Here is a 55252-nt window from a genome sequence, read left to right on the forward strand (position 1 = left end):
GACCGGGGTGCTGGATCGCCTGCGAGCGGAAGCGGGGCCGCCACGGCAGGAGCGCCCCTCCACGCCGCGCTCGGCGCTGGCCAGGCGGCGGGCGCGCGCGGGCGTGGCGTTCGTGGCTCCGAATGTGGCGGCGGTCGCCGTGTTCCTGCTGTTCCCGCTGGGCTTCTCGCTGTACCTGAGCTTCCACTCCTGGGATCTGTTCTCTCCGCCGCGATTCGTCGGAACGGGGAACTACCGGCGGTTGTTCGCCGATGATCCGCTGTTCTATATCGCGCTGCGGAACACGGCGGTGTTCACGCTGCTCACCCTGCTGCCCACGGTGGTGATCAGTCTGGCCGTGGCCGGGCTGCTCAATCGGACGCTGCCCGGTATCGGCCTGTTCCGCACGCTGGCGTTCCTGCCGCTGGTGGCCTCCACGGTCGCCATGGCCGTGGTGTTCCGGTTCCTCTTCGCCACCGAGGACGGGCTGGTGAACCTCGGGCTCGGGTGGATGGGGCTGGGGCCGGTGCCGTGGCTGACCGATCCGGACTGGGCGCTGGTGTCGCTGAGCATCGTGACCGTGTGGAAGAGCGTGCCGTTCGCCACGGTGATCCTGCTCGCCGCCATGCAGGGCGTGCCCGAAAACCTGTACGAGGCAGCGCGAATCGACGGCGCGGGACCGCTGCGGCGCTTCCGGTCCATCACCCTGCCGCTCATCCGGGGCGCGCTGTCGTTCGTCTTCGTCATCACGGTCATCAACACCGTGCAGGCCTTCGATCAGGCGTACGCTCTCACCGGCGGCAACGGCGGTCCGGAGACCGGCACCTACGTGCTCGGAATCATGCTGTTCCAGAACGCTTTCCGCTTCTACGAGATCGGCTACGCCGCCGCGCTGGCCTGGGTGGTCTTCGCGATGCTGCTGGTGCTCACGATCGTGCAGCTGCGGCTGGCCCGCCGCGGCGAGGGGGAGCGGTGAGCGCGCGGGTGGGCGGCAATATTCGGCGGCGAATCGCCGGGGGCGCGCTCGCCTATCTGGCGCTCGTCGGTGTCGGCTGGTGCGCGCTGGCCCCCATTCTCTGGGCGCTCTCGGCGTCACTGAAATCCGATGGCGGCGTGACCGATCCGTCCCCGCTGCCCGCGCATCCGCAGTGGTCCAACTACGCCGAGGTCTTCGAACTCATTCCGTTGGGCCGCATGCTCCTCAACACCGCCGTCTACGCCGCCTGCGTCACCGCCGGGCAGGTGTTCTTCTGCTCGCTCGCCGGATACGCCTTCGCCCGCCTGCGGTTCCCCGGCCGCGATGTCCTGTTCGTCTGCTACCTGGCCACGCTGATGGTGCCGCTCACCGTCACCGTCATCCCGCAGTTCATTCTCATGCGCTTCCTCGGCTGGGTGGACACCCCCTGGTCCATGATCGTCCCCGGCCTGTTCGGCAGCGCCTTCGGCACCTATCTCATGCGCCAGTTCTTCGCCACCCTCCCCGGCGAACTGGAGGAGGCCGCCATCCTCGACGGCTGCACCCCCTGGCAGATCTACTGGCGTGTCCTGCTCCCGCACACCCGCCCCGCCCTCATGGTGCTGGCCGTCCTCACCTGGATCACCGTCTGGAACGACTTCCTCTGGCCCCTGATCATGATCCAACGCAACGACTACGCCACCGCCACCCTCGGCCTGGTCCGCCTCCAGGGCCAGTACCACACCCACTGGCCCCTGCTCATGTCCGCCGCCGTCGTCATCCTGCTGCCCCTGATCGCCGTCTACGCCGTGGCCCAGCGTGCCTTCATCCGGGGTATCGCCCTCTCCGGCCTCGGCGGCCGTTGATACCATGGACGTCTAACTTGGATGTACTGGATATCCGAAGGAGACAGGTCATGGGTGCATCGAAGACTCCGATCGAGATCGACGAAGAGGCGCTGGCCATCGCCGCGGAGGTGCTGGGGACCAAGACCAAGAAGGACACCGTCAACGCCGCACTACGTGAGGTCGGCCAGCGGCTGGTCCGGATCAGGGCGCTGGCCCGCCTAGGCGACATGGCCGATCGGGGCGACTTCGATGAATTCCTCGACGACAAGGCGGCATACCGGCGGTGAGCACAGCCCTGTACCTCATCGATACATCCGGACTCTTCCGGATCTTGCAGGACAAGTTGCGACAGGCATGGGTGGACCAGTTGACCGCGGGCGTGATCGCCACCTGTCCGATTGTCGAGCTCGAATTCCTGTACTCGGCTCGCTCACTGGCCGACCGACTCGAGAAGCGCCGTCTACTGCGTGACCTGTTCGCCTGGGTCCCGATGTACGAGCGTGGATACGAACGTGCCGCTGACATACAGCAGCTGATGACGGAACAAGGCACGCATCGCTCGGCGGGGGCCGTGGATCTGCTGGTGGCGGCGACCGCCGAGCATCACAGACTAACGATCCTGTGCGACGACCGCGACTTCGCCACGGTCGCGCGGATAACCGGGCAGCCGGTGGCCTTCGTAGGTGATATCCGGGGCTGAGCCGCCTTGGAGCTGACCATCCTGCCGAGTTCATCGATTGGCTGTGAACGGAGGTGCCGGAGCACCACCGCGAGAATCGGTGTGCAGGCCCTTTGCGTAGGCCAGCGCGAGGTGTACCGAGACGACCGGCCGATCGGTAGGCGTACGCCAGGTTGCGGCGGGCGATGAGAGTGTTCGGATGTTCCGTTCCACAAGTGTGCTCGGTATCCGCCGGAACGGTGAGCGACAGCTGTCCGGCGGCTGCGGCGTTCGCCAACTGCCTGTTCAATGCGTCGAGCGCGTCGCCAAGCGGTACAGGTTTCGAATACGCCATCACGGCACCCCCTCGAATCGTTGGCGGCGGCCGGTTCGCGGTCTCGCCTCGTATCGGGTGGTATCGGCGGGCACCGACGAAAACGGCCCTCGGCCGCCCCGGTCCGCCCGCCCCGGCCCGCCCGGCTCAGCCCGCCCGGCTCGGTTCCCGATGGTGTGCGCGGGTAGAATCTGCTCTCCGTGAGTCTCACCCTCGGAATCGTCGGCCTGCCCAATGTCGGAAAGTCGACGCTGTTCAATGCGCTGACCCGCAATGACGTGCTCGCGGCGAACTATCCGTTCGCCACCATCGAGCCGAATGTCGGCGTGGTCCCGCTGCCCGACCCGAGGCTCGACAAGCTCGCCGAGATCTTCGGCTCCGAGCGCATCGTGCCCGCCACCGTGTCCTTCGTCGATATCGCGGGCATCGTGAAGGGCGCGTCCGAGGGCGCGGGCCTGGGCAACAAGTTCCTGGCCAATATTCGCGAGGCCGACGCCATCTGCCAGGTGGTGCGCGTATTCGCCGACGATGACGTGGTGCATGTGGACGGCAAGGTCGATCCGCTGTCCGATATCGAGGTCATCGAGACCGAGCTCATCCTCGCCGACCTGCAGACCCTGGAGAAGGCGGTGGTGCGCCTCGACAAGGAAGCCAAGGTCAAGAAGGACCGCAAGCCGGTCGCCGACGCCGCCAAGCAGGCCCAGGAGTTCCTCAACGCGGGCAAGACCCTCTTCTCCGTCCGGGACAAGATCGACGGCGAACTCCTGAAGGAACTGTCCCTGCTCACCACCAAGCCGTTCCTCTACGTCTTCAACGCCGACGAATCGGTGCTCACCGACGAGGCCCGCAAGGCCGAACTGAAGGCCGCCGTCGCCCCCGCCGACGCGGTGTTCCTGGACGCCAAGGTCGAGGCCGAGCTCCTCGAACTCGACCCCGAATCCGCCCTGGAACTCCTCGAATCCATCGGCCAAACCGAACCCGGCCTGCACGCCCTGGCCCGCGCCGGCTTCCACACCCTCGGCCTCCAGACCTACCTCACCGCCGGCCCCAAGGAAGCCCGAGCCTGGACCATCCACCAGGGCGACACCGCCCCCAAGGCCGCCGGCGTCATCCACACCGACTTCGAACGCGGCTTCATCAAGGCCGAAATCGTCGCCTTCGCCGACCTGGTCGCGGCGGGCTCCATGGCGGCCGCCAAGTCCGCGGGCAAGGTGCGGATGGAGGGTAAGGACTACGTGATGGCGGATGGGGACGTGGTGGAGTTCCGGTTCAACGTCTGAACGTAGGGGCTACAAGGCGATCGGCAGTCGACGCACATTGAATGCCGTGGCTCGGAGCGAGGCCCGTTGAGCGAGTTCGAGATCCCAGGGTGACTGGGGCACTGCGGCGACCACGGTTGGTGGCTGTGTCACTGGGCGAAGCGGGCGATGAGTTCGGTCGAGATCTCGTAGTGGCGTAGGAGAAACGAGCGTTCGTCGAGCTTCTTGCGTCGCAGCCAACCGGTCACCTCCGCGTTGCACTTGCTGGCATTGCACGACCCGCACGCGGGCACGACGTTACCGAGGGTGTAGCGGCCGCCGCGTGAAATGGCCTGCACACAGTCCTTCTGTAGCGGGGTGGCGTGGGCGCCGCAGTACGCGCACCCGCCCCAGCAGGTCTCGAGCGCGTCCCACTGCGCGTCGGTGAGGTCGTGGACGACGCGTGCCATCCGCCGCTTGCGCTTGCGCGCGGCTCGAACCTGTCTGCTACCGCCGGACGGCATAGGTGCTGAGACTACGCGCCGCGGTGGCCGATCGGTCGGAAGCCGGGGTGTGCTGCGGTCATCGAGTGGGTCGAACGGGTGTGGTGAGCGGGTCCGGGCCTGTAAGACGTTGGTGCACATGCGTGAGCAGTCGGCGGCGGTCATGGTGGTCGCACCGGACAGCCAGCCTTCGATGATCCGATCTGACGCCACCGGTTCGCCTCGGGGCCTGAGCGCTTCTCAGACGATCTGAAGCTGTGCTAGCTGGTTATCGAGCCTGCGGGCGGCAGTTGAACCGGGAGCGCGGATATGAACCAGGTTTCGGGCATCGAGTAGCTGGCTGGACAGTCGCGCTGATCCGTTGTCGACGTCGACCTCCGCGCCTGTCAAGATCGACTCGATTCCAGCATCCAATTGCCCGGCATCGACATAGATCGTGCCGAGCAGGATATGCGAGGCGGCACGGTCTCGAACCGCCTGAAGTCTCAGCGACTCCCTAGCCGCGTCGATAGCGGCTGGCAAGTCGCCGATCTGGCGAAGCGCCTTCGCCCGCATCCGAGCGATGTGCCCCGGCGTGCAGAAGTACGCGAGAGATTCATCGGGCGTCCGTGTAGCGCTCACATCGAAACTGTCCGCGCGAGCCAGAGCCGCTCGTGCATCACCGTGATACTCAGGTCCGGACTTCGCCAATGCCAAAGCCGAAATACCCGCTGCGTGAGCCTGTAGATGCGGATCGCCGGAGCGAGCAGCACGGAACTCTGCGGCGGCGGCCTGGTCGGCAGCCTCGATCGGCTTGCCAACTTCCTCGGTCATACCCGACCACTCAGCGAGAGCCATAGCGCTTGCTGCGTAGTCGCGAGCCTCGTCGGCCACGTCGCGAGCCTTCTCGAAATGATCTTCGGCCGACTCCTTACGGCCGAGGTCGAACAGTTGCCATCCCGCAGACGTACTCGCCTTGCTTCGCAACGACATAAGGCGCGACGCGAGCGGCCCCTTATAGCCCCTGAGTAAGGCTTCGGTGATGTCGACCTGTGTCAATGTGGTTCGAATAGCCGCCTGCGGGCCGAGCAAGTCGTCCTGCAACCGCGCGGCGTTCAGGATGGCCTGAACATTGTCCAGGACCGCCCCGTCCACCCGGTTCGGGGAAGCCGCAGCGCGGATGGTTCTTTCCAGCTCATCGGCGTTCAGTGCTGCCACGATCGCTGGCGACGACGCCGTGAGTACGGCGATAGCCCTCAAAAGCTCTCGACGCTGCACCTCGTCAACCTCCTCGCCTCCCCACCCCAAGAGTAGGTCAGCATGAACACTCGTACCAGTTTGCGACGGTTTCGCGGTCGCAGCGCGGGGGTTGTGGAGCCCCAGCTCAGTCGCGGTGACACCGAAGGCCTTTTCGAGCGCCAAGCGGTAGCCCTTCGTAGGCCACATCAGCGTCCCCCGGGCGATTTGTCGGATCTTGTCGGCGTCGTAGCAGCCCTCTTTGCCGGTGATCTCTTCGTAAGCGGCGTTCACCATCGCCGCTACATCGGTCCGCCTCCAGCCTCGTTCCTCCATCAGCCGATCGAATCGGAGGTTCTCCCTTGACTGTTCGCTCATCGGATGCCCTTCCCCACATCTACTCAGAAGGTATCGCGAATCGACACCCCGCGACTTCGTTCGCCTGAACTTGGGGGCCGAAGTTGCGGTTCCGAGACCGCCCCTTGGCGACCAGGCTCGATTTCGCACCCGCCGCCGGGATGAACACCGCGCCGAACGTCCCCGGTGGCGAGTGCTTCCAAGCATTCGCATGAGGGGGTGCCGTGAGTAACGACGAGCCACCAACCTTGCCGCAACGAGCGGTTATGCACGTCGGGTTCGGAAGCGGCCCAGAGCATCTCGCAGTCAGCTACACCGCGCCCGCCGACGTTATCGCGCGGTTCGCCACTGCCTTGCGCCAGTGGAATCCGGACTACCGGATCGAGGTCGAGGACATCGAATCCGGCAGCAACCTGCCGCCTGAACTGCCGACCTGGCGCTTGTTCGCCTGGGACGAGTCGGGCGAGCTGGAATCAAGAGGAACATCTACATAGAAGGAATTACCATGCTACACAACATGATTCGCGTGCTTGTGTGTGCTGCCTCCGTATTCGCGTCCGTCGCACTGAGCACCGGCTCAGCTGCCGCCGTCACGCCGCAGCAGTGTGAGCAGGAGAGCGACGGCGTGGTGCGGTGGGTGCTCAATCCGGACGACCCCACGAAAGCGGTGTGCACGTGCCGGGGCGGCTTCTACGACGGCCAGGATGTGTTCGGATCTCACGTCATCATCGTTGCCGGTGCCCCGATGGCGATAACTTGCACCGGCCTCGAGATTGATGCCTAGGGTTGCCGCTATGACTGGCGAACACGACGAATGCCGGGTAACGATCGATGGGGTAGCTCCTGCCCTGGTGGTGCTGTTCCGAACCGCCGCTCGTATCGCCGCCGAGCATGGGCGCAGCTGGGTAGGCGTGGAGGACATGTTCGCGGCGGTTGTCGCCCACGACGAGGAACACGGCCACCCTCCGGTCTGGTGGCCCCGCGTCGGCAAACCGCGCATCACCCGAGGATGGAAAGGCGGCGTCGGACTCGACGCCGGAGGCCGCATGTTGACGCCCGAGCTGCAAGGCGAGACAGCCGCCCTGACCTACCCCGAGTTCCGAAAGTGCGTGGACGAGTGGGTACCTGGGCCGTCCCCGGCCGGGGTCGGCCCCGACAGGCCCGCAGCGGTCACGTACGAGATCAGTGGCCCGAACGCTGATGAGTTCCGAGCGATGATCGAACGGTCCTGATCCCCTGGAGGAAGTAAACCCTCGGACGAGGGCGAGGGAGGTTTGTGGGTCCAATTGTGGACTCGGTGAGATGCAGTCACTGGGGCTCGAATGGTCGGTTCGAATCGGGTGGTCAACGCGGACGAGACGAATTCGATCTCGGTAGTAGAGGCTAAGGAGGAAGGGGCCGAACGGACTAGAAGTCGTGGACGAGTCAGGCAGTCAGCCAGTCGCGTCGAAATCGTTCGCGATCCGGAACTGGGCTGTTCGACCATACCCAACCAGTCACTCCGATTGCCATCGCCATCGTGTGCTCGGACAGATTGGAAACGGCAGTGAGTAGGTCATCGAAAGTGTGGGTCTCCACTATCGGTGGCCCGCCGCCATGAAGGTGTCTTATCCGAACGACTTCGCCTTGAACGTGATAGTCGTAGTGCGCGGAGGCGTTCCGGATGATCGGGCGTACATTCTCAGCCAACTCGGGACACTCAACAGCTAAGTCGGCTCGCACCTTGCTGAACGGAGCTGTTCCGGCCGTCGCAGGGCTGAGAGCAGTGAGAGAGCCGCGCGCCACTTTCAGTGCGTCCAACACAACGTTTCCGTACGCCCGATACGGGCCTTCTACTATCTTTGCTCCGACATCCAGCAGGTCGTCGACCCACCCTGGTCGCAATCGATCGTCGGCTTCCAGGAGTTGAGTCAGCCGCTGGTGCTGGACGATTAGCCTTCGCCAAGCTGCCGAGCACGTCGCCAACATGAAGTCGAAGTCATCGATCCAATGAGCATTCGTGGCAGCCGCGGCGTCGAACGCGGACCGGACTGCTACAGCGCGACGCTCACGGCGTTGTTGATCGTGCATCCCCCTGGCGACTGTCACGAGCGGAATTAGCGGCCGGAGCATCACCGGGTCTCGCTTAGCAACGGCGGCCATTTCGGGGAAAACCGATATCAGTGAGGATCCGCTCGTGCTGGCAATCTCGTCGATCTTGAGCGGTGTCATCAGGCCGGCAGCCTGAACGATAACGTCGCATGCGGAGTTCAGCATCTCTTGACCATTGCGCATCCGTTCGCGGGCGACCTCCACGGTCGGGGCGGTCAACGTGGTGAAGAATCCGACCGTCGCTGAGCTGAAGAGCAGCACGCCAGTAGTCAACGCGCGATGTGTTGCGAGCAAGGTTGGGGGGGATGGAGTTGATTTCAGTTCTACTGCGAGGTCGAGCATCTCATTTGTCAGCGCCAGTAAATTCGACCAAGCAGTCACCGTGTGGGGTGCGGCGGGGTCATCGAAGTCGCCTTCTCCCATATGCAGCGGAAGTCGATCTGCCCACACCATAGTGGTTTCGAACGATGTCACGAGCCACCGCCGGAAGTCATCGGCGGTCATACGGGCACCGCTGTCGGAGAATTCCAGGTTCTGTACAAACTCGAGTCGTTCCTGCTGCCAGACCAGATCGGCGCCGAAATGTTGTGCGCGGGCCTCTGCCTGCCTATCGACCAACTCGAGTTCGGTACCGCACTTCGAGCACTGATCTGTAGCGCTGTCGGCGCCCCCCTACGACCTGCCCACAGCTCTCGCATCCGAAAACCGTGAAGCTTATACGAAACCCTGTGGTAGTTTTGGGCTTTTCGCCAGGTATCAGCTCGGTTGAGCCGCAGATTGCGCAACTGCTCAGGATATCGGTGGTGAGCTCAGCGCCACACGCTGTGCAGAGTTGCATTCGGCGGGCCTCCGTGGCGTTCTGCTACTTCGATGGGCGGCCAGATCAGATCGAACGCTCTGGGCGTCCCTGTGTCGTTCGCAATCAAGCCATACTGGGGTTGTTGTAGTCAAACATGATTCGGCCCTGTGGCTTCGGCACGCTAGACCTTCGTATGAGCGCGGCCGTAATGGGCTATGGGACGCCCTAGGCGAATCCGTGCAGAACGGCGTCGACCACGGCGTCGGCGAAGGCGTCGTCGAGGGTGGGCGAATGGAGGAGCCAGCGGTGAGTGAGGGGGGCGTAGAGCATGTCGATGAGGAGGGGGAGGTCGGCGTCGTGGCGGAGTTGGCCGGCGTGTTGGGCGCTGCGCAAGCGGGTGAGGATCGCTTCTTGGGTGGGTTGTTGGAGTTTCTCTCGGTAGGTAGCGGCGAGGGCGGGGTCGGCGATGACCTCGATCATCACGGCGCGGATCGGGGCGCTGAACGCGGGATCGGCGAATTCGGCTGTGGTGGCGCGCAATACCGCTTTCAGGTCCGCGGCCAAGTCGCCGGAATCCGGGAATTCGATCCCGGTGCCGTCCGGGTGTTCACTCACCGCGAGCAAGGAGTCGAGCACCACCGCGCCCTTGGAATCCCACCAGCGGTAGATGGTCTGCTTGCCGACCCCGGCGCGGGCGGCGATCGACTCGATGGTCAGCTTCGGGTACGGGACCTCGCCGAGCAGGGCGCGGGTGGCGTCGAGGATGGCGATGCGCGAACTCTCGCGGCGACGGGTGGGGGCGGGGTGGGTGGCCATGGGATCCATTTTAACAAGACGGCACGTCTCGTATTGGCTCGTTGGGATGCCGTGGGGCGCACTCCCACCATTTCGCCTCCGCACCGGGCCGATCGGCTGCCGGAGGCCGGTCGAGCCAATGGTTGGATGGGCAATGTGAGTACAGCCGGAACCAAGGGCGTCCCGCGCGCGGAACGGGAGCAGTCGATTCTCGATGCCGCCGTGGCCGAGATCGGGCGCGTCGGCTACGCGGGGCTCTCGCCGGTGGAGGTCGCGCAGCGTGCCGGTATCTCCAAGCCGCTGGTCTACACCTATTTCCAGTCCAAGGACAAGCTGTACATTGCCTGCGTGCGCCGTGCCGCCGCGATCCTGTCGGAGGCGATCGAGGGCGCTATCACCGCGGGCAGCGATCCGGCGATGGCGCAGCGCACCCTCGACGCGCTGTTCGTCGCACTGGAGCCGCGCCCGCACGACTGGACGGTCCTGTTCGACAGATCGCATCCCGAGACCGGCCCGGCCGCCGACGCCGTCCGGACCGCGCGTCGCGAGATCGCCGCCCAGGCCGCCCGTGGGGTCGCCGCTGCACTGCGTGCGACCGATCTCACCGATCCGATGGATCTGTCCGCGCTCACCGACGTCTGGATGGGGACGGTGACCTCACTCGTGCTGTGGTGGCAGCGCCACCCCGAGCAGACCGCCGCCCAGATGAGCGCCCGCAGTCGCCGCCTCATCGGGGCACTCGTCACCGCGGCCACCGGCTGACATCGACCATCCGTACAGCGCTTCGGCGGAAGCGGGAACTCCACGCTTGGCCGAGTGCGGCCACGCCCACCGTGTCGGCCGCAAGGGCCGTCGGGGGAAGAGCGGGCCGCGTCGTCGAGGGCGACCGGAGGGTCGCCTGCCGCGAATCAGTGACAGATACCCGCGAAGCACTGCACGTAATACTGTGCTCCGGTCGACTGGTCCGATGCCGGGATGGACTCACCGATCTTGCCGCCGATCGCACCGCCGAGCAGTGTCGCGCCGATAACGACGAAGGGTAGGGCGAGCAGGCCGACTCCGAAGGTGGCGATCGTGATGATCAGCATGGCCAGATTGCCCAGAGCAGCGCCGGCGAACGCGCCCAGAGCGATACCGATGTAAGTGTTCATCTCGCGCGGACTGGGGTTCTGTACCCAGTATCCGATGGGCGTCGCCGTCAGTACGGTGCCTGTCGGGTCGATGACCGGATCCACCATTACCTCGCGGTCATTCAACATGGCGCGTAACGGAACCTGGTCGACCACCGACCCCACCGTGTCCAGCACCGAGACACCATCCGCCGTGAGCGCGAAGGTTCCGCCCTCCAGCGTGGTTTCGACGGTTCCGTTGTCGCGCTTCACCATGGTGAATTCCACTCCGTGATCGGTCCCGGAGACCGTATCGGGACCGGTGACTCGCACCACGTCACCTTGTGGAGTGAAATCCGGTGTGCCATGGGCGGTTCCGCTCGTGACAACCACCGCTGCAATCGCCAGCAGCGTAGTCGCCGCGAGCTTCCTCATTCTCATTGAATGTTCCTCCCCGGCGCAGTTCTCGCGCCGGGGTCACGGTAGCAGTGGAGTGGCCGACTGGTTCTCCAATTAGGCATGCGTGCAATGGAACTCGTACAGCAGAGGCTGGAGGCGAACAGCGCGGTGTAGTGCCTGCCCGGCGCGGCCAGCGGGTTCGTCAGTGGGGGAGCGGCGCCGCGGCCAGGGCTGCCCGTGCGGCCCGGTCGAACGGGGTGGTGTCGCCGGTGGCGCGGCAGAGGATCTGGGCGCCTTCGAGCATCGTGATCAGGAGTTGGGACAGGTCGGCGGCGTCGGACGCGGGCATGCCCGCGGCGGTGAGGGCGGTGGTGAGCTGGTCGGCCCACGCGGTGAAAGTCGTTGCGGCGAGACGGCACAGGTCGTCGGTGTCGGCGGGTGTGGTGACGGCCGCGACGGCGCAGCCGCGGCCGTGGGTGGCGTCGGCGATCACCGGGCGGGCGAAGGTGAGGAAGGATTCGACCACGGCGCGGGGGGTGGGGCCGGAGAGTTCGGCGAGGCGGTCGGTGACCTCCCGGCCGTGCAGGCGGGCGGCCTCGGCGACCAGTTCGGATTTGCCGCCCGGGAAGTGGTGGTAGATCGCGCCACGGGCGGCGCCGCTGTCGGCGAGCACCTCGGTGAAGGACATGCCCGAAAGCCCGTGGCGGCGTAGGGCGTCCACGGCGGCATCGATCATGCGAGCCCGGGTGGGTTTGGTCATGGGCGGCGACTCCTCGGCTTGACTAGTACGGCCATACTAGTGCACGATGCATTCGCTAGTACGTGCGTACTAGAGATGGTCTATACAGACAGGATTCATCCGTGCCTTTCACCGTCATCGCACCCCGCGGCGTCCTCACCGAGGCTGGCGAGAAGGAACTCGTGCCCGAACTCGTCCAAGCCCTGATCGACTTCAGCGGGTTGGCCGGGAACGCCTTCTTCGCGCCGGTGGTCGGCGGCCACCTGCACCTTCTCGCACCCGAACATGTCCATACCGGGGGCGTGAACCGACCCGTACTGCTGATCGAACTGAAGCTGCCCGGAATCGGTCTGCCCACGGTGGCCGACCGAGCCGCGTTCATCGCCACGGCGACCGAGATCGCCGCCCGCCATACCGTGCCGGACCATCCCGTGGCCGACATCTGGATCAATATCGGCTACGCCGCCGCGGGCGGGTGGGGTATCGGCGGGGTCTCCTACACCGACGAGGCGCTCGTCTCCGCCATCACCGCCGCGAGCTCCGCGTCCTGAACGACCGCGACAGTCCGTGCCATCCGTCCGCGGTGGGTGACACGGATTGTTCCGACATGAAAGAGGTTGCGTGACAACGACTCTCGTTGGTCGTTCGATCGAGGCTCAGGCCGCCGCGGTCTCGCGGGTGATGTCGGCGCGGATGTCGGCGATATAGGCGTCCGGGTCGGTGCGGATGCGGTCGATGACGGATTGCAGTGGGGCGGAATCGGATTCGTGGCGCATGCTCCACAGCGCCATGTCGAAGAGCACGGGCAGTACGTCCACGGCCTTCTCGGTGGGGAGGTAGTGGACCTGATTGCGCCGGCCGGTGCCGCGGCGGCGCACCATATCCGCCGCCTCGAGGCGCTTGAGGCGGTCGGTGAGGATGTTGGTGGAGATGCGCTCGTCCGATTCCAGGAATTCGGCGGGTCGTCGCTTGCCGAGCAGCAGCATGTCGCGCAGCAGCAGCAGGGTCCAGGGGTCGCCGAAGAGCTCCAGGAAGAGGTTCATCGGGCAGGTCGATTTCCGGTCGCCGCGCTTCATGTCGTCAGTCTAGGCGTTAACTATTGCATCATGCAATTGTTGACGTTAGAGTCGTCGCTGCGGCGGCCGCTCGGCGCCGCATCCAGCGAGCGAGGAATCCCCATGCAGCAGGACGTAATTCGCACCATCGCCGCCATGACCGAAGCCTTCCAGCGCGGCGATGTCGACGCGGTGCTGAGCCACTACACCGAGGACGCCGCCGTGGCGTTCGAACCGGGCAAACCGGTATCCGGCGACGCCGCCCTGCGGGCCGGTTTCGAAGCCTTCGCCGCTGTCACGCCCGTCTTCCACTACGACCGCGGCCACGATGTCATGATCAGCGGTGATGTCGCCGTCCATATCGCGCCCTGGACCATGACCGGCACCGCCCCCGACGGCACCGCCATCACCGAACGGGGCTTGTCCGTGGCGACACTGCGCCGCCAACCCGACACCACCTGGAAGATCGCCGTCGACAACCCCTACGGAGACCATTTGCTCACCGTCACGGACTAGCGGTCCGCACCCGGCTCACGCCGGTCGGGTTCGATCATGCGGGGCAGCCTTCCGCCATCGGCTGCCGACGACAGCGCCGATCCGTGCACGTCACCGATCGAGGAGTTCGCGCAAGCGGGACAGGGTGCCCTTCCAGCCGCGCTCCATGGCGTTGCGGGCCATCTTCTGGCGGCGGTCCTCGATGTCGAAGCCGGTTTGGGTGAGGAGGAGGCGGGTGCCGCGGCCCTGGGGGTGAATGGTCCAGTCGACTATCCAGCGGGCGGGGTAGTCGGCTCGGAGGTCGATCCAGCGGAAGGTCAGTCGGGTGGCGGGTTCGGCGGTCAGGACCTCGCAGGCGATCTCGCCGGGTGGGCGGGTGGGTAGGGAGAAGATGAAGTGGGTGCCGACGGCGGGGGCGAAGCCGACCGAACGCAGCAGCCACTGCTCCAGAAGATCCGGATCGGTCAGCGCGTGCCAGACCGTGTCCGGCGGTTGTGGGAAGAAACTGCCGATCTCGACGGCAGCGGGGTTCAGCTCCGGATCGGACATCATCGACGAATCACCTCAACGCACCCAGCCATGCCACCACCTTTCCATGGGTGGCGGCGGGCTTCAGGTATTCGAGGCGGGTGCGTGCCGGGTCACGCGTGCGGTGCGATGCCGAGCTCGTCCAGCAGGCCCCGCACCCGCCGTTCGATCTCGTCTCGGATGCCGCGCACGGCGTCGACACCCTGCCCGGCCGGATCGTCCAACTTCCAGTCCAGGTACCGCTTACCCGGGAAGTAGGGGCAGGTGTCGCCGCAGCCCATGGTGATCACCACGTCGGAATCCTGGACGGCGTCGGCGGTGAGGATCTTGGGGGTCGCCGCGGAGATGTCGATGCCGAGTTCGCGCATGGCGGCCACGGCGGCCGGATTGACCTGGTCGGCGGGTGCGGATCCGGCGGAGCGGACCTCTACGCGGTCCCCGGCGAGGTGGGCCAGGAAGGCGGCGGCCATCTGCGAGCGCCCGGCGTTGTGGACGCAGACGAAAAGCACACTGGGAGTAGTGGTCATTGGTGGATGGCGTCTTTCAGCGTAGCGGGCGGTCGTCGTCGGCATGCGGGACGACGACATTGTCGGCGGTGTCCGGCGTGTCCGGGTACAGGGTCACGATGAGCGCCAAACCCAGTGCGCCACCGATGATCTGGGCGGATATGAAGGCGGGCGCCGACGCGGGTGCGATACCGGCGAAGGTGTCGGAGAAGATCCGGCCGACCGTCACTGCCGGATTGGCGAACGAGGTGGAACTGGTGAACCAGTACGCCGCGCCGATATAGCTGCCGACCGCGGCGGCCGACAGCGCGGCGCGCCCGGAGCGGGCCAGCGCGAAGATCACCGCGATCAGCCCGGCGGTGGCGACCACCTCACCGACCAAATGTCCGGTGGTGACACGATCGCGACCGGAGATCTGCAGTGGGGACAGGTCGAACATGATGTTCGCCAGCACCGCTCCGAGCGCGCCGCCGATGAGCTGCGCGCCGATGTAGGCGGGCAGCTCGGTGGTGCTCAGACCGGTGCCCCGGCGTCGGCCCGCCAGCCAATCGGCCGCCGACACCACGGGGTTGAAATGCGCGCCGGACACCGGGCCGAAGATGAGGATCAGCACCGCGAGGCCGAAGACCGTGGCGGTGGAGTTCTCCAGCAGTTGCAGGCCCACATCCTCCGGCGACAACTGCTGAGCGGCGATGCCGGAGCCGACGACGACGCACACCAGCAGCGCCGTCCCGACGAACTCGGCCAGCAGCCGCCGGGCCAGCGTGCTCATCGCGCCGCCTCCGTGCCGCCTCCGAGTAGCTGCGAAAGCTGGTGCAGTGCCGCGGGTTCGACGCGGTAGTACACCCAGGAACCCCGCCGCTCACTGCTGAGCAGCCCGGCCGCGCGCAACACCTTCAGGTGATGGGAGATGGTGGGCTGACTGACATCGAAGCCCTCCGACAGATCGCAGACGCAGGCTTCCTGGCCGGTGTGGCTGGCCACCACGCTCAACAGCCGCAACCGCACCGGATCCGACAGCGCCTTGAACACCGCGGCCAGTTCGGTGGCCGCCGCGGTGGTCAGCGGTTGGCGAGCCAGGGAGGTGACCTCGCACCCGGGCGGGCCCGCCTCGAGCAGCGGCAACTCTCGATTAGACACACATCGATATTGATGGTTGTCGAATCAGCGGGCAAGCAAACATCCGGTGAACATGCGGTGGGTCAGGGAGCGGTGGCGGCCATGGTCTCTGCGCGGCATCAGCCGGTTGGGTTGATCGCGAAGCTGATGCAAGTGTCGGAATCGTATGCGCGACAAGGTACCTACGATTGCAGCCCTGGCCCACGACATCGTCGAACAGTCACGGTCTCAGTTTGCGCGCTGCGGGCGAGTTCGATGAAGCGCTCAGTAGGATTGGGAACGGAACTCTGCCAGCAGCGCTTTCTTCATCTCATTGGACAGGCCGGGAGAGGGCTGGTGGTTCAGCGCGTTGATGGTGTGGCGCAGTTGGTCGAGATAACGGTCGCACCCGTCGCAATCCTGCAGATGGGCGAGGAACCGTCGCTCTTCTTCCGCACTCAGGGCGCCTTCGAGAAAGTCGGTGACCTGTTCGATAATTTCGATGCAGTGAATCTTCTCCATCAGGGCACCTTCCTGTCCATTCGCCGGTGGGTGTTCTCGGCCGAGGCGAAGTACTCCTCCAGTCGTCCTCGGACGAAAGCACGCGCACGATGCAGTAATACTCGCTCGTTGGCCGCGGAGATCTCGAGTATCTCGCGGACCTCATGCGACCCGTAGCCGAGCACATCGCGCAGGTTGATCACCATGCGTTGTCGAACAGGCAGAAGTTCGAGCGCTTCGGCTATCACCGCGCGCACCTCGTCGTCGAGCAAGGCCTGCTCCGGTGAGGGCCACGGTGTCGGCGGCGACCACCAGTGACCTGCGTACGACTCTCCCTCGGGTCGAAACAACGCGGAGTCGACCGTGGGTCCGGTGTCTGTTGCCAACGAGCTCATCGGAACACTACGAGCTTCCTGGAGACCACGGCGTTTGGCCGTGTTGACCAAGACGCGGTATACCCAAGTCTGCAAGGAGGAGCGACCTTCGAATTTGTCGATGCCGCGGATGACGGCGATCCAGGTTTCCTGCACCACCTCGCAGGCCGACTCGTGGGTCGAGACGTAACTTCTGGCTACCTGGATCATCCCACCTGACCATTTGTCCAAGACGAGCTCGAACGTGGCCGCATCACCGTTCCGCAAGCCGGCGAGCAGGCCGGCTTCCTCTATGGCGTTCGATTTCGACATCCGTGTCTCCAGGTGTGCGAGACGATAGGGCTGCCGGGCTTCGCTCGCTGGCGATCAGATCCATGTATGTCGCCCCGCGTTCGCGGGCGTGATCGAGAATCGAAGTACAGCCGCTGCGACCGCCGGATCACCGACGAGTAGGACACTGGTGTCTCCGCCCGCGATCAACGTCGACATCGGCCCGCCATGTCGGATCAGGGGCGGGATCATTGTATTCCCGGTTGAAATCCACCAGCAGCTGGGCGGCGGCGGCCATGTTCTTCGCCTCGGCAGGTACCAGGCGCACCAACGTGTCGCTCGGGTCGGCTACACCGGAATGGTTCATCGCTTGCCCCGCACTGTCGCGGCCACACGGGAGTCCAATGACGCCCAGCCTGCTCCGGTCCAGGTCAGAGCCAGTGCGACGAGCAGCATTGCCGGCGCGACGCCGAGGTGAAAGTAGCCGCCCTCTTGTATCCCGGCGGTGCAGATCGCGCCCACCATGGTGACTGCGAGCCCGGCAGCGGCCAGACGGGCACCGAGGCCGAGGACGAGCAGCGCCCCACAGCCCAACTCGAGCACGCCGACCAGAATGACGATCAGGGCCGAATCCGGGAAGCCCCACTCCACGAACGCGGCCGCTTCTTCCTCGTAGTAACTCGAGAACGGAAACTTCGAGGTGGAGGCGAGGATGAAGAACGCGCCGACCACGATTCGCACGATCGCGACTGTGACCGCCCAGCGTCCGGACACCCGGCTTTCCAGCATGCGGAGCGCCCAGGCCTGGTCGGCATCGCCGCCGCCGCGCGGGCCGGAGCCCGCCGCGGCGGTGGCTGCTTCTGCGGACGTGGGCAACGGGGGGTGGTACATGGAGTCTCCTTCCCAGCGGATAGCTTCAGAAGGCTCAGTGTCAGCAGAGCCGGCAACTGTTACATCGACATCCGACGAACACATCCGGCTTCCGAGCCACCGGCAGCATCACCGCTCACCCGCCCAAGATCAACCCGCTTCTCCGGTGGCGATGACAGCATCAACCTTCCTGGACGCGGCACAGCGGGCCCGAACCGATCGAGCGTATTTCGGGTCGGTTGACGAGACTGCGAAAAATACTCGGCTGTAGCGTTTTTCGGGAATTCCTGTCAGCGTGGGGCGATGGATGCCGGACAGCTGACGAGACAGATTTCGTATATCGGGTCGGGGCCGTACTGCTACGCGAACGGACTCGCCATGGTGATGGGGGAGGCGGCTCTCGGTACGGCGGTGATCGAGACCGTGACCGGGAGTCCGTTCGGAATGCAGGTGGGGGACGGGGTCGCGTTCTTCGATCCGGGTGGATGGAATCCGGAGATCGGCGTGGCGGAGGCGCTGGCGGCGTTGGGGTGGCGAGCCACGGTGACCAGCGGGGACGATCCCGTGGGGCGGCTCGGAGCGGCGCTGTGCGGCGGGCCGGTGTTCATCGGTCCGGTCGAGATGGGGTATCTGCGGTACCAGCCGGAGATGCGCGGGCCGATCGGGGCTGATCACTTCCTGGTCGTCGTCGACATGGACGAGGACGGGGTCACCGCGCACGACCCGCAGGGATATCCGTACGCGCGCATCGGGATGTCGGACTTCCTCTCCGCGTGGCGCGCGGATTCGGTCGACTACGGCCAGCCGTACACCATGTACACCGAGTTCGAGCGGACCCGCGTGGTGAGTGCGGACGAGGCGGTCGCCGCCTGTCTGCCGCGGGCGCGGGAACGTTTGGCGGGCAACGGCAGTTCGGACGCGGCGCGGAGGCTGGCGGCGATGCTGGCGGATGGGTGCCCGCCGGGGTTGCGGGCGCATCTGACCGCGTTCGCCGTCCGGGTGGGCGCGCGCCGGACCGCGGATGCGGCGGATTGCCTGCGCCGGATCGGATACGGCGGGGCGGCGGCGGCCATGGTCGAGCAGGCGCGGCTCATCGGATCCCTACAGCATCTGCTGGTGTCGGAGCGGGATCGGGCGGCCGCCGAGGTGGTCGGCGAACTCGGGTCGACGTATGAGCGACTGCGTGCGGCCCTGCGTCAACGCTGAGTAGGCGCAGGCTCGGGGCGGACCATTGCCTCCAGCAAAGCGGATAGTGTAGCTTTCTATTATAGAAAGTTTAGCTATCCATATTGGAGGCTTGCCATGCTCAGGTGGCTGTTGACCATTGCTGCGATCTATCTGGCCGTCATCGGGTCGGCGCTGGTGCTCGTGCCGGTGCAATTCGGGGTGGAGGCCGTGCCCGCGGACGCGTCGCCGGAACTGGTGGCGCTGTTGCGGCTGTTGGGTGGGCCGTTCCTCGGGATCGCGGTCCTGAACTGGCTTTCGCGCGGCGCGCCGGCGTCGCCGCTGCGCAATGCCGTGGTGCTGGCCAATGCGGTCGGGTTCGGGGTGGTGGCGGCCAATGATGTGTGGGGGGTGTTCAGTGGGGAGGCGCGCGAGCTCGCCAAGGTGTTCCTCGTCGTGCATCTGGGCTTCGCGATCGCCTTCGCGGTGGCCTGGGTGCGGGGGCGGCGGGCGGTCCCGGTCGGGGCGTGAACGGAATACCGAACGAGAGGAGTGGCGGCGGGATGCGGATGGCGGAGTTGAGCCGGGAGTCCGGGGTGGCGATCGCGACCATCAAGTACTACCAGCGGGAGGGGCTGCTTCCGCCCGGTGAACTCACCAGCCCCAATCAGGCCCGCTACGGCGCGGCGCATGTCCGTCGGCTCAAACTCGTTCGCGCACTGCTGGAAATCGGCGGGCTGACCGTCGCGGCGGCGCGCGAGGTGCTCTCCGCCATCGAGGAGCCCAGGGTGTCGACCCACGACATTCTCGGTGTGGCCCAGCACGGCCTGCCCGCACCGCGCACCGAGGTCGCCGAGGCGGACCGGGAGTGGGCGGCGGGCCGGATCGAGCGGATCTGCGCCGAACGCGGGTGGACGCCGCCGCCCGGCTCCGCACTGGTCGAAGCACTGATCGGGGTGCTGTGCACCTTCCGCGAGGTCGGGCACGAGTGGGTGCTCGACGCACTGTCCGACTACGCCGCGGCCGCCGACCGGGTCGCCGCCGCCGATATCGACGGCGTCGCCCGGCTGGGAGCCACCGAGGCCATAGTCGAAGGCGCGATCGTCGGAACCGTGCTTGGCGATGCCCTGCTGGCCACGCTGCGCCGGGTCGCGCACGCGGAGATCTCGCGCAAACGCTTCGGCGGCTGAACGATCCGCACGCCAGCGCTAGTCCTCCGGGACCGCCGCGCCGAGCGCGGTGACGGCCCGGAAGCCGGCGGCCAGGCATTCGGTCAGCAGGTCCGGGTCAGTGACCGCCGCCGCATCGGAATTGATACCCACGCAACAGGTTTCGACATGCGAGACCAGTGTGACGTTCAAGGCGGTGCCGGTGGTGGGTCCGAAAGCGTAGATTCGCTGCACCTCGGCCCCGGACACATACAGCGGCACCGGCGAACCCGGCACGTCCGAGGCGATGAAGTCGACATGCTTGAACATATCGGTGAGCAGCCCGACCGGTAGCCGGTTGAAGGTGGCCGCGACGGCATTGGACAGCGGTACGGCCGGTTCGTGCCGCCACCCCTCGACCACGCCGTCCAGGGCATGCATGAGATCGTCGGGCGCGGTGATATCGGCGGGAACGACGAAGCGGGCCAAGGAGATCCGATTGCCGCCGATCGGATCACCCGGATGGCGCAGGCTGATCGGCATGGCCACCCGCAGCCGCGCCACCGTCGCCCCCCGACGCTCGTGATAGGTGCGCAGCCCGATCAGCACCGCGGCGAGGAAGGCGTCGTTCACCGTGCATCCGGTGCGATGGGCGGCGCGGTGCAGCGTCGGCAGCGGCACATCGAGTACGGTCAACCGCCGCACCAGGCTCCGCTCGGTCATGAGCGGGGACAGCGTGGTGGTGACCGGCCGGGCCAGCCGCAGCAGTGAACGCGCCAGCGTGACCCCGTCACGGACCGCCCCGACCGGATTCGTCACCGTCCGCCGCGCGGCCGAGACCGCCGTCGCGACCCCGTCGCGCACCAACTCGGTGCCGGTGGCCCAGTTCCACGTGATGATGTCGCCCACCGCGCCGTTCCCGTCCACCTCCGCGCTTTCCGCGAGCTCCGGCCGAGGTGTGCCCTCCCTCGCGAAATCCAGTATCTCCCCGGCGATCTGGATGCCGCCGACGCCGTCGGTCAGGCTGTGGTGCACCTTCAGCACGAGCGCGCAGCGCCCGTCGGCCAGCCCGCTCAGCACGGTGAACTGCCACAGCGGCCGGGCCGGATCGAAGGCGGCCATCGCCTCGGTGCGCGCGAACTCGAGCACCGCCGACAGATCCCCGGGCGCGGGCGCGGCCAGGCGGCGCACATGCCAGGACAGATCGAAGTCCGGATCGGGGAGCCAGCGCGGGGGCGTCAGCCGCAGCGGGGCCGCCACCAGCCGGTGCCGGAAGCGGGGTACCGCGTGGCTGGCGCGATCGATCATGTGCCGCAACCGATCCCGGTCCGGTTCGGAGTCGAGCAGCAGCAGCGTGACGATCGTCGAGCGCAGTGCTGGATCCTGCTCCATGCTCCACGTGAAGAGGTCCGACTGTGTCATATGGGATTCGTGCGCGTCCATTGCCCGTCACCGTCTCGTCGCCTGCCCTGGTCGTCCGCGTCGCCGCCGGAAACCGACCACCACCCATACTGTGACGCCGATCACCGCCGACCGGGAGAGGCGAAGGTCCCCGCGCGGACGTCGGTCGTAACGGACCCGTGGATTCCCGTGTCGGAACCCGAACCCGGGCACGGCGGTCCGTACGCTCGGGCGTTGCCGACGACGAAAGGGGACGCCCGCCATGTTCGAGCGCACAGTGCAGAAGTCCATCGAGTTGCTCCTGCGCGGCGGCACCGGGGTGCAGGCACCGCTGGCGGCCAGGTACGTGGACCGGCTGCGGCGCAAGCACCCGAGCCGGTCACCCGAGGACATCGCGCGGGGGCTGGAGACGCGCTACCTGGTGCTGGTCACCGCCAGCGGTACGGTCGCGGGCCTGAGCGCGGCGGTCCCCGGCGTGGGCACCCTGATCGGCCTGGCGGTGAGCGGCGTCGAGTCGGTGTTCTTCCTGGAGGCGTCGGCGCTGTACGCGGCCTCGGTGGGCGCGGTGCACGGCATCGGTGCACTGCCGCCCACACAGCGTCGCGCCATGGTGGTGAGCGTCGTGCTCGGCGAGACCGGCACCGCGGTGATGGGCCGCAACGCCAGCCAGTCGGCGCGGGATTGGGCCGCCGTGGTGGCCGACCGGCTGCCGGTGGTGCGGAATATCGACAACGCGCTGGTGAAACGCTTCGTCGTGCAGTTCATCGTCAAGCGGGGTGTGCTGGTGTTCGGGCGGGCGCTGCCCGCGGGCATCGGCGCGGTGATCGGCGCGGTCGGCAACCGAGCGCTCGGCAAAACGGTGATCGCCAACGCGCGCAGCACCTTCGGCCCGCCGCCCCGCACCTGGGACGACGCCGCGTCCGGGACCGTCGCCGCGGGGACGTCCGCGCTGGGCTGACCGCCGCCGGGTTGACCGGCGCTGGGCCGACCGCCGTCGGGCTGACCGCCGTCGGGCTGACCGCCGCCGGGCTGACCGCCGCCGGGCGGGCCCCGAAATTCGTGTGTCGCCTGCCGTCCCGTGCGCAGGTGTTCCGTTATCGTTCACCTCACTGATTCACGCTGCTACTGGCGCGCCAGGGCTGGTTCGTCCTATCCGGAGCGGGTAGCCGGTGCGGCACCGCCCGACGCGACCCCCGACCGCTTCGAAAGATCGAGGGAACGTGCCTGTACCGGTCATTCTCGACGGCCGCGTCGTGCGGCTGGAACCCCTTGCGCCGCAGCATGCTCCGGGGATCGCGGAGGCGGCGGCGGACAATCGCGACGACTTCGCCTTCACCCCCGTTCCGCACGGGGTGGACGAGGCCATCGACTACATCGCCCAGGCGGTCGCCGGGCACGCCGCGGGCACCTCGTTGGCCTTCGCCATCGTCGCGGCGGGCACCGGGCGGGTGCTCGGGTCCACCCGATTCACCAGATTCGACTACTGGCAGGGGCCGGTGGTGTGGCCGCTGGTGCACGGGCTGCCGCCGGGCGATCCGCTGCTGGCCATCCCGGACGCCGCCGAGATCGGCAATACCTGGCTCGCGCCGGACGCACGGGGAGCCGGGATCAACCTGGAGTCCAAACTGCTGCTGCTCGCGCACGCCTTCGAGGTGTGGCGGGTACGCCGCATCGCCCTGCGCGCGGATATGCGGAATCTACGGTCCCGCATGGCCATCGAGCGGCTCGGCGCGACCAGCGACGGGGTGCGGCGGGCGCATTCGCGCGGGCTGGACGGCGAGGTGCGCAGTACGGCGTTCTACTCCATCCTGGACGAGGAGTGGCCGCTGGTACGGGCCACCATCGAGCGGCAGTTGGCGAGCCCGCCCGCGACCCGGCGCGGATTGATCGACGCCTGACGAACGCCCGCGGCAGGTCATGCGACTCGACTATAATTCGCTGGTGTGCTCCGGTCGCGCTGCCGGGTGGTCTGCTGACCGCCTCCGGGTCCGCGGCGAGATATCGAATACCAGCTGACTGCACCACCCCGGGCCCGCCGCCCCGGGCGCGGACCGCACCGCGGGTTCCGCACAATCGAGGGAGAAGCGCATGCCCGATCCCATGACCACCAAAGTCTGCCTGGCCGACGGAGTCTCCGGCGCACCCGTGCTGAGCCTGTTCCTCGTCCCCGAACCCCGGGTGCCCGGCGGCAGCATGCTGCACCTGCTCGAACAGGACCCGTTGACCGGGCGGTCGGTGCGCCGTCCGGCCGCCGGACTGCTCGACCGGCTCGAGACCGAGGCTCCCGGCCGCCGCGCCGTCCGGGTGCGCTTCCTGGCCTTCGCGGCGGGCACCCCGGACCCGGCGCGCACGCACGCCATCCTGCACGACCACTTCATCGCCGACGCCCCGCCCATCGGACTCGACGCCACCGATCCCGATGAGCTGACTCGACTGGAGCTGCTGCCCGAGCACCGGCTCGGCGCCCGTCGCATCGACGACTTCCACGCGCACGCGGTGCGACGGGCGATGCTCGCGGTCTACCGCCACTTCGAGGTGGACCGGCGGATACCGCTGGTGTACCACGGCTACGCCGACCCGGTCGACGGCTGGTTCGAGAGCCCGGCCGCGCGGGCCTGATATACCGGCACGGCTCCGGGTCGACGGTTCGGCAAGCCCGGTGTCACGGTCGGGCGAGTCGGACCGCGGGGCGGCGCAAGCTCGCGGCGGCGACCGGCACATCGGAGCGCGGGCGGATGATCGCGAGGTGCTACGGCGGGCGACTCAGGTCGCCGGTACCAGGGTGTACAGCAGCCAGGGACGCGGTGGGGCCTCGAAGGCGAACGTGTGCGCGTACATGGCGCGCTCGTGGCCGGTCTCCGCATCCCGCACCAGCAGCAGTCGCTGCGCGGTGTCCGGGACCCGGATCTCCTCTCCCCACAGCTGATTCCAGTCCGGTGCGCGGCGGCACAGCGTCAGGATCTCCTCGATGCGGCCGGAGTCGGCCTGCGGCGCCGACTTCCGGAACCGCTGCACCAGCAGCTGCGCCTCGAGTTCCCATTCGACCAGCACACAGCGGGCCATGGGATCGAGCAGCATCCAGGTGAGCAGGTTGGTGCCGGGTTCGAGACCCGGGAACATCTCCGCGAAGGCGGTATTGGTGGCGACCACATCGCAGGTCGCCGGGGTGCGGTAGGCGGCGGGATATGGGAAGCCCTGTAGCACCGATAGTTCGGCACCACGCGGCTCCTCGCCGATCGACCGCGTGGTGGGCACGCGCAACCCGGACTGAGACACCATGGCAGTGTGCGGCATCACTCTTCGTGTCCACTTCGTATTCGGTTAAGTCGGATCACACCGATGAGACGTCTCGCAGAATTTCTGTCATTCTGTGTGTCGCAAGCAAGTCAATTGTCCAAGACGGCAGTGGTTACGGGGGTTCCGGCACGGCATGGCGGTCACACGGATCGGAGTGCTGGGACCTCTGCAGATCACCATCGACGGTCAGCGGGTGCCACCCGGCGCGCCCATGCAGTGTGCGGTGCTGGGACGCCTGGTCGCGGCCGGGGGCCGGGTCGTCCCCACCGACCGGCTCATCGACGATCTGTGGAACGGCGACCCGCCCGCCAAGGCCACCGCCGCGCTCCAGGTCTACATCCACAATCTGCGACGTCTCTTCGAACCGGAGCGGCCGCGCCGGGCCCGTGCCCGCGTCATCGTCTCCGAATCACACGGGTACGCACTGAATCTCGAACCCGCGCAGGTCGACGCCTGGGAATTCGAGCAGCTGCTGCACGGGCACGAGGCCGCCCTGCGCGATCCCGCCCTGCGACCCGATCCACTCGAACAGATCCGGGTGCTCGACGCCGCCCTGGCCTGCTGGCACGGCACCGCACTGGAAACTTTCCTCGGAATGCCCTGGGCGGCACAGGAAGCCGCGCGGCTGACCGCACTGCGACTCACCGCGCTGGAGCTGCGGGCACGGGCGGCGCTGGAGCTGAATCGGCCCGCCGAGGTGGTGCTGGCGCTGCGGCCGGTCTTCGAGGAGCATCCGGGCCGCGAGGAATGCGCGCGACTGCTCGCCCTGGCGCAGTACCGGCTCGGGCAGTCCCTGGACGCGCTCACCACGGTGCGCCGCTGCCGGGAATTCCTCAACGGCGAATTCGGGGTGGACCCCGGGCCGGCGCTGCGCGACACCGAGACCGCGATCCTCACCCACAAGGTCGGCGCCGATACCCCGACCGCGCCGATAACGGTGCGCGCAGCGCACCCGGATCCGCTGCCGGACAGTGGATATGCCGAGCAGCGGGCCGCCGTGCTGGCGGCGGCGGAGGCGGCGGCGCTGGGCAGCGTGGGCCTGGTCTGGCTCTCCGGTGAGGCGGGCGCGGGCAAGAGCACCCTCGCCACCACGGTGGCCGCGCAGCTGGCCGAGCGGGACTGGGCCACCGTCTTCGGCCGCTGCCCCGAGGTGGAGGACGCGCCCCCGGCGTGGGCCTGGGCCGAGGTGCTGGTCGAACTCACCGCCGCCGACCCCGACGCCTGTGCCGCCGTCGACGCCTTCACCCTCGCCCGCCGCGTGGTCCGACACTGTCGCGCCGCCGCCGGACCGGTACTCATCGTGCTCGAAGACGTGCACGGCGCGGATACCGCCACCCTCCAGGTGCTGCGCCAGGTGGTGCACTGGCTGCGCGACCGCCCCGTGCTGATCATCGCCACCCTGCGCGGCACCGAAGCCGGTGCGGGAGTGCGCGATACCGCCGCCGCCCTGGCCCTGTTCACCGCCGACCGCATCGAACTCGACGGCCTCGACCTGAACGGCACCCGGTGGGCCGCGGTCGCCGCCGGACTCGTGGACGCCGACGACCAGCTGGTGGCGCTGCTGCGCCGCCGCACCGGCGGCAACCCGCTGTTCGTGCGCGAGCTGGCCAAACTCGTCGCCACCCAGGGCACCACCGACGCGCTGCCCGATACCGTGCGAGATCTGCTGGGCCGCCGCGTCGCCCAGCTGCCCGCCGCGGTCGTCGACCTGCTCGAACTCATGTCGGTCTGGGGTGAGGACTGCGACGTTCCCACCCTCGCCACCGCCGCCGGGCTCACGCCCGACCAGATCATCGACCGGGTCGCGGCGGCCGAACAGGCCCGGCTGCTGCGCACCGAGCGCGGCGGCCGCGTTCGCTTCGACCACGCGCTCATCCGCGAGACGGTGTACCACGGCATCCCCGTGCTGCGCCGCCTTCGCATGCACTGGGCGGTGTTCGAATCACTGTGCGCGCGGATCTGCGTTCCGGACTGCTCCGCCCTCACCGGACGCGACGCCGAAACCCTGGCGCACCACGCGGCGCTCGGCGCCACCGTCGAAACAGCCGAGCGCGCACTGCGTTTCGGTCGGACCGCGGCACGCCTCTGCGTGGAACGGCGCATGCGGGCCGACGCGGTGCGGCGCTGGCAGTCGGTGCTGACACTGCACGAACTGGCCGGGCACGACGGGGCCGCCGCCACCGACGAGCAGCTGTCGGCGGTATTGGAGGCGCGCTGCGAGCTCGTCACCGCCCTCGCCTACGACGGGCGGCACGAGCAGGCGCGGGACGTGCGCGAACACGCCCTCGATCTCGCCGACCGGCTCGGTGGCGTCGAACCGCTGGTCCGGGCCGCCACCTGCTGGCCCACCCCGCTCATCTGGTCGGCCCGGGACTGGCACACCGCCGATCCGCGGGTGCTGGAACCGCTGCGCATCGCCCGCGCCGACACCGGACTGCCGGTGCGCGAGCGCATCCTGGTGCTGGTCACCACCGTCTTCCACACCGCGCTGACCGATCTCGGTGACGCCCGAGCCGCCGCCGACGCGGCCGTCGCGCTGGCCGAACCGCTCGGCGACGCCGATCTGCTGTGCACGGCCGTCAACGCCCAGGCGTTCATCGCGTTCGTGCGCGGCGGGTTCCTGCGCGCCGACGAACTGAAAAGTCTTGCGACCCGGCTACTGCTCGTGGCGGCCGCGGCCGAGCTCACCGAATTCCAGGCGCTGGCACGCTATCTGCTCTTCCGGGCGGCGCTGGCCGACGCCGATCTCGCCACCGCCGCCGAACATGCCGGGCGCGCCGCCGAATTCGCCACCGACGGGCAACTGCGCCATCTGCTCGACGCGCTCGTACCCTTCGAGTTCCTGCTCGAACTGGTACGCGGTGATATCGAGTCCGCCGAACGCATGCTGGGCGACTGGCACCACGAGGGTGTGCTCGGACCCGCGCCGCTGGCCACCCAGGCGCTGCCCGTCGACGATGTCACCCGCGACGCGGAGGCGCTGCACATCGGGCTGCTGCTGGCGCTGGCCTGGGTGCGCGGGGGCGACTTCTCCGCGCTCGCGGGCGCGCTCGGGGAACGCGCCGCCGTCGCGCCGGAGCTGTTCTCCTACGGCTACGCGCTGGCCCTGCTGCACTGCGGGGACACCGCGCACGCCCGGCGGGTGCTGGCCGCCGCGCCGCCGGTGGGGCCGCCGTTCTGGGCCACCTTCAGCATCATCCGCTCCCGGATCGCGCTGTTCCTCGGCGATACCGACGCCGCCCGCGAGCTCTACACCGCGCTGCTGCCGCTGGCCGGGACCATCGGCGGCCTGGAGACCGGCGCGTCGTTCCTGGGGCCGATGGACGCCGTACTCGCCGAACTGGCCGCCGCGCTCGGGGATACCGAGCGGGCCGCCGCGCATCGCGACGACGCCGAGCGCCTCATGGCCCGACTGCGCGAGGAGGTGGCCGCCCTCCGGGCCGATGTGGCACACCGGACGCCGCCGCGACCGGGTGTAGGCGGGATGCCGTCGCGGCATTAGCCGCGCGGGACGCTGGTGCGATTGGCACGCGGGGCGCTGGTGCGGTTGCCGCGCGGGACGCTGGTGCGATTGGCACGCGGGACGCTGGTGCGGTTGCCGCGCGGGACGGGTGTGCGGTCGCCGCGCGGGACGCTGGTGCGGGTTGCCGCGCGGGACGGGTGTGCGGGTGCGGTAGCCGCGCGGGGCACTGGTGCGGGTTGCCGCGGGGGACGGGTGTGCGGTTGCCGCGCGGGACGCTGGTGCGGGTTGCCGCGGGGGACGGGTGTGCGGTTGCCGCGCGGGGCACTGGTGCGGGTTGCCGCGCGGGACGCGTGTGCGGTTGCCGCGCGGGGCGCTGGTGCGGTAACGCGCGGGAACCCGGGGCGGCGCTGCGAGACGACGCAGGACGCCGCTGCGGGGCGGTGTGGAACCGAATGCGCCCGACGATCGTCGAACTAAGGTGGTCGTTGACAACGCCGGGAGGGGAGCGATATGAGCGTGGGTGCGAGATCGGTCGCGAAGTCCGCGGGCCGCGGTCGCCGGGGTGCGCGCTGGGTGGCGGCGGTCGCGGCCCTCGCGGCGGTGACCGTGCTGGCGGTGGTCGGGGTCGGCTGGTGGCAGCGGGGGCATCTGCCCGCGGTGGCGGGGGAGCGGCTGCGCGACTTCCCGGCGGTCGAGCAGGCGGGGCTGGACGACACCCAGAAACGCATTGTGGAGGTGTTGCGCGGCGAATTCGCGCGCCAGCCCGCCGGCACCGAATACTCCGAGGGCGTCGAGGAGCCATGGTGCGCCGATTTCGTCAGCTGGGTGCTGCGCGAGGCCGGACGGCCCCTGACCAATCCGAACTCGGGATCGTGGCGGATTCCCGGGGTCTACACGCTCACCGAGTACTACCAGCAGCAGGGGCGCTTCGAATCGCCCGGATATCGACCGGGGGTCGGTGATGTGGTGCTCTACAGCGAGACCAGTCCGTTCAGTCAGCACACCAACTTCGTGATTGCCGCCGACGGGGATATGATCACCACCGTGGGGGGTAATGAGTTCGGGCGCATAACCATCCACCGCTATCGGCCCGCGGAGCTTTCCGGCCTGGTCGGATACGGCCGACTGTGAACAACGGCATCCCGCATGATGGAAAACATGCGGGCGTGCCCTAGGTAACGGGGGAATTACGCCCTACCATGGAGCCCGGCGGTGCCCGGCAGCATCGCCGAACGATCCCTGTCCTGCTGCCCCCTCATCGGCAGGACAGGGATTCCGCCCGACGAAAGAAGCTGGATGCCGTTATCCGACCAACCGACCTGGATCGATTACGCCGAATTCGGTGAACGATTCGTCGAGGCGGCGGTCACGGAATCCCGAATCGAGGCGGCGGTCTCCGGTATGGCCGGTCGGGGGATGACCATCGGACCGTTCTCGGTCGGACCCGCCGGACTCGCGCGATTCGTCGCCAAAGGCAGTGTGGGCAAACCACATATCGTCCGCCACGGGCCGCATGTGCACTTCGAGGTCATGGTGCCGGTGAAATTGCGGGTGGACATCACGCTGGGCGGCCAGCGACTACGACTCGAGGCGGTCGTCGAAATCGACCTGGACCTGCACGCCCGCACCGCGCGACCACTGCTCATCGTGATCGACATTCCGCCCGTCACCGGGCGCGACGTCAGCTTCGTCATGCGGGCGCAGGCCATCGGCACCGCCTTCGAACTGCTGCTCGACCCGATTTCCCGGATGGTGCAGCGCGAGGTCGCCAATCGGCTCAATGCCATGCTCGACGATCCGGAATCGCGACGCGGACGGGTATTCGATGTCGAGGCCATCATCGACGGCCGGCAATCGGAGTATCGCGGACAGGCGGAATTCGACTGGATCGGCTACGACGAATTCGGGCGACAGTTCTTCCAGCGCGTGGTGACCGCTCAGCGGGTGCGCGAGGTGGTGGAATCGCTGGCGGGCAAACCCATCGAGGTCGGGCCGCTGCGCACCGGGCCGCGCAATGCAGCCGAGGTGTCGGTGCGGGGGAGCGTCCGCATGCCGCGGCTGGTGCCGCACGGGGACGCCACGAATGACGCGGTGCCCGGCCGCGCGACGACCGCCGCCAGTACGGCCGGTGCTGCCGGTGCGGACGCGGGCGTCGCCAGCGTGCATGCGGGTGCTGTCGGTGTGGACGCGAGTGCTGCCAGCACGGACGCCGGTGCGGCCAGCGCGGATGCCACTACTGCCGGTGGTGCGGACGCGAGTGCTGCCAGTGAGGACGCGGGGGCTTCCGACGCGGGTGCTGCCAGGGTGAACCCGGGTGCTGTCAGCGCCGACGCGGGTGCTGCCGGGGTAGACCCGGGCGGTGCGAGTGCGTCGAGTACGGACGCGGACAGCGCCGCCGGGCGCACCGGTCTCCATGACGGCAGCCCTTCCGGCACCGATGGGCTGGTGGCCTTCGACCTGACGATTCCGGTGACCCTGGACATCACCGTCGACGTGCTCAAGGCCAACCGCTACCGTGCCGAGGTGGAGGTCCCGCTCGAACTGGTGGCGCGGGCGGCCGACCCGCTGCTCATCGTGATCGACACCGAGGCTCCGGCGGCGCGGGATATCGCGCTCGCGGTGGTCGCGGAGGGCTGGCGGGCGCGGACGCTGGGTCGCCTCGCCAAGATCGACGAACAGGTGGCGGCCCAGGTGGCGGCGGTGGTGCGCGGCGAGGTTGCCGACGTCTCGCGCCGCACCATCGACGTGGCCGCGCGGCTGAACAGCATCGGCGTCTGAGAAGTCCGCTCTGTCGGCTGTGTCCCCTCGGTCTGTCCTGGGGCCAATGGTGCACATGTGCCCAGTGAGTCTGGCGATTCCCATGTGAATGTGGTGAAATGAGTGCACGTTCGGGTCCCCGGCGCACTGATGGCATGTCCCGCCATCGGGGAAGGTGCGCCGGGCATGCCGCAGACTTTGCTCGATCAGGTTCGATCCACGGTGCGAAGGAGTTCTGCGATGCGTTATTCCGATGTCAACCGCCGCGACTTCCTCACCCGCGCCGCCGCGCTCGCCGGCGGTGCGGCCGCCCTGGGCGTGGCCGGAGCCGCCGTGGCGCCCACCGCCACCGCCCGCACCTCCCTGGGCACGCTGCTCGACTACGCGGGCGGGGTGCCCGACGCCCGGGCCATCGCCGAGGCCGGACATATCGGCGTCATCCGATATGTCTCGGATCGGCGTCCCGGCGCGGAGTGGATGGCGGGCAAACCGCTGCTGGCCGCGGAGGTCGCGGCACTACAGGCGATGGGCCTGAGCATCGTGTCGTGCTATCAGTTCGGGAAGGGGCCGACGGCGGACTGGCGCGGCGGATTCGAGGCGGGCAAGCAGCATGCCCAGCGCGGCCTGGAGCTGCACAACGCGGCGGGCGGACCCGATACCGCGCCGATCTACGCCTCCATCGACGACAATCCCAGCGAGGGCGAGTTCCACGACCTCATCGCGCCGTACCTGGCAGGCTGGGAAGCGGTGCTCGGGCGGGAGCGCACCGGCGTGTACGCCAATACGCCGACCATCGACTGGACGCGCGGCGCGGGGCTGGGTTCCTGGTTCTGGCAGCACAATTGGGGCACCCCGAAGGGATTCGTGCACCCCGCGGCACACCTGCACCAGTTCGAGATCGACAAGCGCACCGTGGGCGGCGTCGGCGTGGATCTGAACGCCGTGCTGGCGCCGGACTACGGGCAATGGTGAACCCGCGGCGCTGAGTCTCGGCTGTCGGATACCCCGGCGCTCGCGGTGTCTCGGCCGAAGGGGCCTTGGCTGTCGGGGGACCTCGGCCGTCGCGTTGCCCGGCCGCCGGACGCTACGTCAGGTCTGGGTGTGGCAGGTCGGGTCCTGCCGCAGATCGGGTTCGTCGGCGACCACCCGCAGTGCCGGGCGGCCCTCCGCCGCCACGGCCGGGGCCGCCGGAGCCCCGTGGGCGCTCCACGCCGCGCGGTCGCTGCGCCACGAGAACATCGACCAGCTGGACAGGGCCGAGAAGGCCGACCCCAGACTGCCGAACGAGCCCGCCGAGATGATCGAACCGAACGAGCCCGCCGATCCGATGGACAGCACCGATCCCACGCTGCCGATCGACAGGATCGAGTAGGACGATCCGATCGACAGGATCGAGCCCTCCGACCGGATCGACAGAATCGACCGCCGTGAATGCAGTCCCCGCACAGTCTCTTTCACCGCCGCCATGTCCCCGGTCTACCACAGTCCACCCCCGCCCGAAACATCCCGATGGGCGGGCCGACCGGTCGGTAGAAACGACAATGCCCGGGTGACCCCTGAGGTCACCCGGGCATCGGGTCGTCGCGATAGCGCCTACGCGACCGAGAAGAAGCCGATGGTCGGCAGGAACGAGCAGGTGATCGGCGCGGATTCCGGATCGGCCTGGGTGGTCAGCGAACCGGAGACCACGGCGACCACGCGGCCGCTACCGGTGTCGGCGATGGCCGACAGGGTGGCCGGGCCGTCGGGGTTGATCTTGGCCTCGTCGGTCAGGTTCAGCACGCCGGACTGCCGCGTATCCAGATTGATCCACTGCACGGTCATCGGCGGATGCTGCGCCTCGGTCGGGCTCTTGGTGCCCAGGGCGGTGAACACGAAACCGGTCTGACCGGCCTGCGGGCCGGGCGGGGGCAGCTGTGCGGGGCCGGGGACGGCCAGGGCGGTGCCGACCGAGTCGGAGGACGGGCCGATGCAGCCCTTGCCGATGGTGGGCCACAGGAACTGCGCGATGACCGGACCGTCCTGCGGGATGTCCGGGCCGCCGCCGCCACTGCCGTCCAGGAACTTGATGATCCGCTCGAGGGTCGACTTGATCTGCGGGGGCAGGTTCAGCGTGTTCAGGATCTGCTTCGCCTGATCCAGGATGGTCTGCTGCGGCCCGGCGGCGATATCGGCCGGTCCGGCGGCGGCCCCGATGATGGCGGGCACCAGCGACGCGAGCGCCTCCACCGGCACGCCCTCGGGAATCACCGGAATCGTGGAAACGGCTTGGGGCGCGGGGGCGGGCTGGGCGGTCGCTGTCGGCACGGCAATGGTGGCGCAGGCCGCCACGGCCAGCGCGGTGATTGCGAACCGCGATCCTCGGGTGCGAAGCACTGGTGTTGCCGTCCTTACCTTCGGGTACATCTGTGGCGATGGGACATCGCTGCGCGACACTCTAAGTACCGGGCCGCCCTGTTGTACAGCCACGGTGTGATCTTGCTGTCTTCGATCGAATCACGCTATCGGACGGACGATCAAAAAGCCTGTTACGCGTGGTGCCAGTGATACGAATGTTACATCCTGAATCCGGTGTGGCGTGGGGTTTTCGAATCGGCGTCGCGATGCGGCGAAAATAGGGACCCGACGCGCACCGCTAGTCTGGTGCATCCACAACTCGACCCGAAAGTCCGCGCTGTGACTCGACACTTCCGACTCGCCGTCGCGGCGCTGGTGTTCTCGGTGCTCGCGCGGATGCTGTGGATGTTGTTATCGCCGAACGGCATGAATCTCGTCGATCTGCACGTCTACGTGGACGGGTCGGCGGCGCTGCTCACCGATCGGCTCTACGACTTCACGTATTCGAAGGAGACGCCGGACTTTCCGCTGCCCTTCACCTACCCGCCGTTCGCCGCGGTGGTGTTCTTCCCGCTGCACTACCTCCCGTTCACGGTGGTAGCCATCGGCTGGCTGCTGGCCACGGTGGCGGCGCTGTACGGCGTGGTGCGGATCGGGCTCGAACTCATCCTGGGCGAGCGGGCGCTGCGCGAACCGCGCTGGCGCACCGCGGCGGTGGCGTGGACGGCGGTGGGCGTGTGGATGGAACCCGTGCGCACCACCATCGACTACGGCCAGGTGAACGTCTTCCTGGTGCTGGGCGCCATGCTCGCGGTGCGCAGTGCGCGCTGGTGGGTCTCCGGCACCCTGGTCGGCCTGATCGCGGGCATCAAGCTCACCCCGGCCATCACCGGGCTGTACTTCGTGGCGCGGCGGCGCTGGGGGACGGCGGCGTGGTCGGCGGTGGTGTTCGCGGGCACGGTCGGGATCAGCCTGCTGATCAATCAGACCGAGGCGCGGCGGTACTTCGGCGAGCTGCTGGGGAACGCCGACCGTATCGGACCGGTCGGTTCGGTGTGGAATCAATCACTGCGCGGCACCATCAGCCGCATCCTCGGCCACGACGTGCAGACCGGCCCGTGGTGGATCGCCGCCGTGCTGGGAGTGGCGGTACTGGGCGTCCTCGCCTGGCGCGCCCTGGGGCCGGACGACCGGATGGGCACGCTCGTCATCGTCCAGCTGTTCGGCTTGATGATCTCGCCCATCTCCTGGTCGCACCACTTCGTCTGGCTGTTGCCGACCGTGCTGTGGCTGCTCTACGGGCCGCTGCGCGCGGCCGCGGGCGCCCGGCTGCTGGCCGGGTACTGGCTGGTCACCACGATCGTCGGGGTGCCCTGGCTGCTGTCGTTCGCGCAGCCGGACATCTGGACCATTCCGCGCCCGGCGGGCTACGCGTGGCTGGGCGCGGTGGACGTGGTGGGCGTGCTGGTGCTGTTCGGCTGGATCATCTGGGCGGGCCGGGTCAACTCTGCAGCGTCAGCCGATCGATCTCGTGAGCCAGCGCCACATCCAGCTGGGTGAGCCCACCCGCCGAATGGGTGGACAGCGTGAAAGTGACCCGCCGCCAGCGGATATCGATATCGGGATGGTGATTCGCCGCCTCGGCGGCCTGGGCGACGCGCCGGACCAGCTCGATGCCCGCCAGGAAGGACGGCGCTTCCACGGTGCGGGCGATGGACGCGCCGGTGTGGGTCCAGCCGGGGAGGTCGGTGAGGGCCTTGGCGATGTCGTCGTCGGACAGCAGCTCGGTGCTCATAGTCCCGGTCTACGCCTTCCATCCGGAAGATGGGCGGACTCGGGGAAAAAGATGCGGAGTCGCAGGGTGGGTGCTCACGCCGCGCGGGCGTGCTTGAGTGCCTTCTTCAGATCCTTGCCGCAGACGCCCGCCGCCTCGCACTTCTTCATGCGCATGATCACCACGGGGCATTTCAGGCAGCGCGTCTTCTTGCGACAGCACTTGTTCTTCGGCTTCAAGCTCGAGACGTGCTTGGCCTTCACCTTCTTTCCCACGTTGGTTAGCTTAACCTAAGTCGTACGCGTGAAACGTGTGAGTTCCGACTGCCGGTACGCTGTTATCCGGCCGTAGCCACCATCGCCGAACGGTCGATGGCGCTCGTGTCGTCGACACGGCCGCATTACCCACTTGCACCAGGAGGATCAACCGTGTCGTCTGTCGAGTTCCGCAACGTCGCCATCGTGGCGCACGTCGACCACGGCAAGACAACACTTGTCGATGCCATGCTGCGCCAGTCCGGCGTCTTCGGCGAGCGTGCCGAGGTGGTGGACCGCGTCATGGACTCCGGTGACCTGGAGCGCGAGAAGGGCATCACCATTCTCGCCAAGAACACCGCGGTGCACCGGCACAACGCGGACGGCTCGGTCACCGTCATCAATGTCATCGACACCCCCGGGCACGCCGACTTCGGCGGTGAGGTCGAGCGCGGTCTGTCCATGGTCGACGGCGTCGTGCTGCTCGTCGACGCCTCCGAGGGGCCGCTGCCGCAGACCCGGTTCGTGCTGCGCAAGGCCCTGGCCGCCTCGCTGCCGGTGATCCTGGTGGTCAACAAGACCGACCGGCCCGACGCCCGCATCGAAGAGGTCGTCGAGGAATCCCACGACCTGCTGCTGGACCTGGCCTCCGACCTCGACGACGAAGCCTCCGAGGCCGCCGAACTGGCCCTGGACCTGCCGGTGCTCTACGCCTCCGGCCGCGCGGGCGTCGCCTCCACCAAGCGCCCCGAGAACGGCACCGTTCCGGACGCGGAGAACCTCGACGAGCTGTTCGAGGTGCTCATGAAGTACGTGCCCGCGCCCAAGGGCGACGCCACCAAGCCGCTGCAGGCGCACGTCACCAACCTCGACGCCTCGCCGTTCCTGGGCCGCATCGGTCTGGTGCGCATCCACAACGGCACGCTGAAGAAGGGCCAGACCGTCGCCTGGATGAGCGCCGAGGGCACCAAGTCGGTGCGCATCACCGAACTGCTCAAGACCATCGGCGTCGAGCGTCAGCCCGGCGAGGAGGCCGTGGCCGGCGATATCGTCGCCATCGCGGGCATCCCGGACATCATGATCGGCGACACCCTCGCCGACGCGGAGAATCCGGTCGCGCTGCCGCGCATCACCGTCGACGAGCCCGCCATCTCGGTGACCATCGGCACCAACACCTCGCCGCTGGTCGGCCGGGTACAGGGGCACAAGCTCACCGCCCGCATGGTCAAGGCGCGCCTGGACCAGGAACTGGTCGGCAATGTGTCGCTGCGCGTGCTCGACATCGGCCGCCCGGACGCCTGGGAGGTGCAGGGCCGCGGCGAGCTGGCACTGGCCATCCTGGTCGAGCAGATGCGGCGCGAAGGCTTCGAGCTGACCGTCGGCAAGCCGCAGGTGGTCACCAAGACCGTCGACGGCAAGGTGCACGAGCCCTTCGAGGAGCTGACCGTCGACGCCCCCGAGGAATTCCTCGGCGCGATCACCCAGCTGCTCGCCGCCCGCAAGGGCAAGATGGTGCAGATGAGCAACCACGCCGCCGGATGGGTGCGCATGGAGTTCATCGTCCCCTCGCGCGGCCTGATCGGTTTCCGCACCGACTTCCTCACCGAGACCCGCGGCACCGGCATCGCCAACGCCGTCTTCGACGGCTACGCGCCGTGGGCCGGTGAGATCCGCGCCCGCCACACCGGTTCGCTGGTCTCCGACCGCGCCGGAACCGTCACCCCCTACGCCATGATCCAGCTCGCCGACCGCGGCCAGTTCTTCGTGGAGCCGGGCGCGGACACCTACGAGGGCCACGTCGTCGGCATCAACCCGCGCGCCGAGGACCTCGACATCAACGTCACCCGCGAGAAGAAGCTGACCAATATGCGCTCGGCCACCGGCGACGTGCTGGAAACCCTCGCCAAGCCGCTGCAGTTGGATCTCGAGGGCGCCATGGAATTCTGCGCCGCCGACGAATGCGTCGAGGTCACCCCGGAGGTCGTCCGAGTCCGCAAGGTCATCCTCGGCGCCACCGAACGCGGCCGCGAAGCCTCGCGTCGCAAAGCCCGCGACCGCAGTGTCTAATTTGCCCTCCGCTGCGCTCCGGGCGGATTCGCGGCGCTGACAGTCCCGGTTCTTCCCTCCCTCCGCTCCCCCGCTTCGCTCCTCCGCTCCGGTCAGTCCAGAACCGGGACGCGCCGCGAATCGGGGGGTGACGGTTCGGGGGTTCAGGGTGCTTCGCGGGTCCGGCGGGTGGTCGGTTGAGCCGTCGGTGCGGGGTGGCGGATATTGTCATCGACAGACCGGACTCGACAGCTGAATTCGCAAGGATGGGGGTAACTCATCGGGTACGTCCAGAACTGGCTGCGGCAACTGGCCGCCGCACGCCAACGCGATGGTGTCGGCTCCTCAGTCTGGCCTGAAGACGCGGGGAGGCGGGGGAGCGCGGTGTTGCTGATGGTGGCGGCCTGTCTCGGGGTCGCCACGGGGTGCACCGCGAATCCGCCGCCGCCCATCGAGAGCACCGACAGTCCCAAGACGACGCCGGCCAAGCCGAGCAATACGTCGGTGGTGGTGGCCATCGACGACATCGGGCTCGGGTTCAATCCGCATCTGCGGGCGCATCAGTCGCCCGCGTCGTCGGCGGTGGCGTCCATGGTGCTGCCCAGTCCGTTGCGGCCGGTGCCGAGCGCGGCGGTGCCGGGGGCGACCGACTGGGTGCTGGACGAGGCGCTGATGGTGGCGGCGGATGTGACGGCGCAGGAGCCGTTCACCATCACCTATCAGATCCGCAACGAGGCGTCCTGGTCCGACGGCGCGCCCATCGCCGCCGAGGACTTCCGGTACCTGTGGCAGCAGATGACCACCCAGCCGGGTGTGGTCGACTCCGCGGGCTATCGGCTCATCTCCGAGGTGAGCTCGTCGGCGGGCGGCAAGACGGTGACCGTCACCATGCGGGAGCCGTATCCGGCCTGGCGGCAACTGTTCTCGAACCTGCTGCCCTCCCATCTGGTGAAGGACTCCGGATTCGAGACCGGGCTCACCGACACCATCCGCATCTCCGGCGGGCACTTCCGGATCAAGCAGACCGATCGCGGCCGCGAGGAGATCCTGCTGGAGCGCAACGACCGGTACTGGGGCACGCCCGCGGTGCCGGACCAGATCCTGTTGCGGCGCGGCGGAACTCCGGCGCAGGTGGCCGAATCGCTGCGCACCGCCGACGCGCAGATGGCACTGGTGCGCGGTGGGGTGTCGCTGCAGGCGCAACTGGCCGCCATACCCTCGGTGCGCACCGCCACGAATCTGCAATCCCGCGAAATGGAACTGGTGCTCAACGGCCGCACCGGCGACCTGGCCGATCCGCGGGTGCGCAAGGCGGTGCTGGGCCTGCTCGATCCGGTGCTGCTCGCCACCGTCGGCGCGCAGACCGGAAGCTGGGTGGAACCGGTGCGGGCGCAAGTGCTTTCGCCGTCGGATCCGGGCTACGCGCCCACCGCGCCGCCGCGCATCAGTCCGGAGGAGGCGTTCGCGCTGCTGGGTGAGGCCGGATTCGGGCGCGCACCGGAACCGCCGGCCAACGCCTCGCCGACATCGCCCGCGCCGCAGCCGCGCCCGGTCGCCAAGGACGGCAAGACGCTGAGCGTGCGTATCGGCGCGGTGGAGGGCGACGAGGCCACGCTCGCCGTCGCCAATACCGCCGCCGACCAATTGCGCAGCGCCGGAATCGATGCCACGGTACGCAGCGTCGCGGCGGACCAGCTGTATGGGCCGGAACTGGTCGACGGCGGCATCGACGCCATCGTCGGCTGGGAGCGCGCCGGGGACGATCCGGCCACCGTGCTGGCCTCCCGCTACGGCTGCCCGCCGCCGGAACCCCCCGCCACCGACGGTGCGGACGCCCGCGCCGAGGCGGTCCGCACCGCACCGGCCAATCTGTCCGGCGTCTGCGATCCCACCCTGCAACCCGCCATCGACGCGGCGCTGCGCGGCATGGACACCCCGCAGGTGATCGCCGCCGCCGAACCCAAGCTGTGGGAGCTGGCCACGGTGCTGCCGATCGTGCAGGACACGCAGGTGGCGGCGTCCGGCCCGCGGGTGGACGGGGCGTCGCTGAGCGGGGCCATCCAGACCGGCATCTTCGGGGACGCGGCGAACTGGCGGCGGCTGCCGTGAGCGGGCACGCCGCGGGCGGACTGCTGCTGGTGCACGCTCATCCGGACGACGAATCCATCACCACCGGCGGCACCATCGCGCACTACCGGCGGCTCGGCGTGCCGGTGACCGTGGTGACCTGCACGCTCGGTGAGCAGGGCGAGGTCATCGGGGAGCGGTGGGCGCGGCTGGTCGCCGATCAGGCGGATCAGCTGGGCGGCTACCGGATCTCCGAATTGGACAGGGCGCTGGCGGAATTGGACGCCGGGCCGCCGCACTTCCTCGGCGGCGCGGGCCGCTGGCGGGATTCCGGCATGGCGGGGACAGCGGCGGCCCGCCATCCGCGGGCGTTCGTGAACTCCGGTGCCGAGGCGGTCGAGGCGCTGGTGACGGTGCTGCTGGAGCTGCGGCCGCGGGTGGTGGTCGGCTACGACCCGCGCGGCGGGTACGGGCATCCGGATCACATTCGGGCGCACGAGATCACGATGGCGGCGGTGGACGCCGCGGCCGGACACGGCTGGGACGTGCCCAAAACCTATTGGACCGTCACCGACGCCGAGGTGCTGCGCATGCACACCGAGGCGCTCAAGCGGCGCACGGTGGATCAGCTGCCCGGCGCGCTGCCGAGCGGCTGGCGGCTGCCGCACGACGGCGAACTGGCCTGTGTGCCCGGCGAATCCGTCACCACCACGGTGGATGTGGCGCATGTGCTGGCCGCCAAGCGGGCCGCGCTGCGGGCGCACGCCACCCAGGTGACCGTGGCGCCGTCGGGTCGGGAGTTCGCGCTCTCCAACAACATCGCCCAGCCGGTGCTGCCGGAGGAGCACTACATTCTGGTGCGCGGCCAGCGCGGCGACTCCGGTCCGGACGGTCGCGAACACGACCTGTTCGCGGGTCTGCCCGACATGCTCGATCCGCGTCCGAGCCGAATGGGAGACTGATCGCCATGTACAACTGGAGTATCCAGAATATGATCGCCGCCTTCGTGGAGAGTCAGAAGCCCCACTTCGAGGCGCAGCACGACCTGTATCTCCACGCGCTGCACACCTTCGTCGACATGCAGAGCCACCTGTTGGAACTGCTCGGCTTCCCGCCGGTGCCGTGACCGCGGCGCTCGGTACCGCCCCGCGCCTCGGTCAGCTGTCGCAGCGGAATTGGCTGGGCGGTGTCATCGCGGCGCTGCTGGTGCTCGACGGTGTCGTCAGCCTGGTGCTGGAGGCGCTGTTCCTGCCCATCTATCTGGGCCACGCCGACGTGGTGGCCGCCCACCCGACGACGGCGCAGGCCGCGGCGCTGGCGGCCGACCTCACCGCTGGCGCGGTTCCCTTCCCGGTCACCGCCCTCATCGCGGCGGTCGTGAACGTGCTGCTGCTCAAGGGCATGTCGACGGTCACCGACCGGCTCGGCCTGATCGCCCTGCCGCTGACCGCCTGGACCCTGTCCTACCTGCTGCTCACCTTCGGCGGCCCCGGCGGTGACGTGCTGTTCGTCAACGACTGGCCCACTCTGGCCCTGCTGGTCTGCGGCCTGCTGCCCGCCGGTCTGTACCTCTACTACCTCGCCAACCTCCGCGCGATCGGCACGCCCCGACCGAGGTGACCAACCCCGCCCGCGGCTCGGCGCGGCCATCCGACGAACGCGCGGCGGTTTCGCGGGAGTTCGTTCGGCCGAGAGCCGTCAGCGGCCGTGCACGGAGGCCGGCAGGACGTGCGTCACCCGCATCCGGTCGCCGTCGAAGGTCGTCGTCTCGTAATCCTGACCGGCCGTCTCCATGACGCCGATCGTGTCGTCGCCGACGAACGAGGCGCGCGCCGGGCAGGGACCCTGGAACCGTTGCCACACCACGGTTTGCCTGCCGAGTACCGAGCCGCGTTCCCGAAGCATGACCCGGCACGAGGGGTCGATTCCCCCGAGTGACTCCATGGCGGTCTCGAATCGCCCATCGGGGCTCACCTCGATGGCCACGACCTTGCCGTCGTCGTCGAAGAACATCTCCACGACCACCGCGATACCCCAGAGGAGCAGCGTCGCCGAGGCCAGGACGGAAACGAGTGTGGCCCGTATCCACATGCGGCGCGGCGCGGGCCTCGAGGCGGCATCGAATCCGAGGGCGACCAGCGCCGCCGTCCACCATGCGGGCAGGGCCCACACCGGGATCCAGCCGAATTGGTAGTAGCGCTCCGACAGCATCCACGCGGCAGTCGCCGCGATGCCCGCCACCAGCAGAGCTACGGCCGCGAACAGCCACCGTCGCGGCTGCTCGCGCACCTCCGCGCCGCTCGTCACCGCTGGCCCAACCGGCCCGGCGTGACGGCTTCGATCAGCGCCCAGGCGCGGTCGACGGGGATGTCGACGACGTGGTAGCGCTTCTTGCCCGCGGCGGTGGCGGCGGTGATGGTGGACAGGCCGACGCGGCGCTGGAACCAGGTCTGGGTGACCGTCCAGCCGATGATGCCGGGGGCCTCCAGGCAGTCGCGGTCGCGGTCCAGGGAGCCGCTGCGGGTGATGAGCCAGGTGGGGTTGTCCTCGGCGGCGGGAATGACGGTGTGGCCCAGGCCGCGGTAGCGGTCCCAGGCCAGTGCGACCGCGATGACGGCGGCCAGGGCCAGCAGAATCCAGGACCACGGCGGCAGCGGGCGCACCGCGAGGGCGAAGACCGCCATGGCCGCGGCGGCGACCAGCACCGGGCTCAGCGCGCGGGTGTAGCGGCGGCGGCGGGCGGCGGGGCCGTGCGGGACCAGTGTGACCGTGCTGGGCGCGGATTCGCCGAGCAGATGGGCGAGGGCGCGGTCCACGGCGGCGCGGGGAGCCTGGGGCAGGATCTTCTGCCGGGGATCGGTACCGGTCATGACCGCCTCGAGTTCCGCGGCGCCCGCCAGGCGCAGCAGCAGCGGCTCGTTGACGGTGGCACCGCGCAGGCGGGCCAGGTCCAGGGTGATCTGGCGGGTGGTGAACAGGCCGTGGCGAATGTGCAGGGTGGTGCCGTTGTCGAGCACCTTCAGGCCGAAATACGTTGCCAGATAGCGCCCGCAGGCGGCCAGACTGACCACCGCGACCAGGGCCAGGGCGAGTCCGGCCACCACCGCCGTCAGAAACCACAGGCCGCGGTCGCCCAGGCTGTCGACCGTGTCCGAATCGACGCTGACTCGGGCGAAACCGAACTGGAAGGCCAGACCGACCACGGGCGCGATGAGCGCGAAACCGGTGAGCGACAAGGGCGCGTAGCGCACCCATTCCGGTCGCCAGTGCGCGATCTCGACGCCCGTCTCGCGGTCGGCCGCCGGACCGTCGTCCTCGGCCCCCGAAACCCGCTGTGGTGCGGTGGCTTTCGCCGTGTGCGCGAGCAGTTCGGCGCGCAGACCCGGCACCAGCCGGGCGTCGAGTGAGTCGAGTTTGAAGCCCTCGCCCCGCTCGGCCTGCTGCCCGGTGCCGATCTGCAGGACAGCCAGGCCCAGGATGCGGTGCAGCACATCGGCTTCGATATCCACCGAGCGGATGCGCGAGCGCGGCACCGCGAGCTTCTTGCGTTCGATCAGGCCGGTGCGCAGCTCCACATTGTCGGGGCCGATGCGGTAGGTGGTGGTGAACCAGCGGGTGACGGCGACGCCGACGATGAAGGTCAGCGCCAGCATCGCCCACATCGGGTTCTCGCTCTGCGCGCTGCCGATCACCGACGCGATCAGCACCGGGATGTACTTCACCGTCTCGGTGATGGGATGCACCAGCAGCATGCGCTTGTCCAAACGCTGCCAGGGCGTTTCGAGCGGGGCAGCCACCACCGCGGACCCGGCTGCGCCCGCCCCCCACTCGCCGCGCTCGGCCGTGCCCGCCGGACCTGCGCTGTGCTCGGTGGTGCTGTCCGCCTGGTCGCTGTGCGCGGTGGTGTCGTCCGCCCGCTCGCTGTGCTCGGTCGTGCCGTCCAGCCGCTCGCGCTCACTCATGTCGCGTCCCCGCGATGTCTGGCGGCGATCTCGGTCAGCTTCTCCACCGTCTCCTCGGCGACGGCCAGGTCGAGCGCGTCGATGGTGACCGCGCCCGCCGAGGAGGCCGTGGTGACCGTGACCGTGGCCAGTCCGAGCAGGCGCTCCAGCGGTCCGCGCTGGGTGTCCACCGTCTGGATGCGGGTGATCGGCGCGACCCGGCTCTCCTGCGTCAACCACCCGGTACGGGTGTACACGGCCTCGTCGGTGATTTCCCAGCGGTGCACGGTGAACCGCCACAGCGGCACCACCGCGATATTGAAGGCGGCCGCGAGCACGATGACGATCAGCGCCGCCAGCTGCCAGCCCCGCCGGTCGGGATCGAGCACCGCCCACACGATCAGGCCGAGCAAGGGGAATGCCCAGCTCAGGGCGGCTGCCAGAGACCACAGGAGTTTCGCACGCGGGCTGGGACGCCATGCGGGGTCGGCCATGATGCCGCCGGTGCGCAGGGGCTGGGACATGTCCGCCATGCTTCCATGTCCGCGCGCAACGGGGGTGGACATCTTTCGTTCGGCGGAATAGTGCGCCGCGGCCCCCGGTTGTCCCCCCGCATAGACACCCGAGTCGGACCACGCGGACGGATGGCGCATGATCGAGGACGTGACGGATCTACCGAACCCGAGTCTCCCCTCGGTACCGCAGGGCCCACCGGCCGCGGGACCCGGCGGTGCCGCAGGATCGTCCCCGGTGGCGCCGAGCGCCTCCGCCATGCGCCGGGCGCTGCGCCGCGCCCGGGACGGGGCGACGCTCAATCTCGACGAGGCCGTGGTGCTGTTGCACGCGCGCGACGCCGACCTCGACGATCTGTGCGCCACGGCGTCGCGGGTACGGGACGCCGGGCTGCGTGACAGCGGGTACGCGGGCGATGTCCTGCCGATCACGTACTCGCGCAAGGTGTTCATTCCGCTCACCCGCCTGTGTCGGGACAAATGCCACTACTGCACGTTCGTGACCGTGCCGGGCAAGCTGCGCGCCGCGGGCCACGGCATGTACCTGGAACCCGACGAGGTGCTCGACATCGCCCGTCGCGGTGCCGAATTAGGCTGCAAGGAAGCGCTTTTCACCCTCGGTGACCGGCCGGAGGAGCGCTGGCCGGAGGCGCGGCAGTGGCTGGACGAGCGCGGCTACGACTCCACGCTGGACTACGTGCGCGCCATGTCCATCCGCGTGCTCGAGGAGACCGGCCTGCTGCCGCACCTCAATCCCGGCGTGATGAGCTGGGCGGAGCTGTCGCGGCTCAAGCCGGTCGCGCCGTCCATGGGCATGATGTTGGAGACCACCTCCACCCGCCTGTTCACCGAGAAGGGGCAGGCGCACCACGGCAGCCCGGACAAGGATCCGGCGGTGCGGCTGCGCGCGCTCACCGACGCGGGCCGCCTGTCGGTGCCGTTCACCACCGGCATTCTGGTGGGCATCGGCGAGAACCTGACCGAGCGGGCCGAATCCATTCTGGCGATCCGCAAGGTGCACAAGGCATTCGGGCACGTGCAGGAGGTGATCGTGCAGAACTTCCTGGCCAAGTCGGATACCGCCATGCGCGACACCCCCGATGCCGACCTCCAGGAGTTCCGGGCCACCATCGCCGTGACCCGCATCCTGCTCGGACCCAAGATGCGGGTGCAGGCGCCGCCGAATCTGGTTTCGCTGGACGAATGCCGGGCGCTGCTGGCCGCCGGTGTGGACGATTGGGGCGGGGTGTCGCCGCTGACTCCCGACCATGTGAATCCGGAGCGGCCGTGGCCGAATCTGGAGGTGCTGGCGCAGGTCACCGCCGATGCCGGATATGTGCTCACCGAGCGCATCACGGCGCATCCCAAGTATGTGCTGGCGGGGCATCCGTGGATCGATCCGCGAGTGTCGGCCCATGTGGCGGCGCTGGCCGATCCGGCGACCGGGCTGGCGCGCCCCGACACCAAACCGACCGGGCTGCCGTGGCAGGAACCCGACCACGACTGGGAGTCGGTCGGGCGCATCGACCTCAACACCGCCATCGACTCCGAGGGCCGCAATACCGAATCCCGCAGTGACTCCGCGCTGTCCGACGACGGGCTGGGCGCGTTCGGTGACTGGGAGACCATTCGCGAGCAGGTGCACGAGCTGGCCGCCGCCGCGCCGGAGCGCTTCGACGCCGATGTGATGGCGGCGCTGCGGGCGGCCGAGCGCGATCCGGCGGGGTTGACCGACGACCAGTACCTGGCGCTGGCCACGGCCGACGGCGCGGCCCTCGAAGCGGTCACCGCCTTCGCCGACCAGCTGCGTCGCGATGCCGTCGGCGATGATGTCACCTACATCGTCAACCGCAATATCAACTTCACCAATATCTGCTACACCGGCTGCCGGTTCTGTGCGTTCGCGCAGCGCAAGGGTGATGCCGACGCCTTCACGCTGAGTTCGGAGGAGGTCGCCGACCGCGCCTGGGAGGCGTGGGTCGAGGGCGCGACCGAGATCTGCATGCAGGGCGGCATCGATCCGGAGCTGCCGGTGACCGGGTACGCGGATCTGGTGCGCGCCATCAAGAACCGGGTGCCGGAGATGCATGTGCACGCCTTCAGTCCCATGGAGGTGGTCAACGGGGCCTCGCGCGGCGGACAGAGCATCCACGACTGGCTCGCGGCGCTGAAAGAGGCCGGGCTGGACACGATTCCGGGTACGGCCGCCGAGATCCTGGACGATGAGGTGCGCTGGATTCTCACCAAGGGCAAGCTGCCCACCTCGGCCTGGATCGAGGTGATCACCACCGCGCACCGGTTGGGCATCCGCTCTAGCTCCACCATGATGTACGGGCACGTGGACAATCCGAAGCACTGGGTCGGCCACCTGCGGGTGCTGCGCGGAATCCAGGACGAGACCGGCGGTTTCACCGAATTCGTGTTGCTGCCCTTCGTGCATCAGAGCGCACCGCTGTACCTGGCGGGAGCGTCGCGCCCCGGCCCCACGGTGCGCGACAACCGTGCCGCCCACGCCCTGGCCCGCATCATGCTGCACGGCCGCATCGCCAATATCCAGACCAGCTGGGTGAAACTCGGCACCACGGGCACCCAGCTGATGCTGAACGGCGGCGCGAACGACCTGGGCGGCACCCTCATGGAGGAGACCATCTCCCGCATGGCCGGTTCCGAACACGGCTCGGCCAAGACGGTGGCGGAACTGACCGAGATCGCGACGGGCATCGGCCGCCCGGTGCGCGAGCGCACCACCACCTACGGCACCCCGCCGCGCCGTGCCCCGGTCTCTTTGCCGGTGAGCTGACCCGCCGCGGGCGTTCGGTGAGCCGATCGGTCTCCCGGTCGCCAGGCGTCCGCCGGGCCGTGCCAGGGGCGGCGGACCGGGCGGGCCTCCCGGTCGCCGATGCCCACGTGGCGCTTGATCCGCCGGTCGGCCTGCGGGCGCGGTTTGTGTTGCGGCAGGGCGGAGTTCATGCGATGCCGGTCGGCCGGGCAACGGGTGCTGCCGGGGTCACGCCGAGACGAGCGCGGCTCTGTCCCGGTGCCTCAGCTGTACCGCGACGGCCACGCCGAGCAGGGTGAGGGCCGCGCCGATCAGCGGGAGCGCGCGCAGGCCCGGACCGTCGGCGATGACCCAGCCGCCGACGCGTCCGGCCAGGGCGGCCGCCACCTGGAAGGCGGCCGCGTTGACGGCGACGCCGAGGGTCGGTGCGGCGGCGGAGGCCGCGACCACGCGCGCCTGCATGCCCGGGATGATCGCGAATCCCAGTGCGCCCAGGGCGAAGACGAGAGCGGCGGCGGCCACGGCGGCCTCGCCGACCGCCCAGAACAGCGCCAGGGTCGCGGACAGGGCGAGCAGCAGGCCGATGAGCGCGGGCAGTAGGGCCCGGTCGGCCAGGCGTCCGCCGAGGTGGTTGCCGACTATCGCGCCCGCGCCGTAGACGAGCAGCAGCGCGGGCACGGCCGCCGCGCCGAATCCGGCGATATCGGTCAGCAGCGGCGCGATGTAGGTGAAGACCATGACCACGCCCAGATTGCCCGCCGCCGTGAGCGCGATGGCCAGCAGCAGTCCGCGATCGCCCAGGACGCGCAGCTCACCGAGCACCGATCCGGTGGTGGCCGCGGGCAGGTCGGTGACGAAACGCGCGACCGCCAGCAGCCCCACCGCGGCGCACGCCGCCACCACCGCGAACGTGGTCCGCCAGCCGAAGTGCTGACCGACGAGCGTGCCGAGCGGACTGCCCAGCACGATGCCGAGATTCATGCCCAGCGCCACCCGTGCGACGGCCGATGCCTCCCGGCCCGGCGGCGCCAGCCGCACCGCCGTCGCGATGGCGATGGCGAAGAACGTGGCCACGACCAGACCGGCGGCGAAGCGGGTGGTCAGCAGCAGCGCATAGCCGGTTGCCAGGGCGGACGCCAGATTCGCCAGCACCGCGAACGCGATGAGGCCGAGGACCAGCGGTCGGCGCGGTAGGCGCGCGGTGAGAGTCGTGACCACCGGTCCGCCGACGATCATGCCCAGGGCGTAGGCGCTGACCAGCAATCCCGCCGACGACACCGGTACGGCGAGGTCCGCCGCCACCTCCGGAAGGATCCCGGCGATCACGAATTCGCCGGTGGTGAGCCCGAATACGACAAGTGTGAGGGAGAGAACAGGAAGTTTCACGGACGCTCCAAGTAGTTATAACTCGAATGATTTGAACTAGAACTATCACAGTTCGAATGAACGCCGCTAGACTCGGTGGCATGGGTGGGCGAGACGCGGACGTGACTCGGGAAATCGACCGTGACGTGTGCAAACTCGTGCACTCGTTCACCCGTCGGCTCGATGTGCACGTGCGCCGCGCGGCGGAGGACCTCGGGCTGACACCCACGCAGGTGATCGCCCTGCGGGAGCTGTCCGAACCCGTCACCGCACGCGAACTGGCCGTTCGCATGTCGTGCGAGCCGTCGAATGTGACCTTCGTAGTGGATAGGCTGGAGGCGCAAGGACTGGTCGAGCGCACCCCGCACCCGACCGACAGGCGAGCCAAACGACTCGAGCTCACCGCCGCCGGGCAGCGCAGCCGGGATGCGGTGGTGACGCGACTGGCGAGCGGATCGCCACTGACCAGGCTCGGTGTCGCACAGCAGCGGGAGCTGCGAGAACTGCTGCGGCTGCTGGTGGCATCGGAGGACCCGTGACGAGTGCGGCCGCGCCGGTCGGCTCACCGATATCGGTGGGATAGCATTCGCCCCGAGTTAGGGCAGGCTGGCCAGTAGTAATGTTGGGGCGCCGGGATACTGTTTCGCGGGCGGAGTATCCCGCATGTGAGGACAGACTAGGAGAGCGGCAGTGCCGTACATCATCGCTGAACCGTGCGTTGACGTGAAGGACAAGGCGTGCATCGAGGAATGCCCCGTGGACTGCATCTACGAGGGCGGCCGCATGCTGTACATCCAACCGGACGAGTGCGTGGACTGTGGTGCATGTGAACCGGTGTGCCCGGTGGAGGCGATCTTCTACGAGGACGACACCCCGGATCAGTGGAGCGGTTACGTCAACGCCAATGTCGAGTTCTTCGACGACCTGGGCTCGCCCGGTGGCGCGACCAAGGTCGGCAAGGTCGACTACGACCCGCCGTTCATCGCCGCGCTACCGCCGATGGCCAGCGAGTAGGCAACAGGTTTGCGCGCGCGTGGCCGGGTCAGCTCGCTGCTGCCCGATTTTCCCTGGGACACCATCTCTTCCGCCAAGGCTCGGGCCGCCGAGCATCCCGGCGGCATCGTCGACCTGTCGGTGGGCACGCCCGTCGACCCGGTGGATCCACTGATCCGTGCGGCGCTGTCCTCGGTGGCGGAGATACCGGGTTATCCGACCACGCACGGCACCCCCGAATTGCGCACGGCCGCCGTGGAGGCGATGAAGCGGCGGTTCGGCATCACCGGCGTCGGCCCGGTCGCCGTGCTGCCCGTCATCGGCACCAAGGAGCTGATCGCCGGACTGCCGCGCCTGCTCGGGCTGGGCGCGGCGGATCTGGTGGTGATTCCGGAGGTCGCGTACCCCACCTACGAGGTGGGCGCGCTGCTGTCCGGAACCCGAATCCTGCGCGCGGACGGCGTGACTCGGCTCGGTCCGGAAGCGCCCGCCCTGATCTACGTGAACTCGCCGTCGAATCCGACCGGCAAGGTGCTCGGCGTCGAGCATCTGCGCAAGGTGGTGCGGTTCGCACGGGAACGCGGCGCGATCGTGGCCTCGGACGAGTGCTATCTGGGGTTGGCCTGGGAGGGGCGGGCGGTGTCCATTCTCGATCCCGAGGTGTGCGACGGCGACCACACCGGCCTGCTGACCATCCACTCGCTGTCCAAGACGTCGAATCTGGCCAGCTACCGCGCCGGGTACGTGACCGGTGATCCGGATCTGGTGGCGGAACTGCTGGAGGTACGCAAGCACTCCGGCATGATGCTGCCCTACCCGATCCAGGCCGCCATGACGGCCGCACTGGCCGACGACGAGCACGAGGCGCGGCAGCGGGAACGCTACCGGGTGCGCCGCGAGGTGCTGCGAAAGGCTCTGGTGGAGGCGGGATTCCGCATCGACCATTCGGAGGCCGGGCTGTACCTGTGGTGCACGCGCGGGGAGCCGTGCCGGGTGACCCTGGATCGGCTGGCCGAGCGCGGCATTCTGGCCGCCCCGGGCGAGTTCTACGGTCCGCTGGGCGCCGAACATGTGCGCATCGCGCTGACCGCGACCGATGAGCGCATCGCGGCCGCCGCGGCGCGCCTCGCCGAGTAGCGGTTTGGTCGTCTGACCAGCCGATTTCCTCCGGTGTCGAGCGGCGTGATAGCGTCTTCCACGCAGTCGGCCCGCGGGTCGGTGCGAGTAAGGCCCTGTGGCGCAGTTGGTTAGCGCGCCGCCCTGTCACGGCGGAGGTCGCGGGTTCGAGTCCCGTCAGGGTCGCAGGAATTCTCTCCGGGCGGTGAACATTCTGTTCACCCCACCCTTTTCACTCCATGATCGAAAGATTTCCGGCGTGTCCGGAATATCCCACGCGGTCGCGTTTCTCATCGCTATAACAGGTTCCCATCTACGACTCGATGAGGAGCCTGGGTTTGTCTGTTCGCACCTATGAAATGCCTGTTGGTGGTCGGTTTGGGCGGGGGGTGAGCAGGCGCGGGTTTCTAGCTGCAACGGGTTTCACTGTTGCCGCCGCGCTGGTGGGGAGGTCCATGACGCGGGCGCTGGCCGCGCCGCTGGCGGACGGGGAGACGATCCCCGCGCTCGTCATCGGCAGTGGATACGGGGGAGCGGTGGCCGCGCTGCGGCTGGCGCAGGCGGGGGTGGAGACCACCGTGGTCGAAATGGGGAAGTCCTGGGATACGCCCGGATCCGACGGCAAGATCTTCTGCCCGGTGCTGAAACCCGACGGCCGCTCGTACTGGCTGCGCGACCGTACCGACCAGCCCATCGGCTATTTCGTCGGCGGCGACTACAACAAGGACATCGAAAGGTATACCGGCGTCCTGGATTCCGAGCACTTCGGCGGCATCCGCGTCTACCAGGGCCGGGGTGTGGGCGGCGGCTCGCTGGTCAACGGCGGCATGGCGGTGACGCCCCGGCGGGAGCACTTCGCGGACATCCTGCCCTCGGTGAACGCCGATGAGATGTACAACGTCTACTACCCGCGCGCCAACAGCGGTCTGGGCGTGAACCACATCGACGAGAACTGGTTCTCCTCCGCCGAGTGCTACCAATTCGCACGGGTGGGCCGCAAGCACGCGGAGCGCTCCGGCTTCGCCTGGACCTTCGTGCCCAACGTGTACGACTTCGAATACATGAAGAAGGAGCAGGCGGGCACCGTCACCCGCTCCGCGTTGGACGGCGAGGTCATCTACGGCAACAACCACGGCAAGCGGTCGCTGGACAAGACGTACCTGGCCGCGGCCACCGGCACCGGCAAGGTCCGCATCACACCCCTGCACGTGGTGACCGCGGTATCCCCGACCGAGGGCGGCTACCGGGTGGAGATGAACCAGATCAACACCTCCGGTGCGACCGTGGCGACCAAAGCCGTTGTGGCGCAGAAGGTGTTCTTCGCGGCGGGCAGTATCGGCACCTCCAAGCTGCTGGTCGCCATGAAGGCACAGGGCAAGCTGCCCGACCTGCCCGACGCCGTCGGCGAGAAGTGGGGCAACAACGGCAATGTCATGGTGGGCCGGGCCAACCACATGTGGGACGGCACCGGGAAACTGCAATCCAGCATGCCGTGCCTGGGCATCGACAACTGGGCCGACACCGGCGGCCCGGCCTTCGCGGAGGTCGCGCCGTTCCCGGCCGGGCTGGAGACCTACGTGAGCCTCTACCTCGCCATCACCAAGAATCCCAACCGCGCCCGGTTCACCTTCAACTCCGGCACCGGCAAGGTCGATCTGAACTGGCAGACCTCGCAGAACCAGTACTCCATCGACGCCGCCAAACGCATCTTCGACAAGATCAACAAAAAGGAGGGGACGATCTACCGGACCGACCTCTTCGGCGTGTACAAGACCTGGGGCGACGACCTCACCTACCACCCGCTGGGCGGCTGCGTGCTCGGCGAGGCCACCGACAACTACGGTCGCCTGCCCGGCTACACCGGCCTCTACGTCATCGACGGCTCGCTGATACCGGGCAATACCAGCGTGAATCCCTTCGTCACCATTACCGCACTGGCCGAACGCAATATCGAGAACATCGTGGCGAACGACCTGTGAGTCGGCGGCGTCCGTAGCCGGGGACGCGTTAGCCTGGGATATGGACGCTGTCACGGTTGTCCCCCTTCCCGGTAACGAACCGGTGCACTCCTACGCGCCGGGAAGCCGCGAACGCGCGCTGCTGCGTGATCGACTCTCCGAACTCTCCGCCGAGACGGTGGATGTGCCGCTGGTGATCGGCGGCAAACACCAGCCCGGCGGCGGCGAGCGGCACCACATCGTGATGCCGCATCGACACCGGCACGTGCTGGGGACCTACACGAATACCACCCACGACGAGGCCAGGACCGCCGTCGAAGCCGCGACGGCCGCGGCGGCGGACTGGCGGGCGCTGCCCTTCGACGAACGGGCGGCCGTCCTGCTGCGGGCCGCCGACCTGCTGGCCGGGCCGTGGCGGGAGAAGATCGCCGCCGCCACCATGCTGGGCCAGTCCAAGACCGCACAGCAGGCGGAGATCGACGCACCCTGCGAACTGGTGGACTTCTGGCGCTTCAATGTGGCCTTCGCCCGCGGGATTCTCGAGCAGCAGCCGCAATCCTCGGCGGGAGTCTGGAACCGCATGGACTACCGGCCGCTGGAGGGGTTCGTCTACGCCATCACCCCCTTCAACTTCACCGCCATCGCCGGCAATCTGCCCACCGCACCGGCACTGATGGGCAATACGGTGGTGTGGAAACCCTCGCCCACCCAGACGCTGTCGGCCTACTACGTGATGAAACTGCTGGAAGCCGCCGGGATGCCGCCGGGGGTCATCAATATGGTCACCGGTGACGGGGTGCGGCTGTCGGAGGTGGCGCTGACCGATCCGCGGCTGGCCGGGATCCACTTCACCGGCTCCACCCGCACCTTCCAGTACCTGTGGCAGCGGGTGGGCGCGAATATCGGCAACTACCGGGGCTATCCGCGCCTGGTGGGCGAGACCGGCGGCAAGGACTTCATCGTCGCGCACGCCTCCGCCGACCCGGACGCGTTGCGCACCGGGCTGATTCGCGGAGCCTACGAATACCAGGGGCAGAAGTGCTCGGCGGCCTCACGCGCCTACATCGCCGCATCGGTGTGGCAGCGCATGGGGGACGAGTTCCTCGCCGAGGTCGAGAGGCTCAGCTACGGTGACGTGGCCGATCTGTCGAATTTCGGTGGGGCCGTGATCGATCGGCGCGCCTACGACAAGAGCGTCGCGGCCATCGAGCGGGCCCGGGAGCGCGGGGTCACCATCGCGGCCGGCGGTACCTACGACGACAGCGAGGGGTACTTCATCCGGCCGACGGCGCTGCTCACCGACGATCCGACCGATGAAGCCTTCAGCACCGAGTTCTTCGGCCCCATCCTCGCGGTGTACGTCTACGACGACGGCAATCCGGACGCCTACGCCGATGTGCTCGCCGAGGTCGATTCCGCCGCGCCCTACGCGCTCACCGGAGCCGTCTTCGCCACCGACCGCCAGGCCGTCGACCAGGCGTCGGCCGCACTGCGATTCGCGGCGGGCAACTTCTACGTCAACGACAAGCCCACCGGCGCGGTGGTCGGCCAGCAGCCCTTCGGCGGGGCCCGCGCCTCCGGGACCGACGACAAGGCCGGGTCCTATCTCAACCTGCTGCGCTGGGTCGCGCCGCGCTCACTGAAGGAGACCTTCGTTCCGCCAACGGATTACCGCTACCCGCATATGGAGGTGTGATGAATCCCCTGCGTCCGGTGATCCTCGCCGCGGCCGGATCCGATCGGTTGCGGCGGCTGGTGGCCTCGGCACCCGTCACCGCCGGGGTGGTGCGCCGGTTCGTGGCGGGGGAGACGCGTGCCGAACTGGTTCCGGTGCTGCGCGCACTGCTCGCCGACGGGCGCGCGGTCAGCGTCGACTTCCTGGGGGAGTACACCACCGAGCGAGCCATGGCCGACGCCGCGGTGGCGGAGTACGTGGCGCTCATCGACGATCTTGCCGCGCTCGGCGGCGAGCAGGGAACCGTTCCACGCGTGGAGGTTTCGGTGAAGCTCTCCGCGCTGGGGCAATCGCTCGGGCAGGACGGGCCGGCCATCGCCATCGAGAACCTGCACAAGCTGTGCGCCAAGGCCGAGCAGTCGCGGGTGTGGGTGACCGTGGACGCCGAGGACCACACCACCACCGAGGAGACCCTGGCGGCGGTGCGCCAGCTGCGGGCGGAATTCCCGTGGCTGGCGGTCGCGGTGCAGACCTATCTGCGGGCGGCCGAGGGCCGCTGCCGGGAGTTGGCGGGGGCGCGTATCCGGCTGTGCAAGGGCGCGTACCAGGAGCCCGCGACGGTGGCGTACCAGCAGCGCGCCGAGGTGGACGCCTCGTATCTGGAATGCCTGGACGTGCTCATGCGCGGCGACGGCTATCCCATGGTGGCCTCGCACGATCCGGCCATGATCGCGGCCGCGCTCACCGAGGCGGCCGAATACGGCCGGGGCGCGGGAGAATTCGAGTTCCAGATGCTGTACGGGATTCGCGACGCCGAACAGCGTCGGCTGGTCGAGGAGGGGCACACCGTGCGCGTGTACGTGCCCTACGGTGGCCAGTGGTACGGGTACCTGATGCGGCGGCTCGCCGAGCGACCCGCCAACCTGGGTTTCTTCCTGCGGGCGCTCGCCGAGCGGAGCTGACGGGCGGATCACAGGATCGACTCGTGTCACCACCGGTGCGCCACGTCGATCACCACGCGCCCGGGGGATTCCAGGGTGAATACGCGGAATGGCAGCCGGGCCCGCACGCCGAGCCCGATCGTGGTCTGCCCCTCGGAACTGCCCGCCCAGGCGACCTGCCGGAAGGTCCGGTAGCCCCGCACGTCCACCAGACAGGTGCGGTCGGCGGGCAGCGAGTACGTGGGGCGGAACTCGCTGTCATAGGCGGGGGCATGCACGAGGATGCTCAGGAATGCGCCTCCACGCAGCGGTACCGGCTGGCCGGAACCGTCCGCTGTCACCTGATCCACGTAGCGCACCGTGTAGCCGGCGGGCGAATGGTTCAGGTCGAGAACGAGGCGGTCGAAGCACTCATGGCGTCCCGACCGGATATCGGTGAGCTCCGCGTATCCCCACCCCGAATCGCTCTTGTCCATCGACCCCCAGTAGATCCCGCAGTAGGGTTCGGCGGCCGCCCGGGGCGCGAGCAGGAGCAATCCGCTCAGCAG

Annotated in this window: 59 protein-coding genes and 1 tRNA gene (1 of these 60 cut by a window edge); 35 read left to right on the forward strand and 25 right to left on the reverse strand. The window is 68.6% G+C overall.

Features of this window, described 5'->3' with window-relative positions; all coding sequences use genetic code 11:
• Positions 1-10 precede the first annotated feature (10 nt).
• From QJS31_RS22740 to ychF, 5 genes are all read left to right on the forward strand, one after another.
• The gene (locus QJS31_RS22740; protein WP_372341706.1) at positions 11-955 is read left to right on the forward strand and encodes a carbohydrate ABC transporter permease; all 945 of its coding nucleotides are present in this window, start codon (positions 11-13) and stop codon (positions 953-955) included.
• Positions 956-963: 8 nt separating this feature from the next.
• A complete protein-coding gene (locus QJS31_RS22745; RefSeq protein ID WP_306357722.1) occupies positions 964-1800 on the forward strand; it encodes a carbohydrate ABC transporter permease in 837 nt (278 codons plus the stop codon).
• A gap of 50 nt (positions 1801-1850) precedes the next feature.
• A complete protein-coding gene (locus QJS31_RS22750) occupies positions 1851-2069 on the forward strand; it encodes a type II toxin-antitoxin system VapB family antitoxin (protein WP_282785366.1) in 219 nt (72 codons plus the stop codon).
• A complete protein-coding gene (locus QJS31_RS22755) occupies positions 2066-2482 on the forward strand; it encodes a PIN domain nuclease (protein ID WP_306357636.1) in 417 nt (138 codons plus the stop codon). Before QJS31_RS22750 ends, QJS31_RS22755 begins: the two co-directional genes overlap by 4 nt.
• 492 nt (positions 2483-2974) lie before the next feature.
• Positions 2975-4054: a redox-regulated ATPase YchF gene (gene ychF / locus QJS31_RS22760; protein WP_306357637.1), complete on the forward strand. Its 1080-nt coding sequence runs from the start codon at positions 2975-2977 to the stop codon at positions 4052-4054.
• 128 nt (positions 4055-4182) lie between these two features.
• On the opposite strand, the gene QJS31_RS22765 is transcribed toward ychF, so the two are convergent.
• On the reverse strand, positions 4183-4536 hold the full coding sequence (locus QJS31_RS22765; RefSeq protein ID WP_306357638.1) for an HNH endonuclease: 354 nt from the start codon (positions 4534-4536) through the stop codon (positions 4183-4185).
• 219 nt (positions 4537-4755) lie between these two features.
• Complete coding sequence (locus QJS31_RS22770; RefSeq protein ID WP_282785363.1) at positions 4756-6108, reverse strand: hypothetical protein; 1353 nt, start codon at positions 6106-6108, stop codon at positions 4756-4758.
• 203 nt (positions 6109-6311) lie between these two features.
• On the opposite strand from QJS31_RS22770, the gene QJS31_RS22775 reads away from it, so the two are divergent.
• Genes QJS31_RS22775 through QJS31_RS22785 form a run of 3 tightly spaced genes read left to right on the forward strand, consistent with a single transcriptional unit; the run spans position 6312 to position 7319 of the window.
• Positions 6312-6581, forward strand: coding sequence for a hypothetical protein (locus tag QJS31_RS22775; protein ID WP_282785362.1), 270 nt, complete (start codon positions 6312-6314; stop codon positions 6579-6581).
• 11 nt (positions 6582-6592) lie between these two features.
• Positions 6593-6871 (forward strand): hypothetical protein, encoded by a 279-nt coding sequence (locus QJS31_RS22780; protein ID WP_282785361.1) that lies wholly within the window; start codon positions 6593-6595, stop codon positions 6869-6871.
• A gap of 10 nt (positions 6872-6881) precedes the next feature.
• Complete coding sequence (locus QJS31_RS22785) at positions 6882-7319, forward strand: hypothetical protein (RefSeq protein WP_306357639.1); 438 nt, start codon at positions 6882-6884, stop codon at positions 7317-7319.
• Positions 7320-7512: 193 nt separating this feature from the next.
• On the opposite strand, the gene QJS31_RS22790 is transcribed toward QJS31_RS22785, so the two are convergent.
• Together QJS31_RS22790 and QJS31_RS22795 are read right to left on the reverse strand one after the other, a co-directional pair.
• A complete protein-coding gene (locus tag QJS31_RS22790; RefSeq protein WP_282783842.1) occupies positions 7513-8796 on the reverse strand; it encodes a hypothetical protein in 1284 nt (427 codons plus the stop codon).
• A 406-nt stretch (positions 8797-9202) separates the two neighbouring features.
• Positions 9203-9793 (reverse strand): TetR/AcrR family transcriptional regulator, encoded by a 591-nt coding sequence (locus tag QJS31_RS22795; protein ID WP_306357640.1) that lies wholly within the window; start codon positions 9791-9793, stop codon positions 9203-9205.
• A gap of 135 nt (positions 9794-9928) precedes the next feature.
• Here QJS31_RS22795 and QJS31_RS22800 point away from each other — a divergent pair, with 135 nt between their 5' ends.
• Positions 9929-10534 carry a TetR/AcrR family transcriptional regulator gene (locus tag QJS31_RS22800; protein ID WP_282783838.1) on the forward strand — a complete coding sequence of 202 codons (606 nt, stop codon included), beginning with the start codon at positions 9929-9931 and terminating at the stop codon, positions 10532-10534.
• Between the two features lie 146 nt (positions 10535-10680).
• On the opposite strand, the gene QJS31_RS22805 is transcribed toward QJS31_RS22800, so the two are convergent.
• Both QJS31_RS22805 and QJS31_RS22810 read right to left on the reverse strand, forming a co-directional pair.
• Positions 10681-11316, reverse strand: a complete 636-nt coding sequence (locus QJS31_RS22805) for a hypothetical protein (RefSeq protein ID WP_282783836.1) — start codon at positions 11314-11316, stop codon at positions 10681-10683.
• A 166-nt stretch (positions 11317-11482) separates the two neighbouring features.
• Positions 11483-12040: a TetR/AcrR family transcriptional regulator gene (locus QJS31_RS22810; RefSeq protein WP_282783835.1), complete on the reverse strand. Its 558-nt coding sequence runs from the start codon at positions 12038-12040 to the stop codon at positions 11483-11485.
• A 101-nt stretch (positions 12041-12141) separates the two neighbouring features.
• Between QJS31_RS22810 and QJS31_RS22815 the strand changes: the two genes are divergently transcribed.
• Positions 12142-12570: a hypothetical protein gene (locus tag QJS31_RS22815; RefSeq protein WP_282783833.1), complete on the forward strand. Its 429-nt coding sequence runs from the start codon at positions 12142-12144 to the stop codon at positions 12568-12570.
• A 105-nt stretch (positions 12571-12675) separates the two neighbouring features.
• Here QJS31_RS22815 and QJS31_RS22820 read toward each other — a convergent pair whose 3' ends face one another.
• Positions 12676-13095 carry a helix-turn-helix domain-containing protein gene (locus QJS31_RS22820; RefSeq protein WP_306357641.1) on the reverse strand — a complete coding sequence of 140 codons (420 nt, stop codon included), beginning with the start codon at positions 13093-13095 and terminating at the stop codon, positions 12676-12678.
• Between the two features lie 102 nt (positions 13096-13197).
• Here QJS31_RS22820 and QJS31_RS22825 point away from each other — a divergent pair, with 102 nt between their 5' ends.
• Positions 13198-13590 carry a nuclear transport factor 2 family protein gene (locus QJS31_RS22825; RefSeq protein WP_282783829.1) on the forward strand — a complete coding sequence of 131 codons (393 nt, stop codon included), beginning with the start codon at positions 13198-13200 and terminating at the stop codon, positions 13588-13590.
• Between the two features lie 90 nt (positions 13591-13680).
• Here QJS31_RS22825 and QJS31_RS22830 read toward each other — a convergent pair whose 3' ends face one another.
• From QJS31_RS22830 to QJS31_RS22860, 7 genes are all read right to left on the reverse strand, one after another.
• Positions 13681-14121 (reverse strand): SRPBCC domain-containing protein, encoded by a 441-nt coding sequence (locus QJS31_RS22830; RefSeq protein WP_039816997.1) that lies wholly within the window; start codon positions 14119-14121, stop codon positions 13681-13683.
• Between the two features lie 89 nt (positions 14122-14210).
• On the reverse strand, positions 14211-14624 hold the full coding sequence (locus tag QJS31_RS22835) for an arsenate reductase ArsC (RefSeq protein WP_282783826.1): 414 nt from the start codon (positions 14622-14624) through the stop codon (positions 14211-14213).
• A 16-nt stretch (positions 14625-14640) separates the two neighbouring features.
• Positions 14641-15375 carry an MIP/aquaporin family protein gene (locus tag QJS31_RS22840; protein ID WP_282783825.1) on the reverse strand — a complete coding sequence of 245 codons (735 nt, stop codon included), beginning with the start codon at positions 15373-15375 and terminating at the stop codon, positions 14641-14643.
• The gene (locus tag QJS31_RS22845) at positions 15372-15743 is read right to left on the reverse strand and encodes a helix-turn-helix transcriptional regulator (protein ID WP_282783822.1); all 372 of its coding nucleotides are present in this window, start codon (positions 15741-15743) and stop codon (positions 15372-15374) included. The genes QJS31_RS22840 and QJS31_RS22845 overlap by 4 nt, the downstream gene beginning before the upstream one ends.
• Before the next feature lie 243 nt (positions 15744-15986).
• Positions 15987-16223: an anti-sigma factor gene (locus QJS31_RS22850; protein ID WP_282783820.1), complete on the reverse strand. Its 237-nt coding sequence runs from the start codon at positions 16221-16223 to the stop codon at positions 15987-15989.
• Positions 16223-16888, reverse strand: a complete 666-nt coding sequence (locus QJS31_RS22855) for an RNA polymerase sigma factor (protein ID WP_306357642.1) — start codon at positions 16886-16888, stop codon at positions 16223-16225. Before QJS31_RS22855 ends, QJS31_RS22850 begins: the two co-directional genes overlap by 1 nt.
• Before the next feature lie 321 nt (positions 16889-17209).
• Positions 17210-17737, reverse strand: a complete 528-nt coding sequence (locus tag QJS31_RS22860) for a DoxX family protein (RefSeq protein WP_306357643.1) — start codon at positions 17735-17737, stop codon at positions 17210-17212.
• Positions 17738-18019: 282 nt separating this feature from the next.
• On the opposite strand from QJS31_RS22860, the gene QJS31_RS22865 reads away from it, so the two are divergent.
• From QJS31_RS22865 to QJS31_RS22875, 3 genes are all read left to right on the forward strand, one after another.
• Positions 18020-18922, forward strand: coding sequence for a hypothetical protein (locus QJS31_RS22865; protein WP_282783753.1), 903 nt, complete (start codon positions 18020-18022; stop codon positions 18920-18922).
• A gap of 96 nt (positions 18923-19018) precedes the next feature.
• The gene (locus QJS31_RS22870; protein WP_306357644.1) at positions 19019-19411 is read left to right on the forward strand and encodes a hypothetical protein; all 393 of its coding nucleotides are present in this window, start codon (positions 19019-19021) and stop codon (positions 19409-19411) included.
• 32 nt (positions 19412-19443) lie between these two features.
• Positions 19444-20070, forward strand: a complete 627-nt coding sequence (locus QJS31_RS22875; protein ID WP_282783757.1) for a MerR family transcriptional regulator — start codon at positions 19444-19446, stop codon at positions 20068-20070.
• Between the two features lie 18 nt (positions 20071-20088).
• Here the strand turns inward: QJS31_RS22875 and QJS31_RS22880 are convergent, their stop codons facing one another.
• Positions 20089-21450: a wax ester/triacylglycerol synthase domain-containing protein gene (locus QJS31_RS22880; RefSeq protein ID WP_306357645.1), complete on the reverse strand. Its 1362-nt coding sequence runs from the start codon at positions 21448-21450 to the stop codon at positions 20089-20091.
• Positions 21451-21691: 241 nt separating this feature from the next.
• Here QJS31_RS22880 and QJS31_RS22885 point away from each other — a divergent pair, with 241 nt between their 5' ends.
• From QJS31_RS22885 to QJS31_RS22895, 3 genes are all read left to right on the forward strand, one after another.
• Entirely contained in the window at positions 21692-22387 is a 696-nt protein-coding gene (locus QJS31_RS22885; RefSeq protein WP_282783761.1) for a hypothetical protein, read from the forward strand.
• A gap of 262 nt (positions 22388-22649) precedes the next feature.
• Positions 22650-23327: a GNAT family N-acetyltransferase gene (locus QJS31_RS22890; protein ID WP_029931415.1), complete on the forward strand. Its 678-nt coding sequence runs from the start codon at positions 22650-22652 to the stop codon at positions 23325-23327.
• Positions 23328-23517: 190 nt separating this feature from the next.
• On the forward strand, positions 23518-24048 hold the full coding sequence (locus tag QJS31_RS22895; RefSeq protein ID WP_282783765.1) for a hypothetical protein: 531 nt from the start codon (positions 23518-23520) through the stop codon (positions 24046-24048).
• A gap of 144 nt (positions 24049-24192) precedes the next feature.
• On the opposite strand, the gene QJS31_RS22900 is transcribed toward QJS31_RS22895, so the two are convergent.
• Positions 24193-24708: a hypothetical protein gene (locus QJS31_RS22900; RefSeq protein WP_306357646.1), complete on the reverse strand. Its 516-nt coding sequence runs from the start codon at positions 24706-24708 to the stop codon at positions 24193-24195.
• Between the two features lie 172 nt (positions 24709-24880).
• Here QJS31_RS22900 and QJS31_RS22905 point away from each other — a divergent pair, with 172 nt between their 5' ends.
• The 4 genes from QJS31_RS22905 to QJS31_RS22920 all read left to right on the forward strand — a co-directional run bounded on the left by QJS31_RS22905 (position 24881) and on the right by QJS31_RS22920 (position 31918).
• On the forward strand, positions 24881-28228 hold the full coding sequence (locus QJS31_RS22905; protein ID WP_306357647.1) for a BTAD domain-containing putative transcriptional regulator: 3348 nt from the start codon (positions 24881-24883) through the stop codon (positions 28226-28228).
• A gap of 471 nt (positions 28229-28699) precedes the next feature.
• Positions 28700-29320, forward strand: coding sequence for a CHAP domain-containing protein (locus QJS31_RS22910; RefSeq protein ID WP_282786350.1), 621 nt, complete (start codon positions 28700-28702; stop codon positions 29318-29320).
• A 165-nt stretch (positions 29321-29485) separates the two neighbouring features.
• Positions 29486-30967 carry a hypothetical protein gene (locus QJS31_RS22915; protein WP_306357648.1) on the forward strand — a complete coding sequence of 494 codons (1482 nt, stop codon included), beginning with the start codon at positions 29486-29488 and terminating at the stop codon, positions 30965-30967.
• A 219-nt stretch (positions 30968-31186) separates the two neighbouring features.
• The gene (locus QJS31_RS22920; protein WP_306357649.1) at positions 31187-31918 is read left to right on the forward strand and encodes a DUF1906 domain-containing protein; all 732 of its coding nucleotides are present in this window, start codon (positions 31187-31189) and stop codon (positions 31916-31918) included.
• A 117-nt stretch (positions 31919-32035) separates the two neighbouring features.
• Here the strand turns inward: QJS31_RS22920 and QJS31_RS22925 are convergent, their stop codons facing one another.
• Together QJS31_RS22925 and QJS31_RS22930 are read right to left on the reverse strand one after the other, a co-directional pair.
• Positions 32036-32413 carry a hypothetical protein gene (locus QJS31_RS22925; RefSeq protein ID WP_282781383.1) on the reverse strand — a complete coding sequence of 126 codons (378 nt, stop codon included), beginning with the start codon at positions 32411-32413 and terminating at the stop codon, positions 32036-32038.
• Positions 32414-32539: 126 nt separating this feature from the next.
• The gene (locus QJS31_RS22930) at positions 32540-33322 is read right to left on the reverse strand and encodes a hypothetical protein (RefSeq protein WP_282781381.1); all 783 of its coding nucleotides are present in this window, start codon (positions 33320-33322) and stop codon (positions 32540-32542) included.
• Positions 33323-33586: 264 nt separating this feature from the next.
• On the opposite strand from QJS31_RS22930, the gene QJS31_RS22935 reads away from it, so the two are divergent.
• Entirely contained in the window at positions 33587-34843 is a 1257-nt protein-coding gene (locus QJS31_RS22935; protein WP_372341705.1) for a mannosyltransferase, read from the forward strand.
• On the opposite strand, the gene QJS31_RS22940 is transcribed toward QJS31_RS22935, so the two are convergent.
• Entirely contained in the window at positions 34785-35078 is a 294-nt protein-coding gene (locus QJS31_RS22940) for a 4a-hydroxytetrahydrobiopterin dehydratase (protein ID WP_029931425.1), read from the reverse strand. The genes QJS31_RS22935 and QJS31_RS22940 overlap by 59 nt on opposite strands.
• Before the next feature lie 74 nt (positions 35079-35152).
• Entirely contained in the window at positions 35153-35332 is a 180-nt protein-coding gene (locus tag QJS31_RS22945) for a hypothetical protein (RefSeq protein ID WP_081592687.1), read from the reverse strand.
• A gap of 153 nt (positions 35333-35485) precedes the next feature.
• Here QJS31_RS22945 and typA point away from each other — a divergent pair, with 153 nt between their 5' ends.
• The 5 genes from typA to QJS31_RS22970 all read left to right on the forward strand — a co-directional run bounded on the left by typA (position 35486) and on the right by QJS31_RS22970 (position 41044).
• On the forward strand, positions 35486-37378 hold the full coding sequence (gene typA, locus QJS31_RS22950; RefSeq protein ID WP_282781375.1) for a translational GTPase TypA: 1893 nt from the start codon (positions 35486-35488) through the stop codon (positions 37376-37378).
• Positions 37379-37750: 372 nt separating this feature from the next.
• The gene (locus QJS31_RS22955; RefSeq protein WP_306357723.1) at positions 37751-39466 is read left to right on the forward strand and encodes an ABC transporter family substrate-binding protein; all 1716 of its coding nucleotides are present in this window, start codon (positions 37751-37753) and stop codon (positions 39464-39466) included.
• Positions 39463-40386 carry an N-acetyl-1-D-myo-inositol-2-amino-2-deoxy-alpha-D-glucopyranoside deacetylase gene (gene mshB, locus QJS31_RS22960; RefSeq protein WP_282781373.1) on the forward strand — a complete coding sequence of 308 codons (924 nt, stop codon included), beginning with the start codon at positions 39463-39465 and terminating at the stop codon, positions 40384-40386. Before QJS31_RS22955 ends, mshB begins: the two co-directional genes overlap by 4 nt.
• Positions 40387-40391: 5 nt before the next feature.
• The gene (locus QJS31_RS22965; RefSeq protein ID WP_162836497.1) at positions 40392-40550 is read left to right on the forward strand and encodes a hypothetical protein; all 159 of its coding nucleotides are present in this window, start codon (positions 40392-40394) and stop codon (positions 40548-40550) included.
• Entirely contained in the window at positions 40547-41044 is a 498-nt protein-coding gene (locus QJS31_RS22970; RefSeq protein WP_282781370.1) for a hypothetical protein, read from the forward strand. Before QJS31_RS22965 ends, QJS31_RS22970 begins: the two co-directional genes overlap by 4 nt.
• A gap of 78 nt (positions 41045-41122) precedes the next feature.
• On the opposite strand, the gene QJS31_RS22975 is transcribed toward QJS31_RS22970, so the two are convergent.
• The 3 genes from QJS31_RS22975 to QJS31_RS22985 are packed head-to-tail and all read right to left on the reverse strand — an operon-like array spanning position 41123 to position 43889.
• Entirely contained in the window at positions 41123-41731 is a 609-nt protein-coding gene (locus QJS31_RS22975; protein WP_282781368.1) for a hypothetical protein, read from the reverse strand.
• The gene (locus tag QJS31_RS22980; RefSeq protein ID WP_282781366.1) at positions 41728-43386 is read right to left on the reverse strand and encodes a PH domain-containing protein; all 1659 of its coding nucleotides are present in this window, start codon (positions 43384-43386) and stop codon (positions 41728-41730) included. Before QJS31_RS22980 ends, QJS31_RS22975 begins: the two co-directional genes overlap by 4 nt.
• Entirely contained in the window at positions 43383-43889 is a 507-nt protein-coding gene (locus QJS31_RS22985; RefSeq protein WP_306357650.1) for a PH domain-containing protein, read from the reverse strand. The genes QJS31_RS22980 and QJS31_RS22985 overlap by 4 nt, the downstream gene beginning before the upstream one ends.
• A gap of 127 nt (positions 43890-44016) precedes the next feature.
• Between QJS31_RS22985 and QJS31_RS22990 the strand changes: the two genes are divergently transcribed.
• Positions 44017-46677 (forward strand): bifunctional FO biosynthesis protein CofGH, encoded by a 2661-nt coding sequence (locus QJS31_RS22990; RefSeq protein ID WP_306357651.1) that lies wholly within the window; start codon positions 44017-44019, stop codon positions 46675-46677.
• A gap of 207 nt (positions 46678-46884) precedes the next feature.
• On the opposite strand, the gene QJS31_RS22995 is transcribed toward QJS31_RS22990, so the two are convergent.
• Positions 46885-48042: an MFS transporter gene (locus QJS31_RS22995; RefSeq protein WP_306357652.1), complete on the reverse strand. Its 1158-nt coding sequence runs from the start codon at positions 48040-48042 to the stop codon at positions 46885-46887.
• Between the two features lie 80 nt (positions 48043-48122).
• Here QJS31_RS22995 and QJS31_RS23000 point away from each other — a divergent pair, with 80 nt between their 5' ends.
• The 7 genes from QJS31_RS23000 (at position 48123) to QJS31_RS23030 (ending at position 54725) form a co-directional block, all read left to right on the forward strand.
• Entirely contained in the window at positions 48123-48560 is a 438-nt protein-coding gene (locus QJS31_RS23000; protein WP_282781690.1) for a MarR family winged helix-turn-helix transcriptional regulator, read from the forward strand.
• Between the two features lie 151 nt (positions 48561-48711).
• Positions 48712-49035 carry a ferredoxin gene (gene fdxA / locus QJS31_RS23005; protein ID WP_029931437.1) on the forward strand — a complete coding sequence of 108 codons (324 nt, stop codon included), beginning with the start codon at positions 48712-48714 and terminating at the stop codon, positions 49033-49035.
• Between the two features lie 9 nt (positions 49036-49044).
• Complete coding sequence (dapC, locus tag QJS31_RS23010) at positions 49045-50151, forward strand: succinyldiaminopimelate transaminase (protein WP_306357653.1); 1107 nt, start codon at positions 49045-49047, stop codon at positions 50149-50151.
• A 91-nt stretch (positions 50152-50242) separates the two neighbouring features.
• Positions 50243-50316: transfer RNA gene (locus QJS31_RS23015), tRNA-Asp, on the forward strand.
• 269 nt (positions 50317-50585) lie between these two features.
• The gene (locus QJS31_RS23020; protein WP_306357654.1) at positions 50586-52109 is read left to right on the forward strand and encodes a GMC oxidoreductase; all 1524 of its coding nucleotides are present in this window, start codon (positions 50586-50588) and stop codon (positions 52107-52109) included.
• A gap of 40 nt (positions 52110-52149) precedes the next feature.
• On the forward strand, positions 52150-53784 hold the full coding sequence (gene pruA, locus QJS31_RS23025) for an L-glutamate gamma-semialdehyde dehydrogenase (RefSeq protein ID WP_306357655.1): 1635 nt from the start codon (positions 52150-52152) through the stop codon (positions 53782-53784).
• Complete coding sequence (locus QJS31_RS23030; protein WP_282781698.1) at positions 53784-54725, forward strand: proline dehydrogenase family protein; 942 nt, start codon at positions 53784-53786, stop codon at positions 54723-54725. Before pruA ends, QJS31_RS23030 begins: the two co-directional genes overlap by 1 nt.
• 26 nt (positions 54726-54751) lie before the next feature.
• Here the strand turns inward: QJS31_RS23030 and QJS31_RS23035 are convergent, their stop codons facing one another.
• Positions 54752-55252, reverse strand: partial view of a hypothetical protein gene (locus QJS31_RS23035; protein WP_306357656.1) — the 3' portion only. 36 nt of this gene lie beyond the right edge of the window; 501 of the gene's 537 nt are visible here — the last part of the coding sequence; its start codon lies off the right edge, out of view — the gene reads right to left on this strand; it ends in the stop codon at positions 54752-54754.

It is taken from the genome of Nocardia sp. CC213A (assembly GCF_030766805.1).
Lineage (GTDB): Bacteria > Actinomycetota > Actinomycetes > Mycobacteriales > Mycobacteriaceae > Nocardia > Nocardia otitidiscaviarum.

What these genes read in the sequence shown, in the direction of transcription:
- QJS31_RS22940 (WP_029931425.1), bottom strand. Translation starts at nt 35,078, where the DNA reads ATGAGCACCGAGCTGCTGTCCGACGACGACATCGCCAAGGCCCTCACC.
- QJS31_RS22820 (WP_306357641.1), bottom strand. Translation starts at nt 13,095, where the DNA reads ATGAAGCGCGGCGACCGGAAATCGACCTGCCCGATGAACCTCTTCCTG.
- QJS31_RS22835 (WP_282783826.1), bottom strand. Translation starts at nt 14,624, where the DNA reads ATGACCACTACTCCCAGTGTGCTTTTCGTCTGCGTCCACAACGCCGGG.
- QJS31_RS22955 (WP_306357723.1), top strand. Translation starts at nt 37,751, where the DNA reads ATGGTGGCGGCCTGTCTCGGGGTCGCCACGGGGTGCACCGCGAATCCG.
- QJS31_RS22810 (WP_282783835.1), bottom strand. Translation starts at nt 12,040, where the DNA reads ATGACCAAACCCACCCGGGCTCGCATGATCGATGCCGCCGTGGACGCC.
- QJS31_RS22900 (WP_306357646.1), bottom strand. Translation starts at nt 24,708, where the DNA reads ATGGTGTCTCAGTCCGGGTTGCGCGTGCCCACCACGCGGTCGATCGGC.
- QJS31_RS22980 (WP_282781366.1), bottom strand. Translation starts at nt 43,386, where the DNA reads ATGAGTGAGCGCGAGCGGCTGGACGGCACGACCGAGCACAGCGAGCGG.
- pruA (WP_306357655.1), top strand. Translation starts at nt 52,150, where the DNA reads ATGGACGCTGTCACGGTTGTCCCCCTTCCCGGTAACGAACCGGTGCAC.
- QJS31_RS22780 (WP_282785361.1), top strand. Translation starts at nt 6,593, where the DNA reads ATGCTACACAACATGATTCGCGTGCTTGTGTGTGCTGCCTCCGTATTC.
- QJS31_RS22825 (WP_282783829.1), top strand. Translation starts at nt 13,198, where the DNA reads ATGCAGCAGGACGTAATTCGCACCATCGCCGCCATGACCGAAGCCTTC.
- QJS31_RS22990 (WP_306357651.1), top strand. Translation starts at nt 44,017, where the DNA reads ATGATCGAGGACGTGACGGATCTACCGAACCCGAGTCTCCCCTCGGTA.
- QJS31_RS22830 (WP_039816997.1), bottom strand. Translation starts at nt 14,121, where the DNA reads ATGATGTCCGATCCGGAGCTGAACCCCGCTGCCGTCGAGATCGGCAGT.
- QJS31_RS23020 (WP_306357654.1), top strand. Translation starts at nt 50,586, where the DNA reads ATGACGCGGGCGCTGGCCGCGCCGCTGGCGGACGGGGAGACGATCCCC.
- QJS31_RS22860 (WP_306357643.1), bottom strand. Translation starts at nt 17,737, where the DNA reads ATGTACCACCCCCCGTTGCCCACGTCCGCAGAAGCAGCCACCGCCGCG.
- QJS31_RS23000 (WP_282781690.1), top strand. Translation starts at nt 48,123, where the DNA reads ATGGGTGGGCGAGACGCGGACGTGACTCGGGAAATCGACCGTGACGTG.
- QJS31_RS22875 (WP_282783757.1), top strand. Translation starts at nt 19,444, where the DNA reads ATGCGGATGGCGGAGTTGAGCCGGGAGTCCGGGGTGGCGATCGCGACC.
- QJS31_RS22850 (WP_282783820.1), bottom strand. Translation starts at nt 16,223, where the DNA reads ATGGAGAAGATTCACTGCATCGAAATTATCGAACAGGTCACCGACTTT.
- QJS31_RS22985 (WP_306357650.1), bottom strand. Translation starts at nt 43,889, where the DNA reads ATGTCCCAGCCCCTGCGCACCGGCGGCATCATGGCCGACCCCGCATGG.
- QJS31_RS22880 (WP_306357645.1), bottom strand. Translation starts at nt 21,450, where the DNA reads ATGACACAGTCGGACCTCTTCACGTGGAGCATGGAGCAGGATCCAGCA.
- QJS31_RS22915 (WP_306357648.1), top strand. Translation starts at nt 29,486, where the DNA reads ATGCCGTTATCCGACCAACCGACCTGGATCGATTACGCCGAATTCGGT.
- QJS31_RS22765 (WP_306357638.1), bottom strand. Translation starts at nt 4,536, where the DNA reads ATGCCGTCCGGCGGTAGCAGACAGGTTCGAGCCGCGCGCAAGCGCAAG.
- QJS31_RS22870 (WP_306357644.1), top strand. Translation starts at nt 19,019, where the DNA reads ATGCTCAGGTGGCTGTTGACCATTGCTGCGATCTATCTGGCCGTCATC.
- QJS31_RS22805 (WP_282783836.1), bottom strand. Translation starts at nt 11,316, where the DNA reads ATGAGGAAGCTCGCGGCGACTACGCTGCTGGCGATTGCAGCGGTGGTT.
- QJS31_RS22785 (WP_306357639.1), top strand. Translation starts at nt 6,882, where the DNA reads ATGACTGGCGAACACGACGAATGCCGGGTAACGATCGATGGGGTAGCT.
- QJS31_RS22920 (WP_306357649.1), top strand. Translation starts at nt 31,187, where the DNA reads ATGCGTTATTCCGATGTCAACCGCCGCGACTTCCTCACCCGCGCCGCC.
- QJS31_RS22865 (WP_282783753.1), top strand. Translation starts at nt 18,020, where the DNA reads ATGGATGCCGGACAGCTGACGAGACAGATTTCGTATATCGGGTCGGGG.
- QJS31_RS22795 (WP_306357640.1), bottom strand. Translation starts at nt 9,793, where the DNA reads ATGGCCACCCACCCCGCCCCCACCCGTCGCCGCGAGAGTTCGCGCATC.
- QJS31_RS22750 (WP_282785366.1), top strand. Translation starts at nt 1,851, where the DNA reads ATGGGTGCATCGAAGACTCCGATCGAGATCGACGAAGAGGCGCTGGCC.
- QJS31_RS22840 (WP_282783825.1), bottom strand. Translation starts at nt 15,375, where the DNA reads ATGAGCACGCTGGCCCGGCGGCTGCTGGCCGAGTTCGTCGGGACGGCG.
- QJS31_RS22910 (WP_282786350.1), top strand. Translation starts at nt 28,700, where the DNA reads ATGAGCGTGGGTGCGAGATCGGTCGCGAAGTCCGCGGGCCGCGGTCGC.
- QJS31_RS22925 (WP_282781383.1), bottom strand. Translation starts at nt 32,413, where the DNA reads ATGGCGGCGGTGAAAGAGACTGTGCGGGGACTGCATTCACGGCGGTCG.
- QJS31_RS22855 (WP_306357642.1), bottom strand. Translation starts at nt 16,888, where the DNA reads ATGTCGAAATCGAACGCCATAGAGGAAGCCGGCCTGCTCGCCGGCTTG.
- QJS31_RS22895 (WP_282783765.1), top strand. Translation starts at nt 23,518, where the DNA reads ATGCCCGATCCCATGACCACCAAAGTCTGCCTGGCCGACGGAGTCTCC.
- QJS31_RS23030 (WP_282781698.1), top strand. Translation starts at nt 53,784, where the DNA reads ATGAATCCCCTGCGTCCGGTGATCCTCGCCGCGGCCGGATCCGATCGG.
- QJS31_RS22885 (WP_282783761.1), top strand. Translation starts at nt 21,692, where the DNA reads ATGTTCGAGCGCACAGTGCAGAAGTCCATCGAGTTGCTCCTGCGCGGC.
- QJS31_RS22770 (WP_282785363.1), bottom strand. Translation starts at nt 6,108, where the DNA reads ATGAGCGAACAGTCAAGGGAGAACCTCCGATTCGATCGGCTGATGGAG.
- QJS31_RS22965 (WP_162836497.1), top strand. Translation starts at nt 40,392, where the DNA reads ATGTACAACTGGAGTATCCAGAATATGATCGCCGCCTTCGTGGAGAGT.